This window comes from Stenotrophomonas bentonitica, from assembly GCF_013185915.1.
Taxonomy (GTDB): Bacteria; Pseudomonadota; Gammaproteobacteria; order Xanthomonadales; family Xanthomonadaceae; genus Stenotrophomonas; species Stenotrophomonas bentonitica.
Genome location: NZ_JAAZUH010000002.1, coordinates 561657 through 616906 on the forward strand (window position 1 = coordinate 561657; position 55250 = coordinate 616906).

The 55250-nt window shown below is 67.6% G+C and carries 51 protein-coding genes and 3 tRNA genes (2 of these 54 cut by a window edge); 22 read left to right on the plus strand and 32 right to left on the minus strand.

Annotated elements, in window-relative coordinates; genetic code table 11:
- The 3 genes in view from HGB51_RS13625 to HGB51_RS13635 are tightly spaced (at most 10 nt apart) and all read left to right on the plus strand, a layout consistent with a single transcriptional unit that may run on beyond the window.
- Positions 1 to 1087: the 3' portion of an efflux transporter outer membrane subunit gene (locus HGB51_RS13625; RefSeq protein ID WP_070209457.1), read on the plus strand. 407 nt of this gene lie to the left of the window's left edge; the window shows 1087 of its 1494 coding nt (coding positions 408–1494); its start codon lies beyond the left edge, outside the window; it ends in the stop codon at positions 1085 to 1087.
- Positions 1088 to 1097: 10 nt separating this feature from the next.
- Positions 1098 to 2279 (plus strand): multidrug efflux MFS transporter periplasmic adaptor subunit EmrA, encoded by a 1182-nt coding sequence (emrA, locus tag HGB51_RS13630; protein WP_070209456.1) that lies wholly within the window; start codon positions 1098 to 1100, stop codon positions 2277 to 2279.
- Positions 2280 to 2286: 7 nt separating this feature from the next.
- Entirely contained in the window at positions 2287 to 3873 is a 1587-nt protein-coding gene (locus HGB51_RS13635) for a DHA2 family efflux MFS transporter permease subunit (RefSeq protein ID WP_070209455.1), read from the plus strand.
- A gap of 769 nt (positions 3874 to 4642) precedes the next feature.
- Here the strand turns inward: HGB51_RS13635 and HGB51_RS13640 are convergent.
- Positions 4643 to 4729: transfer RNA gene (locus tag HGB51_RS13640), tRNA-Leu, on the minus strand.
- A gap of 131 nt (positions 4730 to 4860) precedes the next feature.
- Positions 4861 to 4947 (minus strand) — tRNA-Leu (locus HGB51_RS13645).
- Between the two features lie 99 nt (positions 4948 to 5046).
- Between HGB51_RS13645 and HGB51_RS13650 the strand changes: the two genes are divergently transcribed.
- Positions 5047 to 5733 carry a glutathione S-transferase family protein gene (locus tag HGB51_RS13650; protein WP_070209652.1) on the plus strand — a complete coding sequence of 229 codons (687 nt, stop codon included), beginning with the start codon at positions 5047 to 5049 and terminating at the stop codon, positions 5731 to 5733.
- Positions 5734 to 5777: 44 nt separating this feature from the next.
- On the opposite strand, the gene HGB51_RS13655 is transcribed toward HGB51_RS13650, so the two are convergent.
- Positions 5778 to 5864 (minus strand) — tRNA-Leu (locus HGB51_RS13655).
- Positions 5865 to 5992: 128 nt separating this feature from the next.
- Between HGB51_RS13655 and rnr the strand changes: the two genes are divergently transcribed.
- From rnr to rlmB, 3 genes are all read left to right on the plus strand, one after another.
- Complete coding sequence (gene rnr, locus HGB51_RS13660; protein ID WP_070209651.1) at positions 5993 to 8464, plus strand: ribonuclease R; 2472 nt, start codon at positions 5993 to 5995, stop codon at positions 8462 to 8464.
- Between the two features lie 51 nt (positions 8465 to 8515).
- Entirely contained in the window at positions 8516 to 8989 is a 474-nt protein-coding gene (locus HGB51_RS13665; protein ID WP_171966862.1) for a GFA family protein, read from the plus strand.
- A 64-nt stretch (positions 8990 to 9053) separates the two neighbouring features.
- Positions 9054 to 9797, plus strand: coding sequence for a 23S rRNA (guanosine(2251)-2'-O)-methyltransferase RlmB (rlmB, locus tag HGB51_RS13670; protein WP_070208083.1), 744 nt, complete (start codon positions 9054 to 9056; stop codon positions 9795 to 9797).
- 87 nt (positions 9798 to 9884) lie between these two features.
- Here rlmB and HGB51_RS13675 read toward each other — a convergent pair whose 3' ends face one another.
- The 3 genes from HGB51_RS13675 to HGB51_RS13685 are packed head-to-tail and all read right to left on the minus strand — an operon-like array spanning position 9885 to position 14529.
- Positions 9885 to 11327 carry an efflux transporter outer membrane subunit gene (locus HGB51_RS13675; protein WP_084738977.1) on the minus strand — a complete coding sequence of 481 codons (1443 nt, stop codon included), beginning with the start codon at positions 11325 to 11327 and terminating at the stop codon, positions 9885 to 9887.
- Positions 11324 to 13294, minus strand: a complete 1971-nt coding sequence (locus HGB51_RS13680) for a MacB family efflux pump subunit (RefSeq protein WP_070208082.1) — start codon at positions 13292 to 13294, stop codon at positions 11324 to 11326. Before HGB51_RS13680 ends, HGB51_RS13675 begins: the two co-directional genes overlap by 4 nt.
- Positions 13291 to 14529, minus strand: a complete 1239-nt coding sequence (locus tag HGB51_RS13685; RefSeq protein ID WP_070208088.1) for an efflux RND transporter periplasmic adaptor subunit — start codon at positions 14527 to 14529, stop codon at positions 13291 to 13293. Before HGB51_RS13685 ends, HGB51_RS13680 begins: the two co-directional genes overlap by 4 nt.
- Positions 14530 to 14729: 200 nt before the next feature.
- On the opposite strand from HGB51_RS13685, the gene HGB51_RS13690 reads away from it, so the two are divergent.
- The 3 genes from HGB51_RS13690 (at position 14730) to HGB51_RS13700 (ending at position 20005) form a co-directional block, all read left to right on the plus strand.
- A complete protein-coding gene (locus HGB51_RS13690) occupies positions 14730 to 15455 on the plus strand; it encodes a response regulator (RefSeq protein WP_070208081.1) in 726 nt (241 codons plus the stop codon).
- A complete protein-coding gene (locus HGB51_RS13695; protein ID WP_070208080.1) occupies positions 15452 to 16858 on the plus strand; it encodes an ATP-binding protein in 1407 nt (468 codons plus the stop codon). Before HGB51_RS13690 ends, HGB51_RS13695 begins: the two co-directional genes overlap by 4 nt.
- A 120-nt stretch (positions 16859 to 16978) precedes the next feature.
- Positions 16979 to 20005, plus strand: coding sequence for a ligand-binding sensor domain-containing diguanylate cyclase (locus tag HGB51_RS13700; protein WP_070208079.1), 3027 nt, complete (start codon positions 16979 to 16981; stop codon positions 20003 to 20005).
- A gap of 104 nt (positions 20006 to 20109) precedes the next feature.
- Here HGB51_RS13700 and rnt read toward each other — a convergent pair whose 3' ends face one another.
- From rnt to pstS (HGB51_RS13755), 12 genes are all read right to left on the minus strand, one after another.
- The gene (gene rnt, locus HGB51_RS13705) at positions 20110 to 20697 is read right to left on the minus strand and encodes a ribonuclease T (protein WP_070208087.1); all 588 of its coding nucleotides are present in this window, start codon (positions 20695 to 20697) and stop codon (positions 20110 to 20112) included.
- A gap of 84 nt (positions 20698 to 20781) precedes the next feature.
- Entirely contained in the window at positions 20782 to 21297 is a 516-nt protein-coding gene (locus tag HGB51_RS13710) for an HvfX family Cu-binding RiPP maturation protein (protein WP_070208078.1), read from the minus strand.
- 77 nt (positions 21298 to 21374) lie between these two features.
- Positions 21375 to 22127 carry an HvfC family RiPP maturation protein gene (locus HGB51_RS13715; RefSeq protein WP_070208077.1) on the minus strand — a complete coding sequence of 251 codons (753 nt, stop codon included), beginning with the start codon at positions 22125 to 22127 and terminating at the stop codon, positions 21375 to 21377.
- Positions 22124 to 23008 carry an HvfB family MNIO-type RiPP peptide maturase gene (locus HGB51_RS13720; protein ID WP_256123607.1) on the minus strand — a complete coding sequence of 295 codons (885 nt, stop codon included), beginning with the start codon at positions 23006 to 23008 and terminating at the stop codon, positions 22124 to 22126. The genes HGB51_RS13715 and HGB51_RS13720 overlap by 4 nt, the downstream gene beginning before the upstream one ends.
- Entirely contained in the window at positions 22995 to 23339 is a 345-nt protein-coding gene (locus HGB51_RS20345) for an HvfA family oxazolone/thioamide-modified RiPP metallophore (protein WP_070208076.1), read from the minus strand. Before HGB51_RS20345 ends, HGB51_RS13720 begins: the two co-directional genes overlap by 14 nt.
- Before the next feature lie 81 nt (positions 23340 to 23420).
- Positions 23421 to 23930 (minus strand): RNA polymerase sigma factor, encoded by a 510-nt coding sequence (locus tag HGB51_RS13725; RefSeq protein WP_070208075.1) that lies wholly within the window; start codon positions 23928 to 23930, stop codon positions 23421 to 23423.
- A 182-nt stretch (positions 23931 to 24112) separates the two neighbouring features.
- Positions 24113 to 24817: a phosphate signaling complex protein PhoU gene (gene phoU / locus HGB51_RS13730; protein ID WP_070208074.1), complete on the minus strand. Its 705-nt coding sequence runs from the start codon at positions 24815 to 24817 to the stop codon at positions 24113 to 24115.
- 59 nt (positions 24818 to 24876) lie between these two features.
- Positions 24877 to 25707, minus strand: coding sequence for a phosphate ABC transporter ATP-binding protein PstB (gene pstB / locus HGB51_RS13735; RefSeq protein ID WP_070208073.1), 831 nt, complete (start codon positions 25705 to 25707; stop codon positions 24877 to 24879).
- A gap of 19 nt (positions 25708 to 25726) precedes the next feature.
- Positions 25727 to 26602: a phosphate ABC transporter permease PstA gene (gene pstA, locus HGB51_RS13740; RefSeq protein WP_070208072.1), complete on the minus strand. Its 876-nt coding sequence runs from the start codon at positions 26600 to 26602 to the stop codon at positions 25727 to 25729.
- Positions 26602 to 27570, minus strand: a complete 969-nt coding sequence (pstC, locus tag HGB51_RS13745; protein ID WP_070208071.1) for a phosphate ABC transporter permease subunit PstC — start codon at positions 27568 to 27570, stop codon at positions 26602 to 26604. Before pstC ends, pstA begins: the two co-directional genes overlap by 1 nt.
- A 96-nt stretch (positions 27571 to 27666) precedes the next feature.
- Positions 27667 to 28758 carry a phosphate ABC transporter substrate-binding protein PstS gene (pstS, locus tag HGB51_RS13750; protein WP_070208070.1) on the minus strand — a complete coding sequence of 364 codons (1092 nt, stop codon included), beginning with the start codon at positions 28756 to 28758 and terminating at the stop codon, positions 27667 to 27669.
- 299 nt (positions 28759 to 29057) lie between these two features.
- Positions 29058 to 30077 carry a phosphate ABC transporter substrate-binding protein PstS gene (gene pstS, locus HGB51_RS13755; protein WP_070208069.1) on the minus strand — a complete coding sequence of 340 codons (1020 nt, stop codon included), beginning with the start codon at positions 30075 to 30077 and terminating at the stop codon, positions 29058 to 29060.
- A 413-nt stretch (positions 30078 to 30490) separates the two neighbouring features.
- Here pstS (HGB51_RS13755) and HGB51_RS13760 point away from each other — a divergent pair, with 413 nt between their 5' ends.
- The 4 genes from HGB51_RS13760 to HGB51_RS13775 are packed head-to-tail and all read left to right on the plus strand — an operon-like array spanning position 30491 to position 33360.
- Positions 30491 to 30589 (plus strand): pantocin A family RiPP, encoded by a 99-nt coding sequence (locus HGB51_RS13760; RefSeq protein ID WP_084738970.1) that lies wholly within the window; start codon positions 30491 to 30493, stop codon positions 30587 to 30589.
- 56 nt (positions 30590 to 30645) lie between these two features.
- Complete coding sequence (locus HGB51_RS13765) at positions 30646 to 31770, plus strand: HesA/MoeB/ThiF family protein (RefSeq protein WP_070208068.1); 1125 nt, start codon at positions 30646 to 30648, stop codon at positions 31768 to 31770.
- On the plus strand, positions 31757 to 32434 hold the full coding sequence (locus tag HGB51_RS13770) for a 2OG-Fe(II) oxygenase (RefSeq protein ID WP_070208067.1): 678 nt from the start codon (positions 31757 to 31759) through the stop codon (positions 32432 to 32434). The genes HGB51_RS13765 and HGB51_RS13770 overlap by 14 nt, the downstream gene beginning before the upstream one ends.
- The gene (locus HGB51_RS13775) at positions 32431 to 33360 is read left to right on the plus strand and encodes a DMT family transporter (RefSeq protein ID WP_070208066.1); all 930 of its coding nucleotides are present in this window, start codon (positions 32431 to 32433) and stop codon (positions 33358 to 33360) included. Before HGB51_RS13770 ends, HGB51_RS13775 begins: the two co-directional genes overlap by 4 nt.
- A gap of 56 nt (positions 33361 to 33416) precedes the next feature.
- Here the strand turns inward: HGB51_RS13775 and HGB51_RS13780 are convergent, their stop codons facing one another.
- From HGB51_RS13780 to HGB51_RS13790, 3 genes are all read right to left on the minus strand, one after another.
- Positions 33417 to 34628 carry an OprO/OprP family phosphate-selective porin gene (locus HGB51_RS13780; protein ID WP_070208065.1) on the minus strand — a complete coding sequence of 404 codons (1212 nt, stop codon included), beginning with the start codon at positions 34626 to 34628 and terminating at the stop codon, positions 33417 to 33419.
- 182 nt (positions 34629 to 34810) lie between these two features.
- Positions 34811 to 35497, minus strand: coding sequence for an endonuclease III (nth, locus tag HGB51_RS13785; RefSeq protein WP_070208064.1), 687 nt, complete (start codon positions 35495 to 35497; stop codon positions 34811 to 34813).
- Positions 35497 to 35844, minus strand: a complete 348-nt coding sequence (locus tag HGB51_RS13790) for a hypothetical protein (protein ID WP_070208085.1) — start codon at positions 35842 to 35844, stop codon at positions 35497 to 35499. The genes nth and HGB51_RS13790 overlap by 1 nt, the downstream gene beginning before the upstream one ends.
- 236 nt (positions 35845 to 36080) lie before the next feature.
- Here HGB51_RS13790 and HGB51_RS13795 point away from each other — a divergent pair, with 236 nt between their 5' ends.
- The 3 genes from HGB51_RS13795 (at position 36081) to HGB51_RS13805 (ending at position 38577) form a co-directional block, all read left to right on the plus strand.
- Positions 36081 to 36782, plus strand: coding sequence for an FKBP-type peptidyl-prolyl cis-trans isomerase N-terminal domain-containing protein (locus HGB51_RS13795; protein ID WP_070208063.1), 702 nt, complete (start codon positions 36081 to 36083; stop codon positions 36780 to 36782).
- Positions 36783 to 36889: 107 nt separating this feature from the next.
- Complete coding sequence (locus HGB51_RS13800; protein WP_070208062.1) at positions 36890 to 37672, plus strand: CoA pyrophosphatase; 783 nt, start codon at positions 36890 to 36892, stop codon at positions 37670 to 37672.
- A complete protein-coding gene (locus HGB51_RS13805; RefSeq protein ID WP_070208061.1) occupies positions 37669 to 38577 on the plus strand; it encodes a sulfurtransferase in 909 nt (302 codons plus the stop codon). Before HGB51_RS13800 ends, HGB51_RS13805 begins: the two co-directional genes overlap by 4 nt.
- Here the strand turns inward: HGB51_RS13805 and HGB51_RS13810 are convergent, their stop codons facing one another.
- Positions 38578 to 39147 carry an N-acetylmuramoyl-L-alanine amidase gene (locus HGB51_RS13810; protein WP_070208060.1) on the minus strand — a complete coding sequence of 190 codons (570 nt, stop codon included), beginning with the start codon at positions 39145 to 39147 and terminating at the stop codon, positions 38578 to 38580.
- A gap of 57 nt (positions 39148 to 39204) precedes the next feature.
- Here HGB51_RS13810 and HGB51_RS13815 point away from each other — a divergent pair, with 57 nt between their 5' ends.
- The gene (locus tag HGB51_RS13815; protein ID WP_070208059.1) at positions 39205 to 39732 is read left to right on the plus strand and encodes a hypothetical protein; all 528 of its coding nucleotides are present in this window, start codon (positions 39205 to 39207) and stop codon (positions 39730 to 39732) included.
- Positions 39733 to 39806: 74 nt separating this feature from the next.
- Positions 39807 to 41951, plus strand: a complete 2145-nt coding sequence (gene rlmKL, locus HGB51_RS13820) for a bifunctional 23S rRNA (guanine(2069)-N(7))-methyltransferase RlmK/23S rRNA (guanine(2445)-N(2))-methyltransferase RlmL (RefSeq protein WP_070208058.1) — start codon at positions 39807 to 39809, stop codon at positions 41949 to 41951.
- 24 nt (positions 41952 to 41975) lie between these two features.
- Here rlmKL and HGB51_RS13825 read toward each other — a convergent pair whose 3' ends face one another.
- Genes HGB51_RS13825 through HGB51_RS13835 form a run of 3 tightly spaced genes read right to left on the minus strand, consistent with a single transcriptional unit; the run spans position 41976 to position 44274 of the window.
- A complete protein-coding gene (locus tag HGB51_RS13825) occupies positions 41976 to 42305 on the minus strand; it encodes a DUF3325 domain-containing protein (protein WP_070208084.1) in 330 nt (109 codons plus the stop codon).
- Positions 42302 to 43942 (minus strand): PepSY-associated TM helix domain-containing protein, encoded by a 1641-nt coding sequence (locus HGB51_RS13830; RefSeq protein WP_171966863.1) that lies wholly within the window; start codon positions 43940 to 43942, stop codon positions 42302 to 42304. The genes HGB51_RS13825 and HGB51_RS13830 overlap by 4 nt, the downstream gene beginning before the upstream one ends.
- The gene (locus HGB51_RS13835; RefSeq protein ID WP_070206908.1) at positions 43939 to 44274 is read right to left on the minus strand and encodes a DUF3649 domain-containing protein; all 336 of its coding nucleotides are present in this window, start codon (positions 44272 to 44274) and stop codon (positions 43939 to 43941) included. Before HGB51_RS13835 ends, HGB51_RS13830 begins: the two co-directional genes overlap by 4 nt.
- A 170-nt stretch (positions 44275 to 44444) precedes the next feature.
- Between HGB51_RS13835 and HGB51_RS13840 the strand changes: the two genes are divergently transcribed.
- Complete coding sequence (locus tag HGB51_RS13840; RefSeq protein WP_070206909.1) at positions 44445 to 45680, plus strand: aminotransferase class V-fold PLP-dependent enzyme; 1236 nt, start codon at positions 44445 to 44447, stop codon at positions 45678 to 45680.
- Between the two features lie 5 nt (positions 45681 to 45685).
- Here the strand turns inward: HGB51_RS13840 and HGB51_RS13845 are convergent, their stop codons facing one another.
- The 4 genes from HGB51_RS13845 to aptA all read right to left on the minus strand — a co-directional run bounded on the left by HGB51_RS13845 (position 45686) and on the right by aptA (position 49813).
- Complete coding sequence (locus HGB51_RS13845) at positions 45686 to 46075, minus strand: DUF4124 domain-containing protein (RefSeq protein ID WP_070206910.1); 390 nt, start codon at positions 46073 to 46075, stop codon at positions 45686 to 45688.
- 158 nt (positions 46076 to 46233) lie between these two features.
- Positions 46234 to 47529 carry a DUF445 domain-containing protein gene (locus HGB51_RS13850; protein WP_070206911.1) on the minus strand — a complete coding sequence of 432 codons (1296 nt, stop codon included), beginning with the start codon at positions 47527 to 47529 and terminating at the stop codon, positions 46234 to 46236.
- A gap of 58 nt (positions 47530 to 47587) precedes the next feature.
- Positions 47588 to 48451 carry a plasmid replication/partition related protein gene (locus HGB51_RS13855; RefSeq protein WP_070206912.1) on the minus strand — a complete coding sequence of 288 codons (864 nt, stop codon included), beginning with the start codon at positions 48449 to 48451 and terminating at the stop codon, positions 47588 to 47590.
- A gap of 36 nt (positions 48452 to 48487) precedes the next feature.
- Positions 48488 to 49813, minus strand: coding sequence for an omega-aminotransferase AptA (gene aptA, locus HGB51_RS13860; protein WP_070206913.1), 1326 nt, complete (start codon positions 49811 to 49813; stop codon positions 48488 to 48490).
- A 134-nt stretch (positions 49814 to 49947) separates the two neighbouring features.
- Between aptA and HGB51_RS13865 the strand changes: the two genes are divergently transcribed.
- Entirely contained in the window at positions 49948 to 51246 is a 1299-nt protein-coding gene (locus HGB51_RS13865; RefSeq protein WP_070206914.1) for an MFS transporter, read from the plus strand.
- Here the strand turns inward: HGB51_RS13865 and HGB51_RS13870 are convergent.
- From HGB51_RS13870 to HGB51_RS13880, 3 genes are all read right to left on the minus strand, one after another.
- Complete coding sequence (locus tag HGB51_RS13870) at positions 51227 to 51688, minus strand: bacteriohemerythrin (protein ID WP_070206915.1); 462 nt, start codon at positions 51686 to 51688, stop codon at positions 51227 to 51229. The two genes, HGB51_RS13865 and HGB51_RS13870, sit on opposite strands and share 20 nt — an antisense overlap.
- A gap of 68 nt (positions 51689 to 51756) precedes the next feature.
- The gene (locus HGB51_RS13875) at positions 51757 to 53097 is read right to left on the minus strand and encodes a diguanylate cyclase (RefSeq protein WP_070206916.1); all 1341 of its coding nucleotides are present in this window, start codon (positions 53095 to 53097) and stop codon (positions 51757 to 51759) included.
- A gap of 134 nt (positions 53098 to 53231) precedes the next feature.
- Entirely contained in the window at positions 53232 to 54518 is a 1287-nt protein-coding gene (locus HGB51_RS13880) for an NAD(P)/FAD-dependent oxidoreductase (RefSeq protein ID WP_070206917.1), read from the minus strand.
- 113 nt (positions 54519 to 54631) lie between these two features.
- Between HGB51_RS13880 and HGB51_RS13885 the strand changes: the two genes are divergently transcribed.
- A protein-coding gene (locus tag HGB51_RS13885; protein WP_084738857.1) for a glutamine synthetase family protein crosses the window boundary here: on the plus strand, positions 54632 to 55250 show its beginning. It continues 833 nt past the right edge of the window; 619 of the gene's 1452 nt are visible here — the first part of the coding sequence; it begins with the start codon at positions 54632 to 54634; the stop codon falls past the right edge of the window.

Sequence of the window (55250 nt, forward strand, 5' to 3'; positions counted from 1 at the left end):
CGGCGGCAGCTATGCCGGCAGCGGCCAGGCCTACGTGAGCGTGAGCTACGGCGTGGACCTGTGGGGCGGCAAGCGTGCCGCCTGGGAAGCCGCCGTGGACAGCGGCCATGCCGCCGCAGTCGACGCGCAGGCCGCGCGCCTCAATCTCTCGGCCGGCATTGCCGAAGCCTATGCGCAGCTGGGCTACGCCTGGCGCCTGCACGACGTGGCCAGCGAAGAGCTGGACCGCTCGCAGAAGACCCTGACCCTGGTCCGCCAGCGTCGCGCGGCCGGCATCGACAGCGACCTGCAGACCCGCCAGGCCGAAGCCCGCATTCCGGTCGCGCAGCAGCAGCTGCAGGCCGCGCAGCAGCAGATCGACGATGCGCGCACCGCGCTGGCCGCACTGGTCGGGCAGGGCCCGGACCGCGGCCTGCAGATCGAACGCCCGCAGCCGCTGAATCCGCTGGCCCTGCAGTTGCCCAGCGTGTTGCCCAGCGAACTGCTGGGCCGTCGCCCGGATATCGTGGCGGCGCGCTGGCGGGTGGAAGCGGCCGGTCGCGAGATCGACGCGTCCAAGGCGAAGTTCTATCCCAGCCTCAACCTTACCGCCCTCGGCGGCGTGGTGGCCGGTGAGGTCGACCAGCTGCTGAAGAGCGGTTCGACCTTCGCCTTCATCGCGCCGGCGCTGAGCCTGCCGATCTTCGACGGCGGCCGCCTGCGCGCCAACCTGGACAAGACCGACGCGCAGTACGACCTGGCCGTGGCCAACTACAACCAGTCGGTGGTCGATGCACTGCGCGAAGTGGCCGACCAGGTCAACGCAGTGCGCTCGCTGGCCGAGCAGGCCGCGTCGCAGGCGCAGGCCGTGGACACCGCACGCGCGGCGCACGACCTGGCGCAGCAGCGCTACAAGGCCGGTGTCGGCAGCTACCTGGACGTGCTGAGCGTGGAAGCGCAGCTGCTGCAGTCGCAGCAGCAGCTGGCCGCGCTGCAGTCGCGTCAGATCCTTGTTTCGGTCCGGCTGAGCCAGGCACTCGGCGGCGGGTTCACCCCGTCCGGCGACACCGCCACGCTCGCCACCGCCCCCGAATCCACGCATTCCTGAGAGTCCTCCCATGAGCCAGACATCCGCTCCCGCTGCCGCTCCGGCAGCTCCTTCCCGTCGCGGCAAGCTGCTGCGTGGCCTGCTGGCCATCGTGGTGCTGCTGATCGCGGCCGCCGCGCTGTGGTACTTCATGTTCGGCCGCTGGTTCGAAGAAACCGACGACGCCTACGTGCAGGGCAACCAGGTGCAGATCACCCCGCTGATCACCGGTACGGTGGTGGCGATCAACGCTGACGACGGCATGCGCGTGGAGCGCGGCCAGCTGCTGGTGCAGCTGGATCCGGCCGACACCGAAGTGGCGCTGCAGCAGGCCCGCGCCAACCTGGCCCGGACCGTGCGCCAGACCCGTGGTCTGTACCGCAGCGTGGAAGGTGCGCAGGCCGAACTGAGCGCGCGCCAGGTCACCCTGAACCGCGTGCGCGAAGACTTCGCCCGCCGCAAGGGCCTGGCCGCAACGGGCGCGATCTCCGATGAAGAGCTGGCGCATGCGCGCAACGAGCTGGCGGCGGCCGAAGCGGCCGTGGCCGGGTCGCGCGAGTCGTTCGAGCGCAACAACGCGCTGGTCGACGACACCGTGATTGCCACCCAGCCGGACGTGCAGGCGGCTGCGGCGCAGCTGCGCCAGGCGTACCTCAACAACGCCCGCGCGGGCATCGTGGCGCCGGTCAGCGGCTACGTGGCGCGTCGTTCGGTGCAGGTTGGCCAGCGCGTGCAGCCGGGCAACGCGCTGATGGCGGTGGTGCCGACCGAGCAGATGTGGGTGGAAGCGAACTTCAAGGAAACCCAGCTGCGCCACATGCGCCTGGGCCAGGAAGTGGAGCTGCGCTCGGACCTGTACGGTGGTGAGGTGAAGTACAAGGGCCGCATCGACAGCCTGGGCCTGGGCACCGGTTCGGCGTTCTCGCTGCTGCCGGCCCAGAACGCGAGCGGCAACTGGATCAAGATCGTGCAGCGCGTACCGGTGCGCATCGCCATCGATGCGAAGCAGCTGGCCGACAATCCGCTGCGCATCGGTCTGTCGATGAAGGCCGAGGTGAGCCTGCGCGACCAGAAGGGCACGGTGCTGCCGACGGCGCCTGCGAAGGGCCAGGTGTTCGACACCGACGTGTACGCCACGCAGCTGCACAACGCGGACGATGTGATCCACGAGATCATCCAGAGCAACCTGCCGCGCCAGGCGAAGGCAAGCTGAGGCCGCCATGTCCGCACAAGCTCCCGCCGCACCCGGCATGCCGGGTGCGCCGTCGGCGCCAGGTGCGACCGGCGCGTTCCGGCCGGCCAATGTCGCGCTGTGTACTGCTGGCCTGGCCATGGCCTCGTTCATGCAGGTGCTCGACACCACCATCGCCAACGTTTCGCTGCCGACCATTGCCGGCAACCTGGGCGCCAGTTCGCAGCAGGCGACCTGGGTCATTACCTCGTTCGCGGTCAGTACGGCGATCGCGCTGCCGCTGACCGGTTGGCTGAGCCGCCGGTTCGGCGAGACCAAGCTGTTCATCTGGGCGACGCTGTCGTTCGTGGTGGCGTCGTTACTGTGTGGCCTGGCGCAGAGCATGGGCATGCTGGTGGTGTCGCGTGCGCTGCAGGGCTTCGTGGCGGGGCCGATGTACCCGATCACGCAGTCGCTGCTGGTGTCGATCTATCCACGGGAGAAACGCGGGCAGGCGCTGGCGCTGCTGGCGATGATCACGGTGGTGGCGCCGATCTGCGGTCCGATCCTGGGCGGCTGGATCACGGACAACTACAGTTGGGAATGGATATTCCTGATCAACGTGCCACTGGGCATTTTCGCGGCGCTGGTGGTGCGTAACCAGTTGAAGGGGCGTCCGGAGCACATCGAAAAGCCGAAGATGGACTACGTGGGCCTGATCACGCTGATCATCGGCGTGGGCGCGCTGCAGCTGGTGCTGGACCTGGGCAACGATGAGGACTGGTTCAGTTCGCCGATGATCGTTGCGCTGGCCTGCATTTCGGTGGTGGCGCTGGCGGTGTTCCTGATCTGGGAGCTGACCGACAAGGATCCGATCGTGGACCTGCGGTTGTTCCGGCATCGGAATTTCCGCGCGGGCACGCTGGCGATGGTGGTGGCGTATGCGGCATTCTTCAGTGTGTCGCTGCTGATCCCGCAGTGGTTGCAGCGCGACATGGGCTACACGGCGATCTGGGCGGGGCTGGCAACGGCGCCGATCGGTATCCTGCCGGTGATCATGACGCCGTTCGTGGGCAAGTATGCGTCGCGCTTCGACATGCGCTGGATCGCGTCGATCGCGTTCGTGTTCCTGTCGTTCACCAGTTTCATGCGCTCGGGTTTCAACCTGCAGGTGGACTTCACGCACGTGGCGGGGGTGCAGCTGATCATGGGTATTGGCGTGGCCCTGTTCTTCATGCCGGTGCTGCAGATCCTGCTGTCGGACCTGGACGGTCGCGAGATCGCGGCGGGCTCGGGCCTGGCAACGTTCCTGCGAACGCTGGGCGGCAGTTTCGCGGCATCGTTGACGACGTGGCTGTGGGCGCACCGCACGCAGGAGCACCACGCGCACCTGACCGAAAGCATTTCGGTGTACACGCCGGGCATGCAGGAGAAAGTGACGGCGATGGGGCAGGGCGACCTGCAGCATGGCGCGGCGGCGTTGAACAACATGATCAACCACCAGGCATCGCAGATGGGCTTCAACGACATCTTCTTCCTGCTGGGCTGGGTGTTCCTGGCGATCATCGCCTTCCTTTGGCTGGCCAAGCCGCCGTTCGGCGCAGGCGCCGGTGCGGCGTCGGCTGGCGGGCACTGACTGCGCGCGTGATGCAATCAAAAGCCCCGCAGAAGTGCGGGGCTTTTCTTTTGTGCGCGCCGCTCGGATTGCACACCCAGCGTGGAGCCGGGCTCTGCCCGGCTCGCTGTTGGATTCAGGCGAACAGCCCGCGGCGGCGACATTCCCTGGTGTTGGGCCGGCGGGTGGGGGGTACGGGACACGCCTTAAATCTCCAGTTAGGCTCGGGCGGCACATCCATGTGCCTTCACGGTCCCGTACCCCCCACCCGCCGGCCCATCAAGAGTGCGTCGGCTGGCACGGGAAAAGCGGATGTGCCGACCTTGGGATCGGCACAAATGTGCGCGGGTGGTTTGGCTGAGGACACGCATGGCGTGTCGCTACGCGGTGCGCCTGCGCCGTTTGGTAGGGTCGGTTCCCAAACGACCGCCGTGAAATGTTCCGCGCCCGGTGACGCATTGGAATAATCGGCGGCGCAACGTCGGCAAACGGCCGACATCCGCGTTTCCCATGGCCACCGGCCAACTGTCAAAGGGTCGCCCGGTGCCGGTTTGCGGGGGACTCGGCGCCATGGATGGCGTCCGCGTAGCCCCCATGGATGGGTTTACGGCGACCCCGCAAACCGGCACCGGGCGGCCCAAGCCAGGGGCACCGTGCAAACGAAGGCTGTTCGCCTGAATCCAACTGCAGCTGGGCAGAGCCCAGCTCTACGGCGCGTTGTCCGTGCGGTAAACCCAAACCCCGGAAACGAAAAAACCCGCTTGCGCGGGTTTGATCATTTACCGAGTCGTGGTGCCCAGGAGAGGACTCGAACCTCCACGAAGTTGCCCCCGCTAGCACCTGAAGCTAGTGCGTCTACCAATTCCGCCACCTGGGCGACTCAGGAGGAGAATTCTGCGGGAGAACCGCGATTGTGTCAACAGCATGTCGCAGAAAAAATCGTTCGCGACGGGCGTGGCGCAGAAACGAAAAAACCCGCTTTCGCGGGTTTGATCATTTACCGAGTCGTGGTGCCCAGGAGAGGACTCGAACCTCCACGAAGTTGCCCCCGCTAGCACCTGAAGCTAGTGCGTCTACCAATTCCGCCACCTGGGCGACTCAGGGGGCGAATTATGCGGAAGCCTCCCAAGGCTGTCAATGCATGTTGAAGCCTCGATTGGCATACTCGGCCCACACCGACGCTCTGGAGTTTCCATGGCATTGCCGATCCTGCACGCCCACCCGCTCTCGTCGTGCTGCCAGAAGGTGGTGATCGCCGCCCATGCGCTCGGCGTTGCCCTCGACCAGCAGCTGCTCAACCTCGGCGACCCCGCCCAGCGCGAAGCGCTCGATGCCCGCTCGCCCGCCGGCAAGATGCCCCTGCTGGTCGACGAGGGCAGGGTAGTGGCCGAGACCAGCATCATCATCGAGTACCTGCAGCAGCACCACGCCGCTGACGGCGCACGCCTGATTCCTCTCGATCCCGACGCAGCACTCGCCGTCCGCTTCTGGGACCGCTTCTGCGACTTCTACCTCATGACCCCCATGCAGGCGCTCACCGCCGAACTGCTCAAGCCGGAAGAACGACGCAGCGAAGAAAACGCCGCTGCCGCACGCGCACTGCTGCTCGGAAGTTACGCCGCGCTCGACCGCCAGCTGGATGGCCGCACCTGGTTGGCCGGCGAAGACTTCAGCATGGCCGACTGCGCCGCTTCGCCCGCGCTGTTCTATGCCATCGCCTACGTGCCGGTGCCGGACACCGAACGGCATCTGCTCGCTTACTTCGAACGCCTGATGGCGCACCCATCGGTGGCGGCAGTGGTTGATGCCGCACGGCCCTGGTTCAAGTACTTTCCGGGCCGGGCCGGATTGGCTTCGCGGTTCTACATGCCGGAAGCCTGAAACGAAAAAACCCGCTTTCGCGGGTTTGATCATTTACCGAGTCGTGGTGCCCAGGAGAGGACTCGAACCTCCACGAAGTTGCCCCCGCTAGCACCTGAAGCTAGTGCGTCTACCAATTCCGCCACCTGGGCGACTCAGGGGGCGAATTGTGGGCATGTCCGCAGGGCTTGTCAACGCTTTTGTTAAATTTCTTCACAATCCTGCATGGGGGTCGGCAATGACCCATTCTGCACACCGCCACGCGGTACCATGGGGGTCGATGAAAACAAAGAAACCGACCCGGGGCGCGAAAGCCCCCAAGTCTCCGGCGCCCAAGCAGGCTGCCGGTCCGTCGGGCAAGCCCCGCGCTGCTGCTGCCAAGTCTGGCAAGAAGCTGCCGCCCTGGATGCCCGAGTCCATGAACACCCCCGCGCCACCCCGTGGCGGCAAGCGCAGCGGCCCCAAGCCGGGCCATGGCGCACCGGTCCCCACACGGCGCAATCCGCACCCGATGCCTGCCGGCAACCCGGTGGATGACCCCTATGCGGCCCGCGAAGCTGAACGCTATGCCCAGCCCATCGCCAGCCGTGAGGCCATCCTGCAGCTGCTCGACCGCTGTGATGGTCCGCAGACCCATGAAGAGGTCGCCTTCCAACTGGGCCTGACCGAACCGGACCGTGCCGACGCCCTGGCCAAGCGCCTGGGCGCCATGGTCCGCGACGGCCAGCTGGTGCAGAACCGCCGTGGAGGATTCGCCCCGGTCCAGGCCACCAACCTGATCACCGGCGTGGTTATTGCCAACCCCGAAGGGTTCGGCTTCCTGCGCCCGGTCGAAGGCGGCGACGACCTGTTCCTGGCGCCGTTTGAAATGCGCAAGGTCATGCACGGCGACCGCGTGCTCGCCAACGTCACCGGCATCGACCGCCGCGGCCGCCGCGAAGGCAGCATCGCGCGCGTGCTCGAGCGCGGCATGACCCGCATGATCGGTCGCTTCAGCGTCGAGTTCGGCATCAACTACGTGGTGCCCGACGACAAGCGCATCCAGCGCAACGTGCAGATCCCGCCCGACCAGACCGGCGACGCCCGCGACGGCCAGCTGGTGGTGTGCGAAATCACCCAGCCGCCGGACACCCGGCGCCCGCCGATCGGCCGCATCATCGCCGTGCTTGGCGACAAGCTGACCGCCTCGCTGATCGTCGAAACCGCGATCCATGGCCACGAGCTGCCGTTCGAGTTCCCGCAGGCCGTGCTGGACGAAGCCGCCGCCGTGCCGATGCAGGTCGAGCCGCAGATGATCGGCAACCGCGTCGACCTGCGCAGTACGCCGCTGGTCACCATCGACGGTGAAGACGCCAAGGATTTCGACGACGCCGTCTACTGCGAACCCAACGCCGAAGGCTTCCGCCTGGTGGTGGCCATCGCCGACGTCTCCAACTACGTCCGCCCCGGCACCCCGCTGGACGACGAAGCACAGAAGCGCGCCACCTCGGTGTACTTCCCGGGCTTCGTCGTGCCGATGCTGCCCGAGACCCTGTCCAACGGCATCTGCTCGCTGATGCCCAAGGTCGACCGCATGTGCTTCGTCTGCGACATGCAGATGGGGCGCGACGGCGAAGTGGCGCACGCGCGCTTCTACGAAGCGGTGATGAACTCGCACGCCCGCCTCACCTACAACCAGGTCTGGCAGGCGGTGGGCGAGAACGACCCGGCCGTACGCAAGCAGATCGAGGCGGTGCTGCCGCACGTTGAACACCTGCACCAGCTTTACAAGGTGCTGGCCAAGGCACGCACCAAGCGCGGGGCGATTGAATTCGAATCCTCCGAAGTGCGCTTCGTGCTGGACAACACCGGCGAAGTCACCCAGGCCGGCATGATGGTGCGCAACGACGCCCACAAGCTGATCGAGGAATGCATGATCGCGGCCAATGTGCAGGCCGCGCGCTACCTGCTGAGCAAGCACATGCCGGCGCCGTTCCGCGACCATGCCAAGCCGCCGGAGGCCAAGTTCGAAGACCTGCTGGAGTTCCTCAAGGAATTCAAGCTGAGCCTGCCGGCATGGTCCAAGGTGCAGCCTGCCGACTACACCAAGCTGCTCAAGAAGGTGCGTGAGCGCCCCGACGCCGCCCTGCTGGAATCGGTGCTGCTGCGCAGCCAGAGCATGGCGGTGTACTCGCCGGACAACCAGGGTCACTTCGGCCTGGCGCTGGACGCTTACGCGCACTTCACCTCGCCGATCCGTCGCTACCCCGACCTGCTGGTGCACCGTGCGATCAAGCACGCGCTGAGTGGCAAGCCGGTGGAGAAATTCACCTACACCCAGCGCGAAATGGCCGCGCTGGCGCTGCAGTGCTCCGAGCGCGAGCGCCGGGCCGACGAGGCCGAGCGCGAGGTGGACGAGCGCTACCGCGCCGCGTGGATGGAAAAGCACGTCGGCGGCGAGTTCGACGGCGTGATCAGCGGCGTGACCAGTTTCGGCCTGTTCGTGGAACTGGACGAATCCAAGGTCAACGGCCTGGTCCATGTCACCCAGCTGCCGCACGACTACTACCAGTTCGACGCCACCCGCAAGACGCTGAGCGGCGAGCGCCGTGGTAAGGCCTACCGCCTGGGCGACCGCGTGCGGATCCTGGTGCTCAAGGCCAGCATGGAAGAGCGCAAGATCGACTTCCGCCTGGTCGAAGACAAGGAAGAGCAGGAGCCGACCCTGCCGCCCCGTGGCCAGCCCGCAAAGCGCCAAAAGCAGAAGTACTGAGGTAGTGCCGGCCGCCGGCCGGCTCCCCGTAGACCCAGAACGGAGCCCCACATGAACCCGGTTCCCGAATTCTCCGGTGGCTGTCAGTGTGGGGCGATCCGCTTCCACGTCCGCGGCGCGCTGCCCGACCGCTCGATCTGCCACTGCCGGATGTGCCAGAAGGCCTTCGGCGCCTACTACGCACCGCTGGTCTCGGTGCGCGGCGCCGATTTCCGGTGGACCCGGGGCGAACCGCGCCGGTTCCAGTCCTCCAACCATTTCCGCAGGGGTTTCTGCGCCGACTGCGGGACCCCGCTGACCTATGAGGGCGAGGACGGCATGGCCGTGGCGGCCGGGGCCTTCGACGACCCCAGCCGGCTGCCGCCGACCGTCCAGTACGGCACCGAGTCCAAGCTGCCGTTCGTGGACCAGCTGGGCGGCCTGCCGGTGATCCTGCAGGAGGACGACCCGGACGCTGAGCGCCTGCGCAGCCTGGTCTCCCACCAGCACCCCGACCGCGACACCGGGCGCTGGCCACCCGGCTGACCCCGGGCGCCCGGCCTCCCGATGCTCTACCATTACCACCCCCTGTACCGGTCCCGCCCCCGCAATGAGCAAGCAAAGCCAGTGGATCGTCGGCGTCAACGCCGTCGCCTCCTCGATCGAGAACGATGCCGATAACGTCCGCGAAGTGCTCATCGAGGCCAGCGCGAAGAACCCGCGGCTGACCGAAATCGAAGAGAACGCGCGCCGCAAGGGCATCGACGTGCGCAAGGTCAACACCCAGGCGCTGGACGGCGTGGGCGGCTCGGTGCGCCACCAAGGCGTGGCCGCGCGCTACCAGGCCGCACGCACCTACGGCGAGAACGAGCTGGAAGGGCTGGTCACCGCTGCCGAAGGCAAGGCCCTGCTGCTGGTCCTCGACGAGGTCCAGGACCCCCACAACCTGGGCGCCTGCCTGCGCAGCGCGGCGGCCGCCGGTGCGACTGCGGTGATCATTCCCAAGGACAAGTCGGCTACGGTCAACGCAACCGTGCGCAAGACCTCGGCCGGCGCCGCCGACCGTATTCCGGTGGTGGCGGTGACGAATCTGTCGCGCTGCCTGAAGGATCTGCAGAAGCAGGGCGTGTGGATCTACGGCCTGGCCGGTGAAGCCACCACCTCGCTCTACTCGATCGACCTCAAGGGCAACGTCGCGCTGGTGCTGGGCGGCGAAGCCGACGGCATGCGCCGGTTGACCCGTGAGAACTGCGACGGGCTGGTGAAGATCCCGATGCCGGGGGATATCGAGAGCCTGAATGTCTCGGTTGCTGCAGGTGTAAGCCTGTTTGAAGCGGTGCGTCAGCGAAGCTGACGCACCGCGGGTAGAGCCACGCCCTGCGTGGCTGCAATGCCGAACGAAGCAGCCACGCAGGGCGTGGCTCTACCCGCGCGACCGCGCCTACGGCGCGTTCGCGCTTCCCCCCAACGCCTTGAACAGCGTCACATCGTTCACCAGCAGCTTCTGCTTCACCGCCGCCAGCGACAGCTCGGCGTCGCGACGCGTCTGCTGCGCTTCCAGCCAGGTCCGCAGATCCGTGGCGCCGACCCGGTAACGCACCTCATACATCCGCTCGATCTCCACCGCTTCGTCATACGACGCCTGCGACGCAGCCACCTGCGTTGCGAACTGGGTGCGCGCCGACAGCGCGTTGTCCACTTCCGAAAGCGCCGTGTACAACGTGCGCCGGAACGTGTTCGCCGCGATCTGGTAGTCGGTCCCGGCGATGTTCGTATCCAGCTGCGCCTGGCGGATGTTCAGGAACGGCAGCGACAACCCAGCGCCCAGTGACGCCACCGGGTTCTTCAACACGTCCGACAGTGTCGTACCACCCGTGCCAACCCCACCGGTCAGACTCAGCGCCGGGTAGTAGCTGGTCGCGGTCACCTTGATGTTCTTCAGGCTGTTGCGCAGGCGCAGTTCGGCCGCGCGCAGGTCCGGGCGGCGGCCGAGCAGGTCGGCAGGCAATCCCTCGGCAATCACCGGCGTGGCCGCGATGTCCAGCACCTGCGGTTCGTCGGCCTGTGGCCACGGTTGCCCGTCCAGCAGCACCGTCAGCGCATTGCGGCTGGCCACGCGCTGCTGCTCGAGCGCGCTCTGCGCGGCCCGCTGCGCCTCCAGCTGCTGGGTCGCCTGGCGCACTTCCAGGCGCGACACCGCGCCGGCGTCGAAACGCGCCTGGACCAGCTCCTGTGTGCGCTGCAGCCGTTCCAGGTTGGCCTGGCCGGCGCTGATCGACTGGTTGAGGTAGGCCAGCACCCAGTACTGGGTGGCCACGTCGCTGATCACCAGCAGCGCGGTGTTCTGCAGGTCTTCCTCGCTGGCCTGCGCTTCCCACTGGGCGATGTCGCGCTGCGCGCGCAGGCGTCCCCACAGGTCGATCTCCCACTGCAGCGACACACCCGCCGAACTGCTGCGGTTCCAATCTGCCCCCTGGTCGATGGCGCGGTTGCCATTGCTGCTGACGCTGCCCGAAGGCTGCGGCCACAACGCATTCTCGGAAAGCCCGGCCTGCAGGCGCGCACGCTGCACCGCCAGGCCCGCCGAGGCCAGGTCGGTGTTGGCCTGCAGTGCCCGCGCGATCACCCGGTCCAGGCGCGGGTCGCCGAAGCCGGTCCACCAGGCGTCGTCGCGCACGTCGGCCTGCAGCGTCGGCGGCGTGTTCGAGGCGGCGACCGGCGCGTTGCGCTGCGCATCGCCACGTCCATACACGGCCGGCACGCTCGGCGGGTCGACCTTGTACTGCCCGGTGCTGACGCAGGCCGACAGCAGCACGGCGGTGGTGCAGGCCAGCGCCAGCGGGCGCAGGGCAGGAACAGACTTGAAAAGGAATGCCATCTTCATTCGCGCGCCAGCGCCTCCACGGGATCGAGTTGGGCCGCATTGCGTGCCGGAAGGAAGCCGAACGCCACGCCGATCAGGCTGGAACACGCGAACGCGGCCACGATCGACGCTGTGGAGAACAGCATCCTGAAGTCAGGGGCGAAGGTGTCGAACACCCAGCCCACCACCAGCGACAGGCCCACGCCGAGCAGCCCGCCGAGCAGGCACACCAGTACCGCCTCGATCAGGAACTGCTGGCGGATGTCGCTCTGCCGCGCACCGACGGCCATGCGGACGCCGATCTCGCGGGTCCGCTCGGTCACCGACACCAGCATGATGTTCATCACTCCAATGCCGCCGACCAGCAGCGCGATCGCCGCGATCGCGCTGATCAGCAGGGTCATGGTGCGCGTGGTCTGTTCGATGGTGTCGCGGATCTCGGCGCTGTTGCTGAGGAAGAAATCCTCGGTGCCATGGCGCATGACCAGCAGTTTGGAAATGGCCGCCTGCGCTGCATCCATGGGAGTGTCGTCGTCCACGCGCACGGTGATGCTGGAGACATGGCTCTGGCCGAGCATGCGCGACATCACGGTGGTGTAGGGCACCCAGATCGACAGGCTGGTGCTGCTGCCAAAGCCCATGCTCTGGCGCTGCGCCACGCCGATCACCCGTACCGGGACGTTGCCGAGCAGGATCACCTGGCCGACCGGATCTGCGCCGTTGGGGAAGAACTGGGTGCGGGTGTTCTCATCGATCACTGCCACCTGGCCCAGCCCCTTCACCGCGTCGGCGTCGAAGAAGCTGCCCGCGCTCAGGGTCAAGCCCTTGACCCGGAAGAACTGCTCGCCCACGCCGCTGACCTGCGCGGTGGCGGACTGGTTGCGGTAGCGCGCGGTGACCGAGGAGGACACGCTGGGGGTCACGCTGTCGATGTAGCTCTGTCGCGCCAGTGCGTCGGCATCGCTGGCCTTGAGCGTCTGCACGCGTGCCGAACGCATGTCGCCGAAGCCGCGCCCGGGGTACACATCGATGGTGTTGGTGCCCAGCGCGCTGATGTTCTGCAGGATCTGCTGCTGCGAACCGTTGCCCATCGCCACCACCGAGACCACCGAGGCGATGCCGATGATGATGCCGAGCATTGTCAGGAAGGTGCGCAGGCGATGCGCGTTCATTGCCAGCAGCGCCATGCGGAACGCTTCGGTGAAGCGGTCGCGCGCGGCGCGCCAGCTGTGGCCGCTGGCCGCAGCCACCGTTGGCGTGCGCTGGGCGCGATAGGCCGGGGCCTTGTCATTGCTGCGGTCGGCGATGATCTCGCCGTCGCGGATCTCGATGATGCGCTGGGCGTGCTCGGCCACCGACATGTCGTGGGTGACGATGATGATGGTGTGGCCTTCGGCATGCAGCTCGCCGAGGATGCCCATCACTTCCTCGCCGGATTTCGTGTCCAGCGCGCCGGTCGGTTCGTCGGCCAGGATCACCTCGCCGCCGTTCATCAGTGCGCGCGCGATCGACACGCGCTGCTGCTGGCCACCGGACAGCTGGCCGGGCTTGTGCTGCATGCGGTCGCCCAGGCCCAGCCGCTGCAGCAGCTGCTCGGCGCGCGCGCTGCGTACCGGGCCGGGGCTGCCGGCGTACACCGCCGGCACTTCCACGTTGCCGCGCGCGTCGAGGTCGCCGAGCAGGTGGTAGCGCTGGAAGATGAAACCGAAATGTTCGCGGCGCAGTTCGGCCAGTTCGTCCGGCAGCATGCTGCCGGTTTCGCGGCCCGCCACCTGGTAGCTGCCCCGGGTCGGGCGGTCCAGGCAGCCGAGGATGTTCATCAGGGTCGACTTGCCCGAGCCGGACTGGCCGACGATGGCCACCATCTCACCGGCGGCAATGTCCAGGTTGACGTCGCGCAGCACGGCGATGGTCTCATCGCCGGCGGGGAACTCGCGGCGCAGGTCGCGCAGCCGCAGCAGCGGGGTGCCGGTGGGCGCGGTTTTCATCGGCGCGGCCCGCCCATGCCCGGGCCGCCCATGCGCATCTGCGCGCCGCCGCGGTTGCCGCTGCCGGCCGCCGGGGTGGTGCTGCCTTCACCGACCACCACCTTCTCGCCTTCCTTCAGCCCCGCGGTGACTTCAGCGCTGGATCCGGTGTTGATGCCGATCTTCACCTTGCGCGGCTGCGGCATGCCGTCCTTGTCGGCCACGCGCACCACGTACTGGCCGTCGCGGGTCTTCGGCCCCAGCGCCACCGACGGAATGATGAGCACGTTCCTGGCCTGCTTGAGCAGCACCGAGACCTGCGCGGTCATGTCGATGCGCAGGGTGCCGTCCGGGTTTTCCACGTCGAACAGCGCGTTGTAGTACACCGCCGAACTGGCGCTGGAGCTGGACGAACTGGAACTGCTGGAGCTGTCGCTGGCGATCGAGGACGGGGCCGGATTGATCTGGCGCAGCGTGGCGTGGTACTTGCGCTCCGGGTCGCCAAGGGTGGTGAAGTACACGGGCATGCCGGCCTTGATCTTGACCACGTCGGCTTCGCTCACCTCGGCATTGACCGTCACCAGGTCCAGCCGCGCCAGCATCACGATGGTCGGTGCGGTCTGGTTGGCATTGACGGTGCGGCCTTCTTCGGCCACCACCGCCACCACCGTGCCGTCCATCGGCGCGGTGATGCGGGTGTAGGCCAGGTTGGCGTTGGCCGTGCCCAGCTCGGTCTGGCGGCCCTTGATCTGCGCGTCAAAGGAGTTGACCTGGGCCTGCGCGGTTTTCAGCTGGGCTTCGGCGGTATCAAACTCGGCACGCGAGGTGGCTTCCGCCGCCAGCATTTCCTTCTGCCGGGCGAATTCCAGTTCGGCCTGGCGCAGGGTGGCCTGCTGTACCGCGCGCTGCGCGGTGACCTGGTCCAGCGAGGCCTGCGCGTTGAGCACTGCGTTGCGCTGGGTGGTGGCGTCGATCTCGGCGATCAGGTCGCCCTGCTTGACGGTATCGCCCAGCTGCACCTTCAGCGACTTGATCTGGCCCGAGGCCTGCGCACCGACGCTGACCAGCTTGTAGGCGTCGATCACGCCGGTCGCTTCGACCGTCTGCTCCAGGTCGCCGCGGGTGACCGGGCTGGTGGCCAGGGTCGGCGCGCCCGGCTTGCGCAGGGTCCATGCGACAATGCCGCAGACCAGCACGAGCAGTACGATGACGAGCAGCACGCGGCCGCGGCGGGTGACAGGCAGTCGGGGCTTCACGATGGTGATCAACTCAACAGGCCGGCGTGCGGCGTTGTCAGCATTGTGAAGAGCGGAGCAGGGGGGCTCAACGCTCGCCGTGTAACACCGGGTAACAGCGGCGCGATTGCATGTGTCGGCATGTATCGCGCGCCGTGCTTGAAACATGCGTACGCAAACCAGAGGATGCGGTTCAGCTCCCGACAGGGGATCATCGCCGCATGGAGACCACAACGATGCAACGCCTGCTGATCGTCGATGACGACAACGACATCCGCCAGCTGCTGGCCGAACAGCTCGGTCGTGCCGGCTACCAGGTCAGCACCGCCAGCGATGGCCAGGGCATGCGCCAGGTGCTGGAACGCGAGCACGTGGACCTTATCGTGCTCGACCTCAACCTGCCGCGCGAAGATGGCCTGACCCTGTGCCGCGACCTGCGCGCACGTTCGAGCACGCCGGTGATCATGCTCACCGCGCGCAGCGAGCCGATCGACCGCGTGCTGGGACTGGAGATGGGCGCCGACGATTACCTGGGCAAGCCGTTCGAACCGCGCGAGCTGCTGGCGCGGATCCGCAACGTGCTGCGCCGGACCGAAGCGCTGCCGGCCAACCTGGAGCCGTTGGCGATCCGTCGCGCGCGCTTCGCGCACTGGACCTTCGACCTGGAGAGCCGCCACCTGGTCGACCCGGACGGGCGCGTGGTGGTGCTGTCCGGTGCCGAGTTCCGCCTGCTGCGGGTTTTCGTGGGGCATGCCAACAAGGTGCTCTCGCGCGAGCAGCTGGTCTCGCTCAGCAGCGGTCGCAGCTACGAATCGCAGGACCGCGCGATCGACCTGCAGGTCAGTCGCCTGCGCAACAAACTGGCCGGCGACGGCGGCAGCGACGGCCTGATCAAGACCGTGCGCAACGAAGGCTACGTGCTGGCTGCGGCGGTCACGCTGGAATGATGCGCCTGCGCCGCTTCTTCGCCTCGATGGTCGGGCGCCTGTTCGTGATCCTGCTGCTGGGCATGAGCGTGGCCGCGATCGGCGCCACCATGCTGGCCGGTACCAAGCGCCAGCAGGAGTTCGAACGGCAGAACCTGACCCGCATCGCCGACCGCCTGCAGGGCTTCGTCAACATGCTCGACGGCAATCCCGAGCTGCGCGGCCGGCTGCTCGAGGTGGGCGGGCCGGCGGTGCGCAGCCTGCCGCAGGGCGCGCGCCTGGGGCGCGAAGACACGGCGCTGATGGACCTGCTGCAGGACCGCACGGGTCCGGTGTCGCACGCCACGGTGCATTTCACTTCATTCCGCTCCTGCCTGCCCAAGGCGCAGGAACTGTGGCCGCCGCCGCCGCAGCACCGCCGCAAGCCACCGCATGAGCGTGATCCGGCCTTCATTCCGCCCAAGTGCCGGGCGGTGCAGCTGCCGCTCAGCGACGGCACCGAGCTGGCGCTTTCGCTGGAATCGCCGGCCATCGCACACAACGGCATCCTCGAGGTCGATCCGCTGTTCCTGACCCTGCTGGTGCTGGCCATCGCGGTGCTGGCCTACGTGGTGGCACGCATGGCCAGTGCGCCGCTGCAGCAGCTGGCGTCGGCCGCGGCCGAGCTCGGCGACGACCTGCAGCGCGAACCGTTGCAGGTGATCGGGCCGCTGGAGGTCCGGCGCGCCGCCGAAGCGTTCAACGCCATGCAGAAGCGCCTTCAGCGCACCCTGGGCGAACGCACGCAGATGCTGGCCGCGATCACTCACGACCTGCAGACCCCGGTCACCCGCCTGCGCCTGCGCCTGGAGAACGTAAGCGACGAAGCGCTGCGCGAACGCCTGATCGGCGACCTCGGCGCGATGCAGGCGCTGATCCGTGAAGGCCTGGAGCTGGCGCGCAGCGCCGAAAGCGCCGAGCCCCGGGCCGCGCTGGACCTGGATTCGCTGCTGGAGAGCATCGTCGAGGACGCGGTGGAAGCCGGCGCCGAGGCGGCGTTCGCGCAGCGCAGTGGCGCGGTGCTGATGCTGCGCCCGCTGGCCATGCACCGGCTGTTCTCGAACCTGGTGGACAACGCGATCAGCTACGGCGGCCTGGCCCAGGTGCGGGTCGAGCAGGGCGCCGACGGGGTCCGGGTGCGTGTACGCGACCGCGGTCCCGGCCTGGCCGAGGACGAGCTGGAGACCGTGTTCGACCCGTTCGTGCGGCTGGAGACCTCGCGCTCGCGGGCCACCGGTGGGGCCGGGCTGGGACTGACCATCGCCCGCGCGCTGGCCGAGAAGGACGGCGCCACCCTGCACCTGCGCAACCACCCGCAGGGCGGGCTGGAGGCGATCGTGCACTGGCCGGCACCGCCGCGACCGCCCGGCAGCCGCGCCAGCTGAGCGCGGCACGGGCAAAGCGGCGCGGATTTGCCTACTATGGGCATCCCCCGCCAGTTTTTGCCGCATGAGTGCGTCCAATCTGGCCGGCTTCCTTTCCAGTTCCCTGTCGGATCCTTGCGGATGAGGCAAGGGGGAGGCTGGACCCGGTGGCGGCCGGTACTAGCAGCAGTGACCCTTCAGCGCCGTTGCCTGGCGCTGGCGTTGCTGTGCCTGCTGTCCTTGCTGCCGGGCACGGTGGCCGCGCAGGACGGCCCGCCGCCGCTGCGCGACTACGCCATCGACGTATGGACCTCGCGCAACGGCCTGCCGCACAACTCGCTGCGTGACATCGCGCAGACCCCGGAAGGGCACCTGTGGTTCGCCACCTGGGAAGGCCTGGTGCGCTACAACGGGCTGGACTTCACCGTGTTCGACCGCAGCACCCGGCCGGGCCTGCGCGACAACGGCGTCGGCGCGCTGTTCGTCGATCGCGACGGCGGCCTGTGGATCAGCGACTCGCGCGGCAACGTGACCCGGCGCAGTGCCGACGGCCGCTGGCAGGTGTTCCCGCACCAGCCGCCGGCGCCGCAGGTGCTGATCCAGGCCATGCAGATGGACAGCCACGGCCGGCTCTGGCTGCTGTACGAAGGCAACGGCATCGGCAGCCTCACCCGCGAAGGCCGCTTCGAGTACCACCCGCCGCCGCCCGACGTGCCGATGGCGATGAGCTTCACCAAGCTGGTGGTCGACGCGCAGGACCGGGTCTGGGTCGGCACGCTCGATGGCCTGGTGGTGCGCGGCACCGACGGCGTGCTGCGTCGCGCGCCGGAGAGCTTCGGCCTTGGCCATGGCCTGGTCTGGCCGTACCGCGCCCCGGACGGCGTGCTGTGGATAGTCGCCGGCGAGCGCATCTACCGCATGCAGGACGGCGTGCCGCAGCTGCAGCACAGCCTGGGCACCGGCATGCACATCACCTCGATGCTGCAGGACCGCCATGGCGACCTGTGGCTGGGTACCGAAAGCCAGGGCCTGCTGCGCCTGTCGCGGCACGGCCTGGAGCGCCTGCCTGCGGGCCTGTCGCTGCCCGGCGGGCGCGTGGTCAGCCTGCGCGAGGACGCCGAAGGCAGCATCTGGGTGGGCGCCAATGGCGGCCTGTACCGCCTGCGCGAAACGCTGTTCAGCAGCTTCACCGAACGCGACGGACTCAGCGGCGACTACGTGCGCACCGTGCTCGAAGACCGCAGCCGCCAGTTGTGGGTGGGCAGCGCCAGCGGCCTGGACCGTCGCGACAGCGAGGGCCGGTTCCATCCGGTCGCGCTGCGCAACAGCGGGGGCAAGACGCCGTCGGTGCTCAGCCTGGCCCAGGACAAGGCGGACGGGCTGTGGGTGGGCACCTTCGGCGACGGCATCCTGCACCTGGACGGGCAGGGCCGCATGCTGCGCCGCTATGGCGCCGAAGACGGCCTGCCGGGCGGCAACATCCGCGCGATGAGCGTGGCCCGCGACGGCGCGGTGTGGGCCGGCACCCAGAAAGGCGTGGCCCGGCTGGACGCCAACGGCGTGACCGTGCCGGACGTGCCGGGCATGCCGACCGGCCTGATCACCGCGCTGGCGCATGACGCCGACGGCGACCTGTGGGTGGGCACCATCGAAGGCATCCGCGTGCTGCGCGGCGACCGCGTGCAGGCCATCGACCTGGCACCGCTGGGCGGCGGGCGCAGCGTGTTCGGCTTCCAGCAGATCGGCGACGCGATGTGGATCAGCAGCGACCGCGGTCTGTACCGCTACCAGGACGGCAAACTGGCCCGGGTCGGGCTGGAGCAGGGCATGCCGGTGGACACCGTGTTCCAGCTGGTGCCCGACCGCATCGGCAACGTCTGGATCAGCAGCAACCGCGGCGTGCTGCGCACCGACATGGCGATGCTCAACGACGTCGCCGACGGGCGCACGCGCCGGGTCGAGGTCGAGCATTACAACGAGATCGACGGCATGGCCAATTCGCAGGCCAACGGCAGCTCCGGTCCGTCGGCGATCCTGCGCCAGGACGGCACCTTCTGGGTGGTCACCGCCGGTGGCCTGAGCACGGTCGACCCGCTTCGCCTGCAGCGCTTCCGCGAGCGGCTGGCACCGCCGGCGGCGATCGAAACGGTGCTGGTCGACGGCGTGCCGCTGCACTGGCAGGGCGCCAACCACAACACCCTGCCGGGCGGGCGGCGGCTGAGCATCAGCTACGTGGGCCTGAGCTACCTGATGTCCGAGCGGATCCGCTACCGCACCCGCCTGGACGGGCTGGACACCGCCTGGATCGAACGCGGCCAGCAGCGCAGCGTGGAATTCATCGGCCTGCCGCCGGGCGAGTACACCCTGCACGTGGGCGCCGCCCACCCCGGTGGTACCTGGGGCAGCAGCGAAGCGGTGTGGTCGTTCACGGTCGAGCCGTTCCTGTGGCAGCGGCGCAGCGTGCAGTTCATCGGCGGCCTGCTGCTGCTGGCCGGGCTGGTGGCGCTGTACCGGTACCTGATCAATCGCTACAAGGCCAGCAACGTGCGCCTGGCGCGCCGCGTGGATGCGGCGACCCGTGACCTGCAGGCGCAGACCGCCAGCCTGCAGGCGCTGAACGAAGAAAAGACCCAGCTGGCCGAGCGCCTGGCGCGACAGTCGGAGCAGTTCGAGCGGCAGGCGCGCGAGGATGCGCTGACCGGGCTGCCCAACCGGCGCGCCTTCGACGAAGCGTTGGCGCGCGACTTCGCCCGCTCGCAGCGCAGCGGCCATCCGCTGTGCCTGGTGGTGCTGGACATCGACCACTTCAAGGACGTGAACGACCAGCACAGCCACAGCGTGGGCGACGTGGTGCTGGTGGAAGTGGCGCGGGTGATCGCCTCGGCCTGCCGCGATTCGGACATGCCGGCGCGTACCGGCGGCGAGGAATTCACCGTGCTGCTCAACGACACCCGCCTGGCCGAAGCGGCGCAGGTGTGCGCGCGCCTGCGCGGGCTGTTCCATGACCATCCGGACTGGGCCGGGGTGCCCGGGCTGCAGGTGACCTTCAGTGCCGGCCTGGTCGAGCTGGACGCCGCCGACCGCACCCCGATGCTGCTCTACCAGCGCGCCGACCGTGCGCTGTACCGCGCCAAGAGCGAAGGTAGAGACCGGACCGCGATCGGTTGATTACCGGGTGGTCCGGCACCGCGCGGACACGCATGGCGTGTCCCTACGCCGCATTGCCGCCAACCCGGTAGCGACACGCCATGCGTGTCCCACGGAATCTCAGATCAGGGACGCGGCCAGGCGTTGGCAATGGTGCAGAACAGCTTCGCCGTCTGCTCGGTGTCATACACCGCACTGTGCGCTTCGTTGGCATCCCACCCGAGACCAGCGGCGACCGCCGCACGCGCCAGCACGGTCTGCCCATAGGCGATACCGGCCATGGTCACCGTGTCGAACACACTGAACGGATGGAACGGGTTGCGCTTGTGCCCGACCCGGTTCACCGCCGCGTTGACGAAACCCAGGTCGAAGTGCGCGTTGTGCCCGACCAGGATCGCGCGCTGGCAGCCGTACTTCTTCATCGCCACGCGGACCGGCGCGAAGATATGGTCCAGCGCGTCCTTCTCGCTCTTGGCCAGGCGGAACGGGTGGTCGAGGATGATCCCGGTGATCTCCAGCGACTTCGGATCGATCTCCAGCCCTTCGGCGGGGATCACGTGTGCGCTGGCGGTCTGCCCCGGGTAGAGCAGGCCGTTGTCGTCCATTTCGATCGGGACCGCGGCGATCTCCAGCAACGCATTGCGGTTGCAGTCGAAGCCGCCGGTTTCCACGTCCACCACCACCGGCAGGAAGCCACGGAAGCGGGTCGCCATCATCCGCTGTCCCAGCGAGGGCACATCCACGGCGTCCGCCGGGGCGGCGGCGGTCTGGGGGAGTTCGTCAGTCATCGGCCCAGTTTAGCAGAGCGGTCTGACCGCCCCGTTGCGATGCCGGGCCAGCCAGCCATCCACGCTCAGCCGACCGGCCCCGCCCAGCAGCAGTGGCAGCAGCATTGCGATGAACAGCACCGGCAGCTTGAAGTTGCCGTAGCCCTGGTCGCTGATCGCATAGCCCTGCGCCAGCGTGGCGAGCGAGTCCCACCCGGCCGGCCAGTGCACCGTCGCGGTGGCCACCACGGTCAGTCCGACCAGCAGCGCGGCTGTGGTGCGGGTGGCCAGTCCCAGCAGCAGGCAGGCGCCGCCCAGCAGTTCCAGCCAGGTGGCGGCCTGCCAGTTGAGTGCCGAGGGCAGCCAGCGGAACGGCAGCGGGAAATCGGCCTGCACGCTGTCGAACCAGTTCATGCCGCGCAGCTTCTCGCGCCCGGACTCGAAATACTCCCAGGCCAGCAGCAGACGCAGGCCGAGCGGGGCCAGCCAGGGGTCGAGTGCACCCAGGCGCGCGCGCAGTGCGGAAAGGGGGGAGGGCAGTGGCATTGGAAACTCCAGGCAGCAGGAAGAGTCCAACAAGAGGCCCGGCACGCGGCACTGGATGCGCGCGCCGGGCGCGGGGTTCAGCTGCCGGTCGGGCGCGCCGGACCGATCACCCCGGTGGCCAGCAGCTGGGCCAGCAGCGCACGCCCGGGCTGCTCGAGGGCGGCAACGTCCAGACCGTTGGCCTCGGCCAACTGCCGCAGGTGGTCGGCGCCGCTGCGCGCCACGGCGTCGTCCAGCTGCGCCAGCAGGGCCCCGGCCAGCGGGCTGAGCTGCGAGAACACGATGCTGCCGTCGGCCACCCGCCGCGCGAGCAGGCAGGTGGGTTCGGGGGGCGCCGATGCGGGCTGGAACCCGGCGCCGATCTGTTGCACCGGCCACGCGTAGACCAGTGGCCACGCCAGCGCCGAACGGGCGAGCGGGTCCTGCCATGGATCGAACGCCGCGTCCCCTGTGGGCAGCGGCCGGGCCTCGCTCGACTGCAGCGCCAGTTCCACCCACTCGTAGTGCGCCAGCTCGGCGAGGAACGGGCGCGGCAGCAACGCCTGCTGCTGCAGCCACTGCACGAACTCGCCAGCGACCTCGGTAAACAGTGGCGACACGCAGCGGTGCTCGATGAAATAGCGGCGGCACAGCGCATCCCATTCGTCTGCATGCAGGACCCGGAGCAGCACGGGGAAACTTCCGCCCAGCAGGCTTCGCAGGTTGTTGAACAGCAGGTCGCGGTAGATCTGCAGTCGACGCGGGTCGAGTCCTTCGGGCGCGGGCTGGCCCCGTGGGTCGCGCAGGTGCAGGGTCATGGCGGACTGCTGGTCGCGAAGAAACCCGCTCATGCGGCCGCTCCGTGTGCGGCATCCCCGCCGTGGAGGATGCGCCGCATCTGCTGCAGTTCGCCACGCAGTTCTGCGTAGGTTGGAAAGTTGAAATCGCGTTCCAGCAGGGCCGGGCGCGGGCCGAAACGGGCGCGCGCCTGCGCCAGCAGCGCCCACACCGGGTCGATCACCGCGCTGCCATGCGTATCGATCTTCAGGTCGTCGGCTTCATCGTAGTGCCCGGCGACGTGCAGGCACACCACGCGCGACGCCGGTAGCCCGTCGATGAAGGCGACCGGGTCGAAGCGGTGGTTGATCGCGTTGACGTACACGTTGTTGACGTCCAGCAGCAGGTCGCAGTCTGCTTCTTCCAGCACGGCGACAGTGAAGTCCCTTTCGCTCATCGCCGCGTGCGGCGTGAGGTAGGTGGACACGTTCTCCACCGCGATGCGCCGGCCGAGCCGGTCCTGCACCTGCGCGATGCGCGCGGCGGTGTGGCGCACCGCCTCCTCGGTGAACGGCAGCGGCAGCAAGTCGTACAGGTGCCCGTCGTCGCCGCAGTAGCTGAGGTGCTCGCTGTACAGCCGCACCTGGTGCGTGTCCAGGAAGAGCCCGACCCGGTCGATGAAGTCCAGGTCCAGCGGGGCGCTGCCGCCCAGCGACAGCGACAGGCCGTGGCAGGTCAACGGGTAACGCGCGCTGAGCCCCTGCAGGCGCTCGCCGTGCACGCCGCCGAGTCCGATCCAGTTCTCCGGCGCGCATTCGAGGAAGTCGATATCGCCCGGCGGCGCCTGTTCCAGGTCGTCGAGCAGGGCGCGGCGCAGGCCGAGTCCCACCGCCGCAGCAGGCAGCGGCGGCAGGACCACGGGGCTCACGCCGGCGCGCGGGTCAGTGCCCGGCACCGCACTTGCCTTCACCGCACTTGCCCTCGGCGGTCTTCTTTGCGGCCGGGGCAGGCTTGGCCTTGTCAGCCCCGCACTTGCCTTCGCCGCACTTGCCTTCCGCCGCCTTCTTGTCGGTGCCGTGCTGTTTGGCCTTGTCGGCGCCACACTTGCCTTCACCGCATTTGCCTTCAGCCGCCTTCGCGTCGGCCTTGGGCGCGGCCTGTGCGGCCAGGGCATAGCCCTGGGCCAGGTCGGTCATCGACAGGGCCGAGGCGGTGCCGGCCAGGCCGAGGCCGCCGGCGAGCGCGGCGCAGGCCAGCAGGGAGGCGTGTTTGGTGGACAGGGTCATGGAAAAATCTCCTTGTAGAGGCCCGGGGGCCAGGGTGTTGCCAATGAAGCATGCCGGATTTGCCGGCATGCGGGGGAAAGCTCAGGCCAGGTACTCGCGCGCCATGACGCGGGCGCGGTGCAGCCGGGCCTTGATGGTTTCGGGGGTGGTGGCCAGCCGCTCGGCCAGTTCGGCGATCGACAGGCCTTCCAGGTCGCGCAGCAGGATCACTTCGCGATAGTGCGCCGGCAGCGACTCCAGCGCGGCGGCGCAGTCGCGGCGCAGCGCCACGTCGTCGCACTGCGCGGGTGGCAGGATCTCCTCGCGCAGCTCTTCGTGCCGCCACTGGCACCGCGCGCGCTTGAGCCGGTTGCACTCGCGCTTGACGATGCGGAACGCCCACGAAGTGAAGCACTCCACCAGGCGCAGGTCGCACAGCCGCCGCGACACGGTGATCAGGCTTTCCTGCACCGCGTCTTCGACATCGTTGATGACGCAGTGGTATTCGGCATAGCGACGCAGGTGCTGGCGCGAGTGGCGCAGCACGCGGTCGAGCGCGGCGCGGTCGCCGGCATGGGCGGCGCTGAGTTCGAGCGGGCAGAGGGACTGCATGCGGCAACGGGATCCTGATGGGCTGGCACAGGATAAGAGCGCCGCCGGGGCAGGGTGGATGCGCGGGTGGATGGACGGGTACAGGCGCGATTCAGCGCTGGCGGTTCGTTTGCGACAGAAACAACAAGGGCCGATGCGTGGCATCGGCCCTTGTTTCACCCGAACGCCTTGCGGCGCGGGCGTTACAGCTGTTCGGTGCTGGTCTCGTCGCGCTTCTCGCGCGGCGGCAGCGCCTGCTCGCCATGCACCAGGAACCACACGTTCTCGGCGATGTTGGTGGCGTGGTCGCCCACGCGTTCCAGGTTCTTGGCCATGAACAGCAGGTGGGTGCACGGGGTGATGTTGCGCGGGTCTTCCATCATGTAGGTCAGCAGCTCGCGGAACAGCGCGGTGTACTGTGCGTCCAGCCGTGCGTCGTCGTCGCGCAGGGCCAGTGCGGCCTCGGCGTCGCTGTCGCGATAGGCTTCGATGGCGCGGCGGACCTGCTGCGCGGCCAGACGACCCAGCGAGCGCAGGCCCTGGATCTGCGGCAGCGGCGGCACCTTGCTCAGGGCGATCGAGCGCTTGGCCACGTTCGCGGCATAGTCGCCGATGCGTTCGATGTCGGCCGGGATGCGCAGGCCGGCCAGGATCTCGCGCAGGTCGCGCGCCATCGGGCCGCGCAGGGCCAGGCGCATCACGTCGTGGCTGATCTGCTGTTCCAGGCTGTCGATGGCCTCGTCATTGGCGATGATGCGCTGCGCGGCGCTGTCGTCGCGGCGTTCGATCACGTCCAGCGCCGCTTCCAGCTGCGCCACGGACATTTCGCCCATGCGCACGATTTCGGCCACCAGCCGCTGCTGTTCTTCGTCGTAGCTCTTGACGATGTGGTCGTTCGGAATGTTCATTGTGATTCCCGTGGTGCCGGGCGGTGCCCGGCTGGTTTATCTGGAAACGTGCGGACGGATCAACCGAAGCGACCGGTGATGTAATCCTCGGTCTGCTGCTTGTTCGGCTGCGAGAAGATCACTTCGGTGCGGTCGTGTTCGATCAGGTCGCCCAGGTACATGAAGGCGGTGTAGTCGGACACGCGCGCGGCCTGCTGCATGTTGTGGGTGACGATCACGATGGTGTAGTCGTGCTTGAGCTCTTCGACCAGCTGCTCGATGCGGCTGGTGGAGATCGGGTCCAGCGCCGAGGTCGGCTCGTCGAGCAGCAGCACGTCCGGGCGCAGGGCCACGGCACGGGCGATGCACAGACGCTGCTGCTGGCCACCGGACAGGCCCAGCGCGCTCTGGTTGAGCTTGTCCTTCACTTCGTCCCACAGCGCGCCCTGGCGCAGCGCATGCTCGACGCGGTCGTTCATGTCCGCCTTGGACAGCTTTTCGTGGTGGCGGATGCCGTAGGCCACGTTCTCGAAGATGGTCATCGGGAACGGCACCGGCTTCTGGAACACCATGCCGACCTTGCTGCGCAGGCGGTTCATCGGGTACTTCGGCGACAGGATGTTCTCGCCGTCCAGCAGCACTTCGCCCTTGGCTTCCAGCTTCGGGTACAGCGCGTAGATGCGGTTGAAGATGCGCAGCAGGGTCGACTTGCCGCAGCCGGAGGGACCGATCAGCGCGGTCACGCGCTTTTCCGGAATCTCCAGGTTGATGTTCTTCAGCGCGTGGAACTTGTCGTAGTAGAAGTCCAGTCCGCGTGCAGCCAGCTTGGTCGGCGCCGGGTTGCCGAGGTTTTCATGCGAGGCCGGCACCGCGATGCGCTGCATCGGCACGGCATTGGTGAGGTCGTTCATGGCGATATCCGCGGAAAGGTCAGTCATGGGAGATGCGGTTGCGCAGCAGGATGCCACGCGCGGAGAGGCTGACCAGCAGCACGAACAGGGTCAGCACCAGCGCGCCGGCCCAGGCCAGCGTCTGCCAGGATTCATAGGGGCTGCCGGCAAACTGGTTCATCACCACCGGCACGCTGGCCATCGGCTGGAACACGTTGCTGTTCCAGTACTGGTTGCCGAAGGCGGTGAACAGCAGCGGGGCGGTTTCGCCGGAAATGCGGGCCAGCGCCAGCAGGATGCCGGTGATGATGCCGGCGGCGGCACTGCGGTACAGCACCTGCACGGTAACCTTCCACTGCGGGATGCCAAGCGACAGCGCCGCTTCGCGCATCTGCGAGGGCACCAGGCGCAGCATTTCGTCGGTGGTACGCACCACCACCGGCAGCACGATGAAGGCCAGCGACAGCGCACCGGCGAACGCCGAGAACTGCCCACCGGTCTGCATCACGTACAGGGTGTAGACGAACAGGCCGAGCACGATGGACGGTGCCGAGAGCAGGATGTCATTGACGAAGCGCACCACCGTACCGGCCTTGCGGGCGTTGCCGTACTCGGCCAGCCAAGTGCCGGCCAGCACGCCGAGCGGAGTGCCGATGGCGATGGCCAGCGCACACATCACCGCGCTGCCGAAGAAGGCGTTGGCCAGGCCGCCTTCCTGCATGGGCGGTGGGGTCATCTTGGTGAACAGGTCCAGGTTGATCCCGGCCAGGCCCTTGGAGGCCAGGGTGAACAGGATCCAGCCCAGGAAGAACAGGCCGAACAGCGCGGTCAGGCACGACAGGAGCAGCGCGACGATGTTGACGATGCGGCGGCGCAGGTACAGCGTCTGCGCGTTGGAAGCGACGGCGGTGGACATCAGTTGCCCTCCTTGCGGGACAGGCGCATGAGCATCAGGCGGGCGATTGCCAGCACCACGAAGGTCACGATGAAGAGGACGAAGCCGAGCAGCAGCAGCGCCGAACGGTAGGTTTCGGTAGCTTCGCCGAAGTCATTGGCGATCAGCGCTGCGATGGTGGTGCCCGGTTCCAGCAGCGACGGGGACAGGCGCACGCTGTTGCCGATCACGAAGGCCACCGCCATGGTTTCACCCAGGGCGCGGCCGAGGCCGAGGAAGATGCCGCCAATCACCGCCGAGCGGGTGTAGGGCAGCACGATGTCCCAGCTCACTTCCCACTTGGTGGAACCCAGCGCATAGGCCGATTCCTTCAGGCGGGTCGGCACGGTCAGGAACACTTCGCGCATCACCGAGGAGATGAACGGAATGACCATGATCGCCAGCACGAAGCCGGCGGTCAGCACGCCGATGCCCAGCGGCGGACCCTGGAACAGCGGGCCGATGATCGGCCATTCGCCCAGGGTTTCATTGAGGGTGGGGGTGACGTACTCGGTCATCACCGGCACCAGCACGAACAGGCCCCACATGCCGTAGATGATCGAGGGAATGCCGGCCAGCAGTTCGATGGCGGTACCGACCGGGCCACGCATCCAGCGCGGCGCCACTTCGGTGAGGAAGAAGGCGATGCCGAAGCTCACCGGCACCGCGATCAGCATCGCGATCAGGGCGGTGACCAGGGTGCCGTAGATCGGCGCGAGCGCGCCGAACTTGTTCTCCACCGGATTCCAGTCGGAGGAGTAGAAGAAGCTCAGGCCCTGCTCCTGCAGGGCATGGCGGCCGCCCCACAGCATCGAGAGCGCGGCGCAGGCCAGGGCGACCAGCACCAGTACCACGGTGGTGATCAGCACCCATCGGAACAGTTTGTCGTTGCGGGCGTCACGCAGGTCGCGCGTTGACGGTGCGGGTACAGGCTGGGCGATGGCATTCATTGGAAAGGCTTGGGCCCGAGAATGGGTGGGGTGTTGCCGGGCAATGCCCGGCGTTGCAACCGGTGGGGCCCGCGTAGTGCGCGGGCCCCGGTTTCATTATTTGAATTCAGCAGTCCAGTAGCCTTCGATCTGCTTGACCAATTCCGCCGGCAGCGGCACGTAGTGCAGTTCGTTGGCCTGGGCCTGGCCGTTCTCGAAGGCCCACTTGAAGAACGCCAGGGTGTCCTTGCTGCGCTTGGCATCCTTGGGCTGCTTGTGCATCAGCATGAAGTTGGTGGCGGTGATCGGCCACGCCTGGTCGCCCGGGGCGTTGGTGATGACCAGGTTGAAGTCCTTGGCGCTGGCCCAGTCGGCGCTGGCGGCTGCGGCGGCGAAGGTTTCAGCGCTCGGCTGCACCCAGTTGCCGGCGGCGTTCTGCATCGAGGCGTACGGCATGCCGTTCTGCAGCGCGTAGGCCAGTTCGACGTAGCCGATCGAGCCCTTGATCTGCTTCACGTACGAAGCGACGCCTTCATTGCCCTTGCCACCCACGCCGTCCGGCCACTGCACCGAGGTGCCTTCGCCGACCTTGCTCTTCCAGTCCGGGCTGACCTTGGACAGGTAGTTGGAGAAGTTGAAGGTGGTGCCCGAACCGTCCGAACGGTGGACCAGGGTGATCTTGCCGTCGGGCAGCTTCACGCCCGGGTTGGCGGCGACGATGGCCGGGTCGTTCCAGGTCTTGATCTTGCCCAGGAAGATGTCGGCCAGCAGCGGGCCGCTCAGGCGCAGCTTGCCGGCTTCCAGGCCTTCGATGTTCACCACCGGGACCACGCCGCCGATGGCGGACGGGAACTGGCCGAGGCCGGCCTGGGCCAGCTCTTCGCTGGACAGCGGCTTGTCGGAGGAACCGAAGTCGACGGTGCCGGCCTTGATCTGGGCGATACCGCCGCCCGAGCCGATCGACTGATAGTTGACCTTGGCGCCGGTGGCGGCGTTGTAGTCGGCCGACCACTTGGACACCAGCGGGAAGATGAAGGAGGCGCCGGCGCCGGAGATCTCGGCGGTCAGCTTGTCGCCAGCGGCCGGGGCGGCGGCGGGTGCGTCGGCGGCCGGTGCCGCGGCCTGGCCTTCAGCGGCCGGCTTGCAGGCGGACAGGCCCAGCGCGATGGCCAGGGAAAGGGCGGCAAAGCTGGCCGAATGCAGTTTCATGCGTCACTCCGTAGCGGGATGGGGTGCCGGGCTGGCCGGCTGACGCTGCTATGAAATGATGTTTTTGTTACAGCTTGATGACGTCGTGACAGAGGGCACGTTAAACCCACGCAGGACAAGGCCTGGCGGGCCCTTGGGCGGGGCAGGGCGCCCAATAAAAAAGCGCGGATCAGCAGATCCGCGCCGGAGAGGTGCCGCCAGGGGGAGAGAGGACCTGGCGGCACCTTTGCCTGGGTGGTGTATCGACCAGCGGTCGATACCTACCGTTGTAGGTCACGACCGCTGGTCGTGACGGCCAATCAATATTTCAGGTTCTGCGACCAGTAGGTCTCGATCTGCTTGACCAGGCTGTCCGGCAGCGGCACGTAGTCCAGCTGCTTGGCCTGGGCGTCGCCGCTCTTGTAGATCCAGCGGAAGAACTCCTGGGTGGCCTTGGCGCTGTTCACGTTCTTCGGCTGCTTGCGGACCAGGATGAAGTTGGTGGCGGTGATCGGCCACGCTTCGGCGCCCGGGGCGTTGGTCATGACCAGGTAGAAGTCCTTAGCGTTGGCCCAGTCGGCGCTGGCGGCGGCGGCGGCGAACGACTCGTCGCTCGGCAGCACGACCTTGCCCGACGCGTTCTTCATCGCGGCGTAGGACATCTTGTTCTGCAGCGCGTAGGACAGTTCGACGTAGCCGATGCCGCCCTTGATCTGCTTCACGTAAGCGGCAACGCCTTCGTTGCCCTTGCCACCGATGCCGACCGGCCACTGCACCGAGGTGCCTTCACCGACCTTGCTCTTCCACTCCGGGTTGACCTTGGAGAGGTAGTTGACGAAGTTGAAGGTGGTGCCCGAACCGTCCGAGCGGTGCACGACGGTGATCTTGCCGTCCGGCAGCTTCACGCCCGGGTTCAGCGCGGCGATGGCCGGGTCGTTCCAGGTCTTGATCTTGCCCAGGAAGATGTTGCCCAGGGTCGGGCCGTCCAGCTTCAGCGCGCCCGGGGCGACGCCGGCCACGTTGATCACCGGCACCACGCCGCCGATCACCGACGGGAACTGGGCCAGCCCGGCCGAGGCCAGCTCTTCCGGCTTCAGCGGAGCATCGGACGAGCCGAAGTCGACCGTCGCGGCCTTGATCTGGGCGATACCACCGCCGGAACCGATCGACTGGTAGTTGACCTTCTTGCCGGTCGCGGTGCTGTAGTCGGACGACCACTTGGACATGACCGGGTAAATGAACGATGCGCCCGCGCCGGTCACATCGGCGGCATTGGCGGCGAACACGGACGACGCGGCGAGGACGGCAACAGCGGCGCGCGACTTGAAGGCGTGGATCACGGGGTGGCTCCTGGGATGGATGATGGTGCGGGGTTTCCCGCCCGGTGCCTATTCCATAACGGTTCCGTGACAGCGCGTGGTCTGTCATATGACGGGACGGTGACACGCGTCATCGGCGGGCTTGGACACGCATGGCGTGACCTTTCGGTTACAGCCAACGACCTGTGCATTGCCGCTCCGAGCCAGAACTGCGCATCTTGCGACACATGACGATTCCGTGCGGACGCGACGGGTTTCCTGGAATTGTGGCGCGGCGCACTTTCGTTGCATGAACGCGGTCGCTCCAAGAGTGCATTGACGGTCACATCTTCAGCTCTTCTGCCAGGAATCGTGACGCGCGTCCTTGAGGCCACCATCACGCGCAGCGAACTTCGGCCTGCGCCAATCCTGGCGCCACCCAATGGAGCTGAAAAATGTTGAATGTCACTTTCGCGGATCTGGATGAGCGCATCTCGGCCATCAGTGAAGAAGATGCCATGTACAAGTCCGGCGAGCACATCCAGCTCTCCTGACTCATGGAGGGACAGGCTTCCAACCTGTCCCTTTCGCATACACACAAGGAAATTCAGTGACCTACGCCAAGCCACTTCTCAAGCGCTCACACCACGTATTGATTTCCGATGCCGGCGATGTCTGCATCGGGGAGATCCCAGGAAAATCGAAAATCCTTCTGCAACCACCGTCATGGGTTGTTCCCGCCCTCGAAGCACTGGATGGCGCCCATACCCTTCCCCGTATAGGCAAGGAGCTGGCTGCCAGAGGACATGCGGTGTCCAGCGACGAGCTGACTGCCTTCGTCGGGGCGTTGGCGGGCTTCTCCCTTGTCGAAGAAGGCGCGCGCGCTTCGTCGGTTCTCACCGCCGAAGAACTTGAGCGGTACGATCGTCAGATCCTGCAGTTCGCCCTGGTAGATGAGCAGCGCGTGGATAATGCTGTGGTCTATCAGGAGCGGCTGAAGAAGGCGAGGGTGCTCATACTTGGTATGGGCGGGTGGGGGACCTGGTGTGCACTCAATCTTGCCAGGGCCGGCATAGGCACCTTGAGGCTGGTGGATGGGGACGAGGTGGAGCTCTCCAATCTTAATCGGCAAGTGCTCTACAGTGCCGCAGATATTGGGGCAAAGAAGGTGCACGCGGCGGCTCGCGCGCTGCAGGAGCACAACGGAAGCCTGGTCGTTGAATGCGCTTGCGAATTTGCAACGGAAGACACTGACCGGCTCGATGAACTGCTCGCCGACGTCGACGTGGTTATCGTCGCATGGGCGAGCCTGGGTTATTACCGGACCAGAACAGTCGAGCGGGTCGTTCACTCGCTGGCTGCGAACCACGGGATACCCGTGATCGAGCTCGGCGGCGATCCGTTGGATATCTCAGTAGGTCCAGTCTACCTGAACGACGGTAGCCACCTTGGCTTCGAGGATATCCGAAAGTCAGCGCAACAAGCGTTCTACAGCTCGGATCCGACGGTCCGGGCGTTTCAGGAGGCTCGCATGCGCAACGACTTTCGCAATGGGAACAGGGTCGTCAATGCTTGGCAGAGCGCACCTTCACTTGCAGTAATGTCAGGACTGGTTGCGGATCAGGTCGTGAAGCTCATTTCCGGCTATGACCGCTGCAACCTCGTGGGTCGCCGCTTCCACCTCTCGATGCAGACGTACGCGATTCGCGAGGAGGTGGTGTTTGCTCGATCCTGATCATCTCCATGAGCGTTTCACGGTCGATGGTTATGTCAACTTCGACCTGCTCTCGTTTGTGCCGGGCATTGCGGAGCTTGCGGAACGCGTTGCCTGCATCGAAGAAAGTCGTTGGTCATTCATCATAAAGAATGGCCACGGTGAGCATGATATAGCTCCAGCCGAGCGTGATGAGGCAGAGCGGCAGCACCTGATTGCCAACGAGGAGCGCGAGCGCGGCGATTTTTCGTTCTCGTTCCGGTGGATCCCTGACACACGTGAGAACTGCGATCTGGAGCCACTTCAGCAGGTCAAGCAGATATTGGGGTCTGAGGTCGTAATGGAGCTGCTTAGGGCGGTTACCGGCCGCAGCGCCTCGGGGGTGTCGCAGTGCTACTTGAGCTGGTTCGAACGTGGACACTTCCTTGGAACCCATTGTGATCCTGGCCAGAGCTTTGGCGTAGCCCTCAGCCTGACCCAGGACTGGGATCCAAACTTCGGGGGGCTGACCCTGCTTGTACCCGAATGCGAGGGGGCGGTTTCGTCCTGCCTGGTGCCAACCCCCTATCGCCTGTTGGTGTTCGACACCAGTGCACGGCACATTCCTCACCTCGTTTCGATGGTATCTGCCCCGGCCGGGCGTAGGCGACTCGCTGCGATAGCTCGCTACCTTGCGACACCATGACTACTCCATCCAGCCAACATGGTCGCATCGATATCAAGGCTGTCCTGGCGGCATTGGCCGTCGTGCTGATCTGGAGTACCACCTTCTCCTTCGCCAGCGACGCCATCCGACAGGTGGGTCCGTGGGGATTTCGCTTCTACAGCACGCTGGCCGGCCTGATCGTACTGCTGCCGTTCTTTCGCCGCAGTCTGGTCGATATCCAGAAGATGGAGCCGAAGTGTCGCCTGCACATGCTCTGGGCAGTAACGCTCAACGGTACGGTAGTGGCGGCCATCAACATTCTGGCACTCGCCTACTTCGCTGCGACGACCGTGCTGACACTGATGTACACGATGCCAGCCTTCGTAGCCGTAATGGAAGCGGTGAAAGAGAGGCGCTTTACCCGGAGCGTGATCTGGTCTCCCGCGGCGGCATTGAGTGGCGTGATGCTTTATGCGGGCGGCGCCGGGCTGGGTGTAGGTGGGCTTCTGATCATGCTGAACGCGCTTCTCTGGGCGTGGGGGACCCAGCTTTCCGGAAGATCCGCGCAGGGATGTCGGCCGTCCACGCTGGTGACGGTGCAGGTAATGATCTCGTTTCTGGCTTCCATTCCGGCGCTTGCGCTGGCTTCCGCGCATGACGCTTCACTGGCTGCCTTGCCGGGGAGCCGCGACGTTGCGGGCATCCTGTATGTTGGGGTGTTGAATGGCCCGGTGGTCTTTGGACTGTGGTACTACGCAATACGGGGGCTGGGAGCAGAAAGGGCCTCGCGTTTTACACTGTCCGTGCCTTTGATCGGCGCCCTGTCTGCGGTCGTCTTCTTTGGAGAGGTGCTCGACGGGTTGCAGGCAGCCGGAATCGCGCTGGTGGTTGTGGGAATGGCCCTGCGAAGCGGCCGCATGTCCTTGCCCGCGAACTGCCGCGCGAGGAGTGCGGCCCCTGAGTGAATGAAGAAGGGCGCAGCCGAAGCTGCGCCCTTTCTCTTAAACATGTGACCCGCGACTTACCAGAAGAACTGCAGACGCGCTTCCAGGATGTTCGGATCGTCATTGACGAACGTACGGCTGGTCGAGTTGTACTTCTTGCTGTCCACCATCACGTAGTTCAGGGCGAACTTGGTGTTGGAGCGCCAGTAGTAGTTCACGCCCACGGTCCAGATATCCATCTTTCCGCCCAGCACGCCGTCCACGATCGGCGGGCGACCGGCAACCGGGTTGGCATTCAGATGGCCGTCGTCCAGGTTCATCGAGTCGTAGCGTGCGCCCAGCTGCCACATGCCGCGGCTCGGCTCGTCCGGCAGGCCGGTGGTCGGGGTGCCGCCCTTGTAGCCCCAGCTTTCGCCGGTGATGTTCCACAGGCCGCTGACGTAGAAGCCGTCGCTGGTGTAGTTGTCGCGCGTCATGCGCTTGGCTTCGCTGGTGTAGTACTCGGCCTGGGCCTTGAACGGGCCGCCGATGTACATCGCTTCAGCGCCGATCGTCTTGACCCGGTCGGTGTCGGTCAGGTTGCCGCTGTCGACCAGGCGCACGGTGGCCAGGTCGGCGTTCGGACGTGCACGCACGCGCAGGGTGTCGGCGTCGGTGTCGTAGTCGACATAGCTCAGGCCGAAGTGCAGGACCTGGCCCTTCTCGTTGATCGGCGCCCAGGTACCACGCGCGCCATAGCCGCTGCCGTGGGCCAGGTTGCGGGTCAGTTCGCGGCCGAAGGCGCTGGCGGTGACCGACCAGTTGGCGTCGCCGAAGCTGTACGCGCCACCGAGGCGACGGGCCACGGCGTAGGTGTTGGTGACCGCAGCCTTGGAGATGAAGTCGTTGTTCTTGGTGCTGGACAGTTCTTCCAGGCTGTTCGGCTGCTTGAACTGGCCCAGCTGCACGAAGTGGTTGGCGTTGCCAGCCAGCTTGTACTTCACGTTGGTGTCCAGGAACTTGTCGGCCTTGGCGTCATAACCGACCACCCATTCCACGTTGCCCGGGCCCTTGCCCTTGAGCACCAGCTCGGCGCGGCGCAGCTCGAATTCGCTGTCCTTGCCGTTGGCGGCATCGCCACCGTTGAGGTCGGTCACATCGTTGTCGAACCAGTTGCCGTCGGCCTGGACCAGGCCTTCGAAGGTGATCTCCGAGCCGCCGATCACGTCGATGGCCACTTCAGCGTGGGCGGCCGGCACGAACAGCGCAGCAGCCACGGCCGCAGTGAGGAGTTGGCGATGCAGTTTCATGGAAAGGAGCCTTGCAGGCAGGTGGGAAGATGCTGCGCAGGCTAATAAGTGAAGATTGCGTAAATATGACAGTTTCAGACAAAGCGTCCCCAGGCCCGGGCCCGGTGGCAGCTGGGGTTGCCCAAGCTGCCTGAAACAGATGACTGCCCGGTTGCGTCCAGATGGCAGTCGCCGGGGGCGGCTCAGGCGGCGGTTTTCTGCTTGAACCGGCACAGGTCGCGGATCACGCACTGCGGGCAGTCCGGCTTGCGCGCCTTGCACACGTAACGGCCGTGCAGGATCAGCCAATGGTGGGCGTCGAGCAGGAACTCGGCCGGAATCGCCTTCACCAGGCCGTCCTCCACTGCACGCACGTCCTTGCCCGGCGCCAGGCCGGTCCGGTTGGCCACCCGGAAGATGTGCGTGTCCACGGCCATCACCGGTTCGCCGAAGGCGGTGTTGAGCACCACGTTGGCGGTCTTGCGCCCGACCCCGGGCAGGGCCTCCAGCGCGGCGCGGTCGCGCGGCACCTCGCCGCCATGCTGTTCGATCAGCAACCGGCAGGTGGCAATCACGTTCTTCGCCTTCGCGTTGAACAGCCCGATGGTGGCGATGTATTTCTTCAGCCCGTCTTCGCCCAGCGCCAGGATCGCCTGCGGCGTGTTGGCCACCGGGAACAGTTTGCGCGTGGCCTTGTTGACGCCGACATCGGTGGCCTGCGCCGACAGCGCCACCGCCACCAGCAGTTCGAACGGCGTGCTGTATTCCAGTTCGGTTTTTGGATGCGGATTGAGTTCGCGCAGGCGGGTGAACATCTCCACCACGTCGGCCTTGGGCATGCGCGCGCTGCGCGGTGCGGCCCGGGGTGCGGTTTTTGCAGCGGTTGGCATCAGGAAGGCTTTCCAGCGGCCTTGGCCTTGGCGCGCGCGAGGATCGCAGCAGCGGCCGGCGGCAGGGCCGGTTTCAGGTCGGGGGTGGGGGCGGGCGGGGCACGGCGTGCCTCGCGTTCGGCCGCGCGTCGCGCCAGCCGTTGCGCGCGCGCCTGGTAGCGCTCACGCGCGGCCCAGGCGCGCTGCAGCTGGCGCTGGGCCTGGAGCAGGCGGGTCGGCAGGTCCGGGTGGCCAGGCACCAGGGTGTCGTCGCCGGGCGCGGGCACGTAGTCCATCAACCCGGCTGCCAGCGCGGCGTCCAGATCGTCGGCCAGCACGCAGCGCAGCACCTCACCTCCCTGAACCATGGGGCGGTTGACCGGGGGCGCGGTGGTGGCACCATCGTCGGCAACGGTCAGGGGCACGTCGGCCACGGCGGAAACTCCTGGTAAAACGTTAAAAAAAAGTGATTTTGAACTCTGGAAACGAAAGCAGGTCAAAGCCTCCGTCGTTAGTGGCGGTTCAACGTTGCGGCGGCTATCCTAACCCGTCGCCTCAGGGCGGCCCAATGCGTCCTGAGTTACCACCCCTGGAGAAACGTTTGATGAAGTTGCGTTCTATCGCGGTCGCCGTCGCGGCCCTGGCCCTGACGGGCAATGCCTTCGCCCAGGACACTTCGTCCGAAAAGGGCAAGCTGAGCTATTACTTCGGTTACGACTACGGCAACAACCTGGCCGAGCTCACCCAGCGTGGCGAGCAGCTGGACATCAACTCGGTGGTGAAGGGCCTGCAGGACGCCTACGCCAAGAAGCAGCCGGCGATCACCGCCGAGCAGCTGAAGCCGGCCGTTGAAGCGTTCCAGAAGCGTGAGCAGGGTCGTGCCCAGGCCGCCAAGGCCGAGTACGAAAAGGCTGCCGGCGAAAACAAGACCAAGAGCACCCAGTTCCTGGCCGCCAACAAGGCCAAGGCCGGCGTGCAGACCCTGCCGAGCGGCGTGCAGTACCGCGTCGTTGAAACCGGCTCGGGCGCCAAGCCGACCCAGGCCAGCACCGTGCAGCTGGAAGTGGCCGGTCCGTACCCGTTCGGCCAGCGTCCGGCCGAAGCGCGTCCGGCCCAGCAGATTCCTTCGATCAAGGTCAGCGAAGTCGAAATGAAGGCCATGCGCGAAGTGCTGCTGCAGATGCCGGCTGGTTCCAAGTGGGAAGTCACCCTGCCGCCGGAACAGGCCTACGGTGCCGACCCGCGTACCCCGTTCCCGCCGAACGTGGCCGTGCAGTTTGAAATCAAGCTGGTCAGCGTCAAGTAACAACGGCTAAAACAGAAAACGCGTCGATGGCAACATCGGCGCGTTTTTTGTTTCTGGATTCGCGTTACTGTTGTCCCGTGCATTATCCGGAACATTCCCCCCATGCCATGCCCAGCCCCTGCATCGGAATCTGCGCGCTCGACCGCGCGGGCCTGTGCGGCGGCTGCCTGCGCAACGTGGACGAAATCACCCGCTGGTCGACCATGAGCCGACACGAACAGGAACACGTGATGCAGCAGGTATTGCCGCTGCGCGAGCAGCTGCGACAGTCGCTGGGCAGCTCGCTGGCCGCGCACGAGCGCCTGCTGCGCGCGCTGCACCCGCTGGATGCGCCGCCCGGCGGCGATGGCTGGAACCGCAGCGAACTGGCCGACCTGCTGCCCCCCGGGCCGCCGGTGGAAGCGGCGGTGCTGGCCGGCATCATTCCGCGTGCCGGCGGTGCGCAGGTGCTGCTGACCCGCCGCACCGACACCCTGCGCCAGCACGGCGGCCAGGTTGGCTTTCCCGGCGGACGCCAGGAGCCGGATGACCGCGACGCGGTGGCCGCGGCGATCCGCGAAAGCAACGAGGAGATCGCCCTGCAGCACGACCAGGTGCAGGTGCTGGGCTACCTGGATCCCTTCGTGACCATCACCGGCTACCGGGTGATGCCGGTGGTGGCGGTGATCGACCCGGGGTTCGTGGCGGTGCCGCAGCCCGATGAAGTGGCCGAAGTCTTTGAAGTACCGTTCGATTACCTGATGGATCCGGCCAACCTGCACCAGGTCGAGATCGACCACCGCGGCCGGATCCGCCATGTACTGGAGTACGGCTGGCCCGGCCAGCGGATCTGGGGCGCGACCGCCGCCATCCTGTACAACCTGCGCCGCCGCCTGGAGCAAACCGAATGACTGCCTCGAATCCGGATACCTGGACTACCCTGGTCGACGTTGCGACCTTGTCGAACGCGCTGGGCCAGGCGGACACCCGCCTGCTCGACGCGCGCGCCACCGCCAGTGCCGCGCCGCGCCTGCTGGATGTGCGCTTTTCGCTTGCCGACCCGCAGTCCGGGGCGCAGGCCTACGCGCAGGGGCACCTGCCCGGTGCGGTGCAGGCCGATCTCAACCGCGACCTGGCCGACATGGACCGGGTCGGACACGGCCGCCATCCGCTGCCGGACAGCGAGGTCTTCGCCGCCACGCTGGGGCGTTGGGGCATCGGTCCGGACACGCAGGTGGTGGTGTACGACGGCGGCGATGGCAGCATGGCCGCCGCGCGGGCATGGTGGCTGCTGCGGCTGATCGGGCATGCCCGGGTCGCGGTGCTCGATGGGGGCGTGGCCGCCTGGCAGGCGGCGGGCCTGCCGCTGAGCACCGACGCGCCGGAGATTGCCGCGCTGCCGCCGTACCCGGGGCGTTTCGACAGCACCCGGGTCGCGACGGTGGACGAAGTGGCCGCGCGGCTGAAGCATGCGCCGGGCTGGTTGCTGGACGCGCGCGCCGGCGAACGTTTCCGCGGCGAGGTGGAACCGCTGGACCCGGTCGCCGGGCACGTGCCCGGTGCGGTCAACCGTCCGTTCGGGTTGAACGTGCATGCGGGCCGGCTGCGCCCTGCCGCCGAGCTGCAGGCCGAACTGCGGCCGTTGATCGGCCGCCATGATCCCAGCGAGGTGGTGGTCATGTGCGGCTCGGGCGTGACCGCCTGCCACCTGCTGCTGGCGATGGAAGTGGCCGGGCTGCACGGCGCCCGCGTGTACGCGGACTCGTGGAGCGGGTGGGTAGGTGATTCGTCGCGGCCGGTGGCGACAGGCGACTGATCAGGGCGCCAACGGTTCCAGCGCCACCGCCGCCAACACCCGCGGCCACGGAAACAGCGGGCCCGGGTCGCGTTTGCGCGCCACCTGGCGTTCGGGGTCGTCGCTGGCCGGTTCCAGGCGCGTGTCCAGGCTTTCGTGGCCCGCGATGTGGCGCAGGCCGGGCAGGGTGTGGCACAGGTGCTGCAGCAGGTCGATCAGTGCGGCGATCTGCACGTCCGGGTAGGCCTCGGACATTTCCTGGTGGCGCGAGTCCAGCCAGTGCGGATAGCGCCCGCTGTTGACCAGCTCGATGCCGATCGAACGCGGGTTGTAGCCGCTCACATGATGGGCCACGCGTTCCACCGGCACGTACTGCACGATGCTGCCGTCGCGGTCGATGTAGTAATGCCCGCTGTTGCCGCTGCCGCTGTCGTACAGCACCCGCTCGCCATAGCTGCGGGCCATCTCCAGGTCCGGCAGTTCGGTGCAGTGGATCACCACCAGGTCCACCTCCGCCGGCGCGCGTTCGCCCAGCTGCGCCACGTAGGGCAGCGGCTGCGGGTCGATCCGGGGCGGGGCGCGTTCGGGCATGCGCCGATGCTAGCATTCAGGGATGAGCGCTTACATCGATTTCCGCCCGGTGGCTGCATGAGCCGCGGCCACTGCATCCTGTCCCATGGTTTCGAAAGCGGCCCCGACGCCACCAAGGTCACCGCACTTGCCGACGTGGCCGAGCGCCTCGGCTGGACCCACGAACGCCCCGATTACACCGACCTGGACGCGATGCGCGAGGTCAGCAGCGTGGGCGACGTGCCAGCCCGCCTGCAACGCCTGGTGGAACGCGCCCGCGCGGCCGCCGCGCAGGGGCCGGTGGTGCTGGCCGGTTCGTCGCTGGGGGCCTACATCTCGGCCATCGCCTCGCTGCAGGTGCCCACCCGTGGCCTGTTCCTGATGGTGCCGCCGACCCGGATGGGGCCGATGCCGCTGCTGGACGCGGCCCCGGTGCCGACCAGCGTGGTCCACGCCTGGCAGGACGAGCTGATCCCGGCCGCCGAGGTGATCGCCTGGGCCCAGGCGCGCTCCGCCCGGCTGCTGCTGGTCGAAGACGGGCACCGCCTCGAAAACTACGTCGAGGCCTCCGCGCGCGCGTTCGAAGAGTTGTTGAAAGGCGTGTAAATCGGGGGGTGTGACGGTCCCCCGGCTGCGGTCACGTACAATGGCCGGTCCGCTGACCTGCCGAACCTGATTCCGTGAAATTCTTTGTTTCCTGCGCCAAGGGCCTGGAATACCTGCTCGCCGACGAACTGCTGGCGCTGGGCCTGCCCCGTGCCACCGCCACCATTTCCGGCGTCAACGCCGAAGGCGACCTGCCGCAGGCGCTGAAGGTGGTGCTGTGGTCGCGCCTGGCCAGCCGCGTGCTGTGGCCGCTGGCCGAGTTCGACTGCCCGGACGAGGGTTCGCTGTACCAGGGCGTGTCGTCGATGCCGTGGGACCAGCACATCAGCCCGGAGCTGACCCTGTCGGTGGACGCGCATGTGTCCGGTACCGAGATCACCCACGCGCGCTTCGCCGCGCAGCGGGTCAAGGACGGCGTGGTCGACAGCCTGCGCGCGCAGGGCCTGGAACGGCCGTCGGTGAACACCGAGTTCCCCGACGTGCGCATCAACCTCTCGCTGCGCAAGGGCCGCGCCTCGATCTCGATCGACCTCGGCGGCGGCCCGATGCACCGGCGCGGCTGGCGCATGGCGCAGAACGAAGCGCCGCTGAAGGAAAACCTGGCGGCGGCGGTGCTGATGCGCGCCAACTGGCCGAAGATCCACGCCGAAGGCGGTGGCCTGCTCGACCCGATGTGCGGCAGCGGCACGCTGCTGATCGAAGGCGCGCTGATGGCCGCCGACGTCGCCCCGGGCCTGCAGCGCCACGGCAGCATTCCGCCGAGCCGCTGGCTGGGCTTCGACCGTGACGCCTGGAACAGCCTGATGGCCGACGCGCGCAGCCGCGAGACCGCTGGCCGTGCCGCGCTCAAGCAGGTCATCCATGGCAGCGACATCGACCCGCATGCGATCCGCGCCGCCAAGGAAAACGCGGAGACCGCCGGCGTTGCCGAGGCGATCTGGTTCGGTGTGCGCGACGTGGCCGATGTCCAGGTGCCGCCGCAGGAAACCGGCTGCGTGGTGTGCAACCCGCCCTACGACGAGCGCCTGGCCGCCGACGCGGTGCTGTACCGCCGCCTCGGCGACGCGCTCAAGCGCGCGGTGCCGCAGTGGCGGGCCAGCCTGCTGTGCGGCAGCGCCGAACTGGCCTTCGCCACCGGCCTGCGCGCCAACAAGAAGTACCAGCTGTTCAACGGCGCGATCGAATGCGCGCTGATCGTGTGCGATCCCATCGCCGTGCCGCAGCGCGAGAACGCGGGCCAGCCGCGCGAGCTCAGCGAAGGCGCGCAGATGGTGGCCAACCGCCTGCGCAAGAACATCCGCAAGTTCAAGACCTGGAAGGCGCGCGAGCAGGTTACCTGCTACCGCGTCTACGACGCCGACCTGCCCGAGTATGCGGCCGCCATCGACGTGTACCAGGAGGACGGCGGCGCCGGCCGCACCTTCCTGCATGTGCAGGAATACGCGGCACCGGCCACCATCCCGGACGTCGATGTGCGTCGCCGCCGCAATGAACTGCTGTCGGCCGCGCGCGAGGTGTTCCAGGTGCCGGCCGAGCAGGTCGCGCTGAAGTCGCGCGAACGCGGCAAGGGCGGCAGCAAGTACGGCCGCTTCGAGCAGCGCGGCGAGTTCGTGCTGGTACGCGAGAACGACGCGCTGCTGCGCGTGAACCTGTTCGACTACCTGGACACCGGCCTGTTCCTGGACCACCGTCCGCTGCGCTGGCACATGGCGCAGGAGGCGCAGGGCAAGCGGTTCCTCAACCTGTTCTGCTACACCGGCGTGGCCAGCGTGCAGGCCGCGGTGGCCGGCGCGGCTTCGACCACCAGCGTGGACCTGTCCGGCACCTACCTGCAATGGTGCGCCGACAACCTGGCGCTGAACGGCAAGGGCGGCAGCCAGCACCAGCTGATCCAGGCGGATGCGCTGGCCTGGCTGGAAGCGGAGCGGCACCGCTTCGACGTGATCTTCTGCGACCCGCCGACCTTCTCCAACTCGGCCCGCGCCGAAGACTTCGACGTGCAGCGCGAACATGTGCGCCTGCTGCGTGCGGCCGTGGCCCGGTTGAGCCCGGAAGGCGTGCTGTACTTCTCGAACAACTTCCGCCGCTTCAAGCTGGATGAGGAAGCGATCAAGGAATTCGCCGAGTGCCGCGAGATTTCCGCCGACACAATCGGTGAGGATTTCGAGCGGAATCCGCGCATCCACCGCGCGTGGGAGCTTCGGCGCTACGGCGCTTGATGGATTGCCGGGGTCAGCGCGGTGTCATGCCACCGCGCTGATCACACCGACCACCGGCAACACCCACGCCAACGGCGCGATCCACCGCGGTCGCCACGGATACAGCCCGAAGGCGATCAGCACTCCGCTGACCGTCATCGCGCCCAGCCACAGCACGGGGCCCGCAGCCCAACCATGGTCGGCCACGCAGATGCCGAACGCCGTGGCCAGCAACGCCCAACCCAGCCAGCGCCACAGCCGCATGCGCGCCGGTCCCGCATGCGCCTTGCCATGCAGGTCCAGCTGGTGCTTCTCCATGGCCAGCGACAGCGCAGTGAACGCGGAAAAGCACACCGTGATCGCCAGCAGCATCATGCGCTGGCCTCTGCGGTTTTTGCCGAAGTAACTGCTGCAGCGGCCGCCATCTGGCGCTTTTTCTTCTCGGCCGCGCTCAGCGCCGGCTGCCAGCGCTGCATGCGCAGGCCGCAGTAGGCGAGCATGGCGCCGAAGGCCAGCATCACCAGGTCGAACCCTGCCAGCACCCAATCGCCATTGCGCAGGGTCACGCCCAGGTGCGCGTGGGTGGTGAACGCATTAAGCAGCGGAATCAGCGCGAACAACGCCGCCCCCAGGTACAGCTGCCAGGCCCACATCATCCGCTTCGGCCAGACGAAGGCTGCCAGCAGCCCCGCGCCCCATGCGTAGAAGAACACGCTGGCTTCCGCGTCGGCACGCTCAGCCAGCTGCACCGGCAGCAACCGGTTGCCCCAGAAGTAAGCGGCAAAGGCGATCGGCAGGCCGGCCACCGCGCCGATATTGAGCGCGTCCACCAGGCGCAGGCCGAAGCCGATGCGGCCGCTTTTGGCATGCTTGGGACGTTCCTTGACCGCCCACAGCACCACGCCGCTGGCCACCATCAGGCAGCCGACCAGGCCGGACAGGAAGAACAACGCGCGCAGGCCCCAGTCCGCGAAGCGGGCCAGGTGCAGGCCATACATCACCCCGCGCGTCTGGGTGGCGCCGCCCGGCACCGGGCTGTGTTCCACCAGCGCGCCGGTAACCGCGTTGTAGCGCAGCGACGGCGTGTCGATCGACAGGCGCCTGCCGTCGCGCTGGTAGATGTCGATCACCGCATTGGCCGCGCCCGGGTGGAACACGGTGAAGCCGCTTACCTGCGCGCCCTTCCACTTGGCCCGCGCGCTGTCCAGCAGCTGCTGGATCGGCAGCGAGGGGGCGCTGCCCGCGGCGGGCTCGGCCGGGTCGGCCAGGCGTGCGAACGCTTCGCTGAAGAAGGCGTCCTCGTCCTTGGGATAGGCCACGCTCACGCCCTGTGGCAGGTACATGAACATCAGCGTGACGATGCCGGTGTAGGTGATCATCGCGTGGTAGGGCAGGGCCATCACCGCGCTGACATTGTGGAAGTCCAGCCACGAACGCAGGCCTTTTTCAGGCCGGAAGGTGAAGAAGTCCTTGAAGATCTTCTTGTGGGTGATCACCCCGGTGATGATCGCAACCAGCATGAACATCGCGCAGAACCCCACCAGGTAGCGCGCCCACAGCACCGGAATGTAGTGCAGGTCGAAATGCAGCCGGTAGAAGAAGTCGCCGCCACGGGTTTCGCGCGCGGCCACTTCCTCGCCGCTGGCCGGGTCCACCGTGGCATCGCCGAAGCGGCCGCCACCTCGCCGGCGCTTTTCGCCTTCCACCGGCGGCTTCACCATCGACTCGGGATTGCGCCAGAACATGCGCATGGCCGGGTTGCGCGGGTCGGGCAGGGTCACGTTCCAGCTCTCGGCCTGCGGTGCCTTGTGCTGCAGGAAGCTGATCGCGCGCTCGGCGGCGACTTCGTTGCTGACGCTGCTGCGCGGCAGTTCCGGGCGCATCCAGCGGCTGATTTCCTCGCGGTAGTAGCTCGCGGTACCGGCCATGAAGATCAGCAGCAGCAACCAGCCGACCAGCAGGCCGGTCCAGGTATGCAGCCAGGCCATGGACTGGCGGAATCCGTTCTTCATGCGCGCGCGCCCAGTGCCAGCGACCCCAGCCAGAACAGCGCGGCGGGCGTGGCGATCCCGATCCAGGCACGCAGTGCGGTGCGGGTGGCGAAGGCCCAGAGTGCGGCGCAGGCGCACAGCACGATGGCCACCAGCATGCCGGTCAACACGGCTTGGGCTCGGGCCATCGGCAGGGCCACCGCAAAGAACATCGCGCAGGTCGCGGCCAATGCGTACCCACCCACGATGGCGGCCAGCGAGCGCGACAACACACCCAGCCAGGGGCGGGCGAAGAATCCACCGAAGCGGCTGAAACCGGTGGCAACTGGCGTGCTGTCCACGAACACCTGCATTGTCGAATCGAACAACGGACGTCACCGGCCGGGGCCGGTGACAGGAGAGGGTGGCCATCCGTGGCCAAGCCGCCGCACGGGGCGGGGGTATCCCTGGAGATCGTTTGATTCGGGAATGATAGTCATTATCATTCGCTTCGACAAGGTCGGTGGGCTGCAATACTCGACGCATGAACAAGATTGAGCGCGATCCCTCGTTCCTCGATGCGTTGCCCGACCCCGCAGGACGGGATCCGGCAGAACTGGCTGCAGACGACGCCTGGTGGGCGCAGGTAGCGGCGCAGTACGACCTCACCGATGACGTGGTGATGCTCGACAACGGCTACTGGGGGTCGATGGCCCGCCCGGTGGTGCAGGCGTTCGAGCAGGCCACCGCCCTGGTGAACCGCGACAACGCCTGGTTCGGCCGGCGCGCGTTTCCGCCGCTGTTCGAACAGGCGCGTGGGCGGCTGGCCGAGGCGCTCGGCGTGGAGGCCGACGAGATCGCGCTGACCCGTGGCGCGACCGAGGCGATGCAGGTGCTGATCAGCGGCTACCGCAACCTGCAACCCGGCGACACGGTTCTGTATGCCGACACCGATTACCCCAGCATGATCGCCGCGATGGAGTGGCTGCAGGCGCGGCGTGGCGTGACCGTGCAGCGCATTGCGCTGCCAGAGCCGTTCGACCATGACAGCATCGTGGAGACCTACCGCAGAGCGCTGGAACAGCATCCGCGCACGCGGCTGTTGCTGCTGACCCAGGTCAGCCACCGCCACGGGCTCCTGCTGCCCGTCGCCGAGATCAGCGCGCTCGCACGCGCCGCCGGTGCGGACGTGGTGCTGGATGCCGCGCATGGCATCGGCCAGGTCGATACACCAGTGCGCGACCTCGACGTCGATTTCATCGGCATCAACCTGCACAAATGGATCGGTGCGCCGGTTGGGGCAGGGGCGATCTACATCCGCCGCGGTCGCTTGCACGACATCGATCCCTACATGGGTGAGGCGGACACCGGCCACATCGACTCCCGCCTGCATACCGGCACGGTCAATTTCGCGACCTTCCTGGCCCTGCCTGTCGCGTTGGCGTTGCATGAGCGGATCGGCGTGGCGAACAAGCGCGCGCGCCTGCTTCACTTGCGCAATTACTGGCTGGACGCGCTGCGCGACGATCCGCGGATCCAGCTGCTGGCCTCCCCCGATCCACGCCTGTCCAGTGCCATTGCCGCCTTCCGGTTGCGCGGGCAGTACGACATGGACGCGAACACCGCCACCGCGGCGCGGATGCTGCAGCACTCCAACGTGTTCGTAGTAGCCCGCGAAGGCCTCGCCTCCGGCGCCTGCATCCGCGTCACCCCCGGCATTTTCAGCACGACCGCACAGATGCAGGCGCTGGTGGAGGCCATCCGGGCCGTGGCGGGGTAGGGCGATCAGCGCGAGGCGCAGGCCTTCGCGATTTCGCCGTTCATGCTTTCTGGAATGGGGCGGCCGAAGGCTTCGCCGAACTCGCGGCGGGACCGGAGTTCCTGGCACTGTTCCGGATTGGCGGCGCCGTCGATCACGGTGCCGCGTACCGGCGGTTGGTTGCGGCCCGCGTCGGCCTGCATGCGGCGGCGCGCGTCGTAGAGCTCGCGCTGGGCACGGTTGCGCTCTTCCCAGCTCAGATTGGGATCCCGGGTGATCGGCCGGGTCACCCCGGTGTCGTGTTCGGGCGCGCAGGGCACGGTCTGGTACACGGTCTGGCCGCCGACCGCGCACTTGTACACCCGCCCGGCGTGGGCATTGCAGGCCAGCGCACACAGCGCCAGCGTCACGATCATCCTTCGCATCATTCCCCCCGGACGGGCCACTCCAGCCCTGAATGCGCGGCAGAATACGCGAACCACGTCGCAAAAACACCCGGTCAAACTGTCAACCGCAGGGGCGCATCGACCCCACCCCGGTAGAGCCACGCCCTGCGTGGCTGCCCCTCAGGCGCCTACCACTGCATCCACACCGTCAACGCATGCAGCAACAGCCCGATCAACCCACCCACCAGGGTGCCGTTGAAGCGGATGAACTGCAGGTCGCGCCCCACGCTGAGCTCCAGCTGTTCCACCAGGTGCCGCTCGTCCCAGCCCTTCACGGTCTGCGCGATATGCGTGGTCACCCCTTCGCGCAGCCGGCTGGTCAGGCGCTCGGCGCCATCCATCAGGTGCTGGTTCAAGGCCTCGCGCAGCGACGGGTCGTCCTGCAAGGCCTGCCCGACCTTGGCCAGGCTGCGCCGCAGATGCCCGGCCAGCGCCGAGTCCTCGCTGGAAAGGTCCGCGCGCAGGCTGGCGTGAATGCGCGCCCACAGGCCCTGCACGTAGTCCTGCACGGCGGGGTGGTCGATCACCTGCTGCTTCAGCTGTTCGACCTTCTCGGCCAGCGCCGGGTCGTGGCGCAGGCGCTGGATGTAGTCACCCAGCCAGGCCTCGTAGTCCTTGCGCAGGGGATGTTCCGGCTCGGCCAGGATCTGCTGCAGTTCGGCCAGCACCGCATGCGCCATGCGCTCGGCAAGGCTGTCGCCGATCTCGTCGATCGGCTTGACCCAGTTCACCGTGCTGGCCAGCTTCGGCCACTCGCGCTGGATGTAGCGCACGATCAACTCGGAGGCGCGTTGCTTTACGGCCTCGTTGTCCATCCACTGGCTGATCCGGGTCAGTCCCTCGTCGAGTACCCGCTGGTGGCGGTTGTCGGCGGTGAGCAGGCCCAGCAGCTCACCGGCGGTGGCGGCCGCGTTCCACTGTCGCAGCTGTTCCACCACGAAACCCTGGATGCTGCGCCGGACCGCCGCCTCATCCAGGAAGTCCAGCGCCTGCAGGGCCCAGCCCCGCGCCATGTCGGCCAGAAGCCGCGAACGCGCCGGATCGGCCAGCCAGCTGCCGAGCCGGCTGGCCGGGTCGAACACCTGCAGGCGGGCCAGCAGGGCCCGCGGCTCCAGGAACTGGTCGCGCACGAACACCGCCAGGCTGTCGGCAATGCGTTCCTTGCTGCGCGGAATGATTGCGGTGTGCGGAATCGGCAGGCCCAGCGGGCGGCGGAACAACGCCACCACTGCGAACCAGTCGGCCAGCGCGCCCACCGCCGCTGCCTCGCAGAACGCCGACACCCATGCCCAGATCCCGCGCTCGCCATTGAGATGGCTGACGATGAAGCCGGCCAGCATCGCGGCCAGCATCAGCAGGGCGATGATCTTCAGGCGTCGCAGCTGGGCGCGGCGGGGGTCAGCGGCAGGGGCGGATGAATTCATGCGGGCAGTCTATCGACCGGAGCATGATCGCCGGTTGACGGGGCCGACACGAAGCGCATCACCCCGCGCGCAGCGCGGCCAACTGGCGCTTCAGCGCGTCGTTCTCGAGCGTCAGCGCGATGACACGCTGGCGCAGCTCTGCCGGGCCTTCACCCAGCGAAGCCAGCGCGTCGGCGATCTCGGCTTCCCGGCTGGCATCCACCTCCAGCTCGCCGTCGGCGCTGTGCAGCACCTCCTGCACCGGTTTGCGCGGCTTGCGCTTGGCTTCGCGCACGCGCTTGGCGGCCTGCTTCAACTCGTCCTTGCCGGCCACCGCCGCCGCGCGCTGTTCGTCTTCCGGCAGGTCGGACACCGCTGCCGCGGCGCTGATCGAGATCACCCCGCTCTTGACGGCCTCCACCAGCTCCGGCGCCGCCTGCTTGTGGATGCGTTCGATCATCGTGACCTGGCTGCTGCTCAGCCGCGCTTCGCGCGCTATGTCGGCACGGCTGACCTTCGGTGCCGGCGCCCACGGCGGGCTGTCTTCATCGCCTTCCGGGGTGGCGTCGGCGATCTCGCCGTCGCTTTCGCGCTGCAGCTGGGCCTGGTCGGCGCGGTGGCGCTCGGCCAGGATGTCGCGCTTGCGCAGCGCCAGCACCCCGCGCTGGAAGTCGGAAACGCTGCGCCGGCCCAGGTGCTGCTCGATCATCCACAGGTGCACGTCGTCCATCGACTGGAAGCGGGTGTTCTGCACCGTCTGGAACGGCAGGCCGTGCTTCTGGCAGATGCCGAAGCGGTTGTGCCCGTCCACCAGCACGTCGTTCCACAGCACCAGCGCGTCGCGGCAGCCCTCGGCCAGGATGCTCCGCTCCAGGGCCTCGTGCTCGTCGGCGGTGAGCGGATCGATGTAGGCCTTGAGTTCTTCTTTGACGACGATGTCCATGCAATCCGGGGCGGCGGGTAATGACCCACCATTCTATCAACCGGTGGCGCGGATCATCTCGCCGAGCACGTCCACGATCCGGTCGATCTGGTCGCGCTCGATGATCAACGGCGGCGACAGGGCGATCACGTCACCGGTGCAGCGCACCAGCAGCTGGCCGTCGCAGAAGCAGCGCTCGAACACCTCGTAGCCGCGGCTGCCCGGCGCACCCTTGCGGGGCGCCAGTTCGACCGCGCCGATCAGCCCGAAGTTGCGGATGTCCACCACGTTCGGCAGCCCGCGCAGGCTGTGCAGCCGGGCCTGCCAGTACTCGCCCAGCTCGATGGCGCGCTCGAACAGGCCCTCCGCTGCATAGGTGTCCAGGGCCGCCAACGCCGCCGCGCAGGCCAGCGGGTGGCCGGAATAGGTGTAGCCATGGAACAGCTCGATCGCGCCCGGCGGCCCCTGCATCCAGGCATCGTGGATGGCGTCGGAGACCAGTACCGCGCCCATCGGCACCGCGCCGTTGGTCAGTCCCTTGGCCATCGTCAGCAGGTCCGGGGTGACCCCGAAGCGCTGCGCGGCAAAGGCGTTGCCGACCCGGCCGAAGCCGGTGATGACCTCGTCGAACACCAGCAGGATGCCGTGCTGGTCGCAGATTTCGCGCAGGCGCTGCAGGTAGCCCGGCGCCGGCAGGATCACCCCGGCCGACCCCGCGATGGGTTCGACGAACACGGCGGCAATGGTCGAGGCGTCGTGCAGCGCGATCAGGCGCTCCAGGTCTTCGGCCAGTTCGGCGCCGTGACGCGGCAGGCCTGGGCTGAACGCATTGCGCGACAGATCCAGGGTGTGGCGCAGGAAGTCGCTGCCGGCCAGCAGCGGGCCGAAGCCCTTGCGGTTGTTCGGCAGGCCGCCAATCGACAGGCCGCCGAAACCGACCCCGTGGTACGCCTTCTCGCGGCCGATGAAGCGGGTCCGCTGGCCCTCGCCGCGCAGGCGGTGGTAGCCCAGCACGATCTTCATCGCCGTATCCACTGCTTCGGAGCCGGAATTGGTGAAGAACGCATGGTTCAGCGGCCCCGGCGCCAGCGCGGCCAGGCGTTCGGCCAGCACGAACGGCAGCGGCGAGCCCATCTGGAACGGCGGGGCGAAATCCAGCGTGGCGGCCTGCTGCTGGATCGCCTGCACGATGCGCGGACGCGCATGCCCGGCGTTGCAGCACCACAGCCCGGCGGCACCGTCCAGGATCGGCCGGTCGTCCGCATCGTGGTAGTACATGCCCTCGGCGCGCACCAGCAGGCGCGGTGCGGCCTTGAACTGGCGGTTGGCGGTGAACGGCATCCACCAGGCGTCCAGCGAGTGCGACGGTTCGGTGCGTGGCATGAGACGACCCCCGGTTCCGGATGACCGCACTGTAGCGCAGCGCGGGGCAGGCAACTGTCACGGTTGCAACCATGCCGCCGGTGCGTGGCATCCGCGTGGCAGAATCGGGCAGCTGATCCTTTCGCCCGTGAACGATGTCCACTTCCGCTGCCGCCGCACCTGCCGTCAATTCGCCCCGCCGTGTGCTGCTGGCCAGCCTGATCGGCACCACCATCGAGTTCTTCGATTTCTACATCTACGCCACGGCGGCCGTGCTGGTGTTCCCGCACCTGTTCTTCCCCGACAGCAGCGAAGGCGCGGCCCTGCTGCAGTCGCTGGCGACCTTCGCGGTGGCGTTCATCGCCCGGCCGGTGGGTTCTGCGGTGTTCGGGCACTACGGCGACCGGATCGGCCGCAAGGCCACCCTGGTGGCGGCGCTGCTGACGATGGGCGTGTCCACCGTGGCGATCGGCCTGCTGCCTACCCATGCCAGCATCGGGCTGGTGGCGCCGGCGCTGTTGGCGCTGTGCCGGTTCGGCCAGGGCCTGGGGCTGGGCGGCGAGTGGGGCGGGGCAGTGCTGCTGGCCACCGAGAACGCGCCGCCGGGCAAACGCGCCTGGTACGGCATGTTCCCGCAGCTGGGCGCGCCGCTGGGCTTCCTGTTGTCGGCCGGCATCTTCCTGCTGCTCGGCCGCGCCATGAGCGATGCCGACTTCCTGCAGTGGGGCTGGCGCGTGCCGTTCCTGGCCAGCTCGCTGCTGGTCGCGGTGGGCCTGTGGGTGCGCCTGAACATCCATGAGACCCCGCAGTTCCAGGCCGCGCTGGACCGCAACGAACGCGTGCGCCTGCCGATGTGGACGGTGCTGCGCCACCACCCGCGCACGTTGCTGCTGGGCACGCTCGGTGCGTTCGCCACCTTCGTCCTGTTCTACCTGATGACGGTGTTCACCCTGGGCCATGGCACCACGGTGCTTGGCTACAGCCGCGAGCAGTTCCTGCTGCTGCAGATGGTCGGCATCCTGTTCTTCGCCGCCGGCATTCCGATCTCGGCGAAGTATGGCGACCGCTGGGGCACACGCCGCACCATGATCGTGGCCAGCGGGCTGATCCTGGGCTTCGGCGTGCTGTTCGCCCCGCTGTTCCAGGCCGGGCATCCGTGGATGGTGGTCGCGTTCCTGTCGCTGGGCCTGTTCCTGATGGGCCTGACCTACGGCCCCTGTGGCACTTTCCTGGCCGAGATCTACCCGGTGCAGGTGCGCTATACCGGCGCCTCGCTGTCGTTCAACCTGGCCGGCATCCTCGGCGCGGCGCCGGCGCCGTATGTGGCCACCTGGCTGGCCGGGCGATTCGGCCTGGTCGCGGTGGGCTACTACCTGTGCCTGACCGCAGTGGTGACCATCCTGGCGCTGCTGGCCATGGGCCGACCGACACGGGTCAGCGGAAAATCCGCTTGAGCGTGCGGCCCAGCCAGGTGCCGTGCTGGTGGTCGCGGGCGAACTGGTTGAGGTGCTGCTTGACCGTTTCCGCGTAGGCCTTGTCGTCGCCGCGGATGTGGTTGAACAACCAGCGCGAGAGCATGGTGCGCAGTTCGTCGGTAATGTCTTCGCCGGCCTGGAAACGCAGCCGGTATTCGGCCACGCGCTTGACGAAAATCTCGTGCACGCGCTTGTGCGCGGCGCAGAACGGATAGCCGGCTTCTTCCATCAGCTCTTCTTCGAAAGCGAAGTGCGACATGGTGTAGTCCACCAGTTCGTCGATCACCTCGGCCACGGCCAGCTTGTGCAGGCTGGTCTGCGCCACATGCAGGTGGTTGAGCATCTCCACGATCCGCATGTGCTGGTGATCGATCACGTCGATGCCGATGTTGAGGTCGTCCTGCCAGACCAGAAGTGCCATGCCGCGTTCCCGTGCTGTATGCCGGGAACGACTCTAGGCAGGGCGGCGCAACCGTGCGTTGATCTGGATCAAAGCGCCAGTGCGGGTTCGCGCGCCGCCGTGGCCACGCCCGTGCTGCAGACCCGGTTGCGGCCAGCGGCCTTGGCCAGGTACAGCTGGCGGTCGGCCTCGGAAATCAGTCCATGCAGCGCGTCGCCGGCCGGGCGCAGGCAGCACAACCCGATGCTCACGGTCATGCGCAGGGTGGTAGGGCCAAACTTGACCTCCAGCGCCGCGATGCGCTGGCGCAGGATCTCGAAATACCCCACGGCTTCGTCTTCCTCCAGCCCCGGCACCAGCAGGCAGAACTCCTCGCCGCCGAACCGCGCGATCAGGTCCTGGTCGCGCGCATGGTCGGCCACCGTGGCGGCCACCGCGCGCAGCGCGTCGTCGCCGGCTTCATGGCCGTAGGTGTCGTTGATGTGCTTGAAATGGTCGATATCGATCATCGCCACGGCCACCTGTTCGCCCTTCAGTTCCAGGTGCGGCAGCTGCCGCTGGCTCTGTTCCAGGAAGCAGCGGCGGTTGGGCAGGCCGGTGAGGAAGTCGCGTGTGGCCAGGTCTTGCAGGGTGCCGATCAGCTCCAGCTGGTCCACGTTCTGCGAGACGCGGCAGAAGAATTCCTCGCGCGAGAAAGGTTTACGCAGGAAATCGTTCGCCCCGTTCTTGAGGAAGCGAGGGATCAGCGAGGGGTCGGTATTGCCGGAAATGCCGATCACCGCGACCTTGTCGCGCGAGCGCAGGGTGCGCAGGCGACGGGTGAACTCCACGCCCTCCATGCCCGGCATTTCCTGGTCGACCACCGCCAGCCGGATCGCCGGGTGCGCTTCGATGGCCTTGAGGCCCTCGGCACCGTCGGCGGCCTCGTAGACTTCGTGGCCGTACATGCGCAGCAGGGAGGCCGCGTAGAGCCGTGCGGACATCGAGTCGTCCACCACCAGCGCGGCGATCCGGCGGTTGCGGTCCAGCCGCTGCACCAGCCACACCAGGTAGTCCACGCTGCCCGGCGTGTTCTTCAGCACGTAATCGATGATCTGCTGCTGCAGCACGCGCTTGCGCAGGTCCTCGTCGTACACGCTGCTGACCACCACCGTGCGCAGCCCGCGCGACAGGAAATAGTCCACCACCTTGTCGCGGTCGCCGTCGGCCAGCACCAGCCCGGTCAGCACCAGGAACCAGCCCTTCTCTTCGTCCAGCAGGCGGCCGGCCTCGGCCAGGCTGGTCGCCACCGAAACCGGCAGCTCCAGCCGCTGCTCGATGGCCTCCTTGAGCATGCTGGTGAACGTGCGCGAGTTCTCGACCAGCAGAATCCGCTGAGGCAGGTCTTCCCCGGGGGCGCTGTCCAAAGCGCCCTGAAACAGTGCCGGCATGTTGCGTACGCTCGAATCCGAGAGGGTCGGAAGTTATAGCGGCGCCTTCACGCAGGACTTTAGGGGCAATCTTCGGATCTGTGAGGTGGGTGTCGTAGAGAGGGTGAACGGCGCCAATGTTCAACCTGCAGGGGTCACCCCACTACGTCCCGCAGCTTGTACCAGGACATCGCCGCCACCAGCAGCGGGGTGCGCAACAGCTTTCCGCCCGGGAAGCGCTTGTGCGGAATGCGTTCGAATACGTCCAGGCGTTCGTTCTGGCCGGAAATTGCCTCGGCGATCACGTCGCCGGCGAGGCCGGTGGCGGCGACACCATGACCTGAGAAACCCTGTGCGAAGTACGCGTTCGGGGTCAGTCGGCCCCAGTGCGGGGCGCGGTTGCGGGTGATGTCCACGAAGCCGCCCCAGACCTGCTCCATGCCTACGTCGGCCAGCTGCGGGAACACCTGGTGCATGCGCCGGGTCATGACCCCGCGCAGGTTGGGCGGCGGCAGCGCGGAGTAGCTGGCGCGGCCGCCGAACAGCAGGCGGTGGTCGGCGCTGAGCTTGAAGTAGTCCAGCGCCCAGCTCACGTCGGCCACGGCCATGTCGTTGCGGATCAACGCGCGGGCGCGCGCTTCGCCCAGCGGGGCGCTGGCGCCGATGTAGGTGCCCACCGGCATGATCCGGCTTTCCAGCTCCGGCGCGATGCCCTGCAGCCAGGCATTGCCGGCAATCACCACCTGGTTGGCAGTCACCGTACCGTGCGCGGTGCGCAGCTGCGGGCGGGCGCCGCGCACCAGCGCCTGCACCGGGCTGGCTTCATGGATGACCACGCCCAGGCTTTCGGCCGCGCGCGCCAGCCCCAGCGCATACGCCAGCGGGTGCAGGTGGCCGCTGGCCGCATCGAACATCGCGCCCCGGTAGCGCGGGCTGTCCAGCTGACCGCGCAGCTGCTGCCGGTCCCACCACTGCAGCGGATAGTCGTAGCGCTCCACCAGCGCCTGCATGCCCTGGCGCAGTCCACGCTCCTGGCGCGCATTGATCGGCACGCTGGCGTGGCCGTCGCGCCAGTCGCAGGCGATGGCGTAGCGCTGCAGGCGGTGGCGCAGCAGGGCCATGCCCTCGCGTGAGAAATCGAACAGGCGGCGCGCGTCGGGGTGGCCGACCAGGTGTTCCAGCGTGTCCACCTCGCAGCCGTAGCCGACGATGGCCTGGCCGCCGTTGCGACCGGACGCGCCCCAGCCGACCCGGTGGGCTTCCAGGACCGTCACCCGGTAGCCGCGCTCGGCCAGCGAGAGCGCGGCCGACAAGCCGGTGTAGCCCGCGCCGAGCACGCAGACATCGGTGGCCTGGTCGCCCCGCAGTGGCGCCCGCAGCGGCTCGGCGGGCAGGCTTTCCGCATACCAGCTGGGCGCATGGGCCAGGCCGGCCTGGCTCATCGGGGGCACCGGGGGGCAGGGGAGGGGACAACGCTCATGGAGCACAGCATGCCAGCAACCGCCGGGACGCGTTCGGTTGCGCCCGCGCAGGGGGCAGGGGTAACGTGCCCGGCATGACCACTCGTACCCGCTCGCGCAAAGCCACGTCCCCGTCGCGCAAGGCCGCCGCGCCCTCGCGCAAGGCGTCGCCCCGCAAGGCCGCGGCCAAGCCGGTGGCCGAAGAGAGCGTGCTGCTGCGCTGGCTCAAGGAACGCCACATCACCGAGGTGGAGTGCCTGGTGCCGGACATCACCGGCAACGCGCGCGGCAAGATCATCCCGGCCGACAAGTTCTCGCACGACTACGGCACGCGCCTGCCCGAGGGGGTTTTCGCCACCACGGTGACCGGCGAGTACCCCGACGATTACTACGAGCTGACCTCGCCGTCGGACTCGGACATGATCCTGCGCCCGGACCCGGACACCGTGCGCATGGTGCCGTGGGCTACCGACCCCACCGCGCAGATCATCCACGACTGCTACACCAAGCACGGCGAGCCGCACGAACTGGCCCCGCGCAACGTGCTGCGCCGGGTGCTGGACGCCTATGCCGAGCTGGGCCTGCGCCCGGTGGTCGCACCGGAGCTGGAATTCTTCCTGGTCCAGAAAAACACCGACCCGGACTTCCCGCTGCTGCCGCCGGCCGGTCGCTCGGGCCGCCCGGAAACGGCGCGGCAGTCGTATTCGATCGACG

What these genes read in the sequence shown, in the direction of transcription:
- HGB51_RS20345 (WP_070208076.1), bottom strand. Translation starts at nt 23,339, where the DNA reads ATGACCCTGTCCACCAAACACGCCTCCCTGCTGGCCTGCGCCGCGCTC.
- pstC (WP_070208071.1), bottom strand. Translation starts at nt 27,570, where the DNA reads ATGAATGCCATCGCCCAGCCTGTACCCGCACCGTCAACGCGCGACCTG.
- HGB51_RS13650 (WP_070209652.1), top strand. Translation starts at nt 5,047, where the DNA reads ATGGCATTGCCGATCCTGCACGCCCACCCGCTCTCGTCGTGCTGCCAG.
- HGB51_RS13675 (WP_084738977.1), bottom strand. Translation starts at nt 11,327, where the DNA reads ATGAAGATGGCATTCCTTTTCAAGTCTGTTCCTGCCCTGCGCCCGCTG.
- HGB51_RS13790 (WP_070208085.1), bottom strand. Translation starts at nt 35,844, where the DNA reads ATGGTTCAGGGAGGTGAGGTGCTGCGCTGCGTGCTGGCCGACGATCTG.
- HGB51_RS13870 (WP_070206915.1), bottom strand. Translation starts at nt 51,688, where the DNA reads ATGGCACTTCTGGTCTGGCAGGACGACCTCAACATCGGCATCGACGTG.
- HGB51_RS13760 (WP_084738970.1), top strand. Translation starts at nt 30,491, where the DNA reads ATGTTGAATGTCACTTTCGCGGATCTGGATGAGCGCATCTCGGCCATC.
- HGB51_RS13825 (WP_070208084.1), bottom strand. Translation starts at nt 42,305, where the DNA reads ATGATGCTGCTGGCGATCACGGTGTGCTTTTCCGCGTTCACTGCGCTG.
- HGB51_RS13850 (WP_070206911.1), bottom strand. Translation starts at nt 47,529, where the DNA reads ATGAATTCATCCGCCCCTGCCGCTGACCCCCGCCGCGCCCAGCTGCGA.
- HGB51_RS13715 (WP_070208077.1), bottom strand. Translation starts at nt 22,127, where the DNA reads ATGAGCGGGTTTCTTCGCGACCAGCAGTCCGCCATGACCCTGCACCTG.
- emrA (WP_070209456.1), top strand. Translation starts at nt 1,098, where the DNA reads ATGAGCCAGACATCCGCTCCCGCTGCCGCTCCGGCAGCTCCTTCCCGT.
- HGB51_RS13780 (WP_070208065.1), bottom strand. Translation starts at nt 34,628, where the DNA reads ATGAAACTGCATCGCCAACTCCTCACTGCGGCCGTGGCTGCTGCGCTG.
- nth (WP_070208064.1), bottom strand. Translation starts at nt 35,497, where the DNA reads ATGCCAACCGCTGCAAAAACCGCACCCCGGGCCGCACCGCGCAGCGCG.
- HGB51_RS13880 (WP_070206917.1), bottom strand. Translation starts at nt 54,518, where the DNA reads ATGAGCCAGGCCGGCCTGGCCCATGCGCCCAGCTGGTATGCGGAAAGC.
- aptA (WP_070206913.1), bottom strand. Translation starts at nt 49,813, where the DNA reads ATGCCACGCACCGAACCGTCGCACTCGCTGGACGCCTGGTGGATGCCG.
- HGB51_RS13690 (WP_070208081.1), top strand. Translation starts at nt 14,730, where the DNA reads ATGGAGACCACAACGATGCAACGCCTGCTGATCGTCGATGACGACAAC.
- HGB51_RS13695 (WP_070208080.1), top strand. Translation starts at nt 15,452, where the DNA reads ATGATGCGCCTGCGCCGCTTCTTCGCCTCGATGGTCGGGCGCCTGTTC.
- HGB51_RS13865 (WP_070206914.1), top strand. Translation starts at nt 49,948, where the DNA reads ATGTCCACTTCCGCTGCCGCCGCACCTGCCGTCAATTCGCCCCGCCGT.
- HGB51_RS13855 (WP_070206912.1), bottom strand. Translation starts at nt 48,451, where the DNA reads ATGGACATCGTCGTCAAAGAAGAACTCAAGGCCTACATCGATCCGCTC.
- HGB51_RS13725 (WP_070208075.1), bottom strand. Translation starts at nt 23,930, where the DNA reads ATGCAGTCCCTCTGCCCGCTCGAACTCAGCGCCGCCCATGCCGGCGAC.
- rlmB (WP_070208083.1), top strand. Translation starts at nt 9,054, where the DNA reads ATGAGCAAGCAAAGCCAGTGGATCGTCGGCGTCAACGCCGTCGCCTCC.
- HGB51_RS13680 (WP_070208082.1), bottom strand. Translation starts at nt 13,294, where the DNA reads ATGAAAACCGCGCCCACCGGCACCCCGCTGCTGCGGCTGCGCGACCTG.
- pstA (WP_070208072.1), bottom strand. Translation starts at nt 26,602, where the DNA reads ATGTCCACCGCCGTCGCTTCCAACGCGCAGACGCTGTACCTGCGCCGC.
- HGB51_RS13805 (WP_070208061.1), top strand. Translation starts at nt 37,669, where the DNA reads ATGACTGCCTCGAATCCGGATACCTGGACTACCCTGGTCGACGTTGCG.
- HGB51_RS13700 (WP_070208079.1), top strand. Translation starts at nt 16,979, where the DNA reads ATGAGGCAAGGGGGAGGCTGGACCCGGTGGCGGCCGGTACTAGCAGCA.
- HGB51_RS13830 (WP_171966863.1), bottom strand. Translation starts at nt 43,942, where the DNA reads ATGAAGAACGGATTCCGCCAGTCCATGGCCTGGCTGCATACCTGGACC.
- HGB51_RS13875 (WP_070206916.1), bottom strand. Translation starts at nt 53,097, where the DNA reads ATGCCGGCACTGTTTCAGGGCGCTTTGGACAGCGCCCCCGGGGAAGAC.
- HGB51_RS13810 (WP_070208060.1), bottom strand. Translation starts at nt 39,147, where the DNA reads ATGCCCGAACGCGCCCCGCCCCGGATCGACCCGCAGCCGCTGCCCTAC.
- pstB (WP_070208073.1), bottom strand. Translation starts at nt 25,707, where the DNA reads ATGAACGACCTCACCAATGCCGTGCCGATGCAGCGCATCGCGGTGCCG.
- HGB51_RS13710 (WP_070208078.1), bottom strand. Translation starts at nt 21,297, where the DNA reads ATGCCACTGCCCTCCCCCCTTTCCGCACTGCGCGCGCGCCTGGGTGCA.
- HGB51_RS13835 (WP_070206908.1), bottom strand. Translation starts at nt 44,274, where the DNA reads ATGCAGGTGTTCGTGGACAGCACGCCAGTTGCCACCGGTTTCAGCCGC.
- HGB51_RS13635 (WP_070209455.1), top strand. Translation starts at nt 2,287, where the DNA reads ATGTCCGCACAAGCTCCCGCCGCACCCGGCATGCCGGGTGCGCCGTCG.
- phoU (WP_070208074.1), bottom strand. Translation starts at nt 24,817, where the DNA reads ATGAACATTCCGAACGACCACATCGTCAAGAGCTACGACGAAGAACAG.
- rnr (WP_070209651.1), top strand. Translation starts at nt 5,993, where the DNA reads ATGAAAACAAAGAAACCGACCCGGGGCGCGAAAGCCCCCAAGTCTCCG.
- rnt (WP_070208087.1), bottom strand. Translation starts at nt 20,697, where the DNA reads ATGGCGACCCGCTTCCGTGGCTTCCTGCCGGTGGTGGTGGACGTGGAA.
- HGB51_RS13840 (WP_070206909.1), top strand. Translation starts at nt 44,445, where the DNA reads ATGAACAAGATTGAGCGCGATCCCTCGTTCCTCGATGCGTTGCCCGAC.
- HGB51_RS13775 (WP_070208066.1), top strand. Translation starts at nt 32,431, where the DNA reads ATGACTACTCCATCCAGCCAACATGGTCGCATCGATATCAAGGCTGTC.
- HGB51_RS13665 (WP_171966862.1), top strand. Translation starts at nt 8,516, where the DNA reads ATGAACCCGGTTCCCGAATTCTCCGGTGGCTGTCAGTGTGGGGCGATC.
- HGB51_RS13800 (WP_070208062.1), top strand. Translation starts at nt 36,890, where the DNA reads ATGCCCAGCCCCTGCATCGGAATCTGCGCGCTCGACCGCGCGGGCCTG.
- HGB51_RS13815 (WP_070208059.1), top strand. Translation starts at nt 39,205, where the DNA reads ATGAGCCGCGGCCACTGCATCCTGTCCCATGGTTTCGAAAGCGGCCCC.
- HGB51_RS13845 (WP_070206910.1), bottom strand. Translation starts at nt 46,075, where the DNA reads ATGATCGTGACGCTGGCGCTGTGTGCGCTGGCCTGCAATGCCCACGCC.
- pstS (WP_070208070.1), bottom strand. Translation starts at nt 28,758, where the DNA reads ATGAAACTGCATTCGGCCAGCTTTGCCGCCCTTTCCCTGGCCATCGCG.
- HGB51_RS13795 (WP_070208063.1), top strand. Translation starts at nt 36,081, where the DNA reads ATGAAGTTGCGTTCTATCGCGGTCGCCGTCGCGGCCCTGGCCCTGACG.